The following is a 57,671-nucleotide window of genomic DNA, read 5'->3' as shown; positions in this document are numbered from 1 at the left end:
TTGTGCAACAAAGCCGGAAATTAAACTTCAGTCACTACAAGAAGTGTGGACTTTCGATACCTATGCAACTTTTTATGAAAATGGACAATTTATTAATTTAGCAAGTCGCTACGATGCAAATGGTATTAGAGCCATTGCTAGCAATAAAAAACAGCACTTTAGAGACCTCATTGAAAAAAATGCAGCGTTTTTACATAGCCAGATTCAAGAAAATGGCAAATTCATTTATGGATATTTTCCTGCTTATGATCGTGATATACGGAACTATAATACGGTACGTCACTGTACTTCGCTTTACGCGCTTTTAGAGACTTTTGAAGTACAAGATAAACCTGAATACTGGCCTAAAATTGTTGCAGCAATTCAATACGCACTTACTACTTTCTATAAAGAAAAAGACCCAATAACTGCGTTTATGATTGATGGTAAAGAAGGGGAGCTAGAAATTAAATTAGGTGCAAATGCCGCAGCTATTTTAATGTTAACGAAATATCAAGAAATCACAGGAAAAGATGATTATTTAAAATATGCAGAGAAACTTGCTCATGGTATTTTAGAATTAGTGGATCCGGATGGATTAACTACTCATGTATTAAATTATCCAAATTATGATTTAAAAGAAAAGTTCAGAATCATTTATTATGATGGAGAAGCAGCATTAGCTTTATTAAGGTTATATCAAATTAATCAGGATAAAAGATTATTAGACACAGTTAAGTTAATGTTTGAAAATTTTATTCATAAAAGATATGAAAAATATCATGATCACTGGTTAAGTTATTGTACCAATGAGCTTACAAAAATATGCCCTGAAGAAAAATATTTTATTTTTGGTTTAAATAATTATTTAAAACATTTTATTTTTATTCGAAATAGAAAAACAACATATGCCACTTTATTAGAAATGCTAATGGCAGCCTATAAAATGGTTAATCGTTTAAAAGAGCAAGGCCATAATGCACTTTTTGAACAAGCATATATGTCTGAGTTAAAAAAACTCATTACATTTCGAGCCGAATTTCAAACCACAGGTTTTTTCTATCCAGAAATAGCCATGTATATGGCTCGACCAGATAAAATATTGCATGCTTTTTATGTACGGCATGATCGCTTTAGAGTAAGAATTGATGATCAGGAACACAACCTTTCTGGTTATATTGCCTACGTAAAAGATTTCGAAGGGGGGGAGATATGACTTACCCTCTATTTGAACTTAAGCTGCTAGCTGCTCTTGATCATGCTCAATTTGAAGAGGCAATTTGGGCATTTGAAATTGATGGAGACATTTCTACATTATTACTGATTGATTATGCATTAGAACAATTCCATCAAAAAAAAGTTCAAGCTGATGAAATCTATCGGATTCCTGAACAAAAAATTAAGAAAATTGGTGAACAAAATTTAGGTCTAGAAAAAAATGAATCATATACATTTGCCGAGCTCTTACAATTCTTAATTTTTACTCAGGCAAATGATGTTAAAGATGCCTTAAGCAATATGCTGTTGGGTTCTGTTGAGCAAACACAATTGATCTTGTCTAAAAGAGCAGAATATTACCAGTTAGCTTTAAGAGCACCTAATCAATTAAAAAATCTATTTTTGTTGGTAAAACACATTTATAGCTATCCAGCCGAGCTGAAAAAACTTTTCTTTATTAGAACACTTTCTTTTAAAAATAAAGTATATCAACCGATTACGCCTTTGCTTGGTCATCCGGTACTCACTTCGGTTTTATATATCTCACATACCTTTAGACAGATTTATATCACTTATTCCGAACATAACCGGAGCATTGGTTTTTTCTCTTTTCTGGATGATATTCACCGTCTGGAGCATTTGGTTCCTTACTATCATTATTTTCAAGAAGGGCATGTTGAGGCAAAAAAATATTCTTCTCAAACAGGTATTATCAATATTCTTGGAGATACCTATTTTGGTGAAATGTATACCGAAAAGCGTAAGTCTAGAGGGCAAACAGATGCCTTACAGCAATATGGATATCATTATTCATTTGAAAAAATACAGCCCTTTTTAGGTAAAAATGACATCAACATCGCTAACTTTGAAGCAGTATTTTCTTTAGAAAATCAATCGCCGTTAAAAGATAAAAAGTCATTTGTTTTAAAAGCAGATGCTAAAAAAACATTAGAAGAATTTAAGCGCATTCATCTAAATTATTTGGTTTTGGCAAATAACCATTTGAAAGATTACGGTGAGCAAGGATTAGCCTATACATTACAACAGTTGGATCAGGCGAGTATTTCTTATATTGGCGCTGGACTGAACCAGAAAGATGCTCACAATTACTTTGAAATCACTTTTGAGACTAAGCACTATGCGATTTTTAATGGTTATTGGCATAGAGACGCGGCCTATCTGGATTATGACTTTTATGCGTTAGGATCAAGAAGTGGAGTAGCTTGCTTAAATGGCGTTTTACTTGAACAAATAATGCATTATAAGCAGGCTCACCCAGAACGCAAAATTATTGTTATTTGTCATTGGGGTGTCGACTTTAAGCCTATTACAAAAGACCAAACTAAACTCGCGACTATTCTTACTCAAGCAGGAGCGGATCTGATCGTTGGTCATGGTGCTCATACTATTCAACCAATCCAGATCATCAATCAAAAGCCTGTTGTTTTTAATATAGGCAATGCAGTCTTTAATAGTGACGGTGAATATGAACAGCAAAATGCTTTGCCATTTGGCTGTATAGCTAGACTTGATTTAGCAAAAGATATCATTCGCCTTTACCCCATTTACACCAATAATTTACAAACATTTTGGCAGCCTTATCCTGTAGATGCTGAAGACTTCTCAAAGGCCAGTATTTATATGACATCTTTACTGACCCCTGAGAATTACATGGCATCCCAAGATAAATTAGGGAGATATCTTGAAGTTAAATTTTAAGGATATTGGTTGTAAGTCGATAAAATGGTTTGAAGTTGTGCTGGAGTAAACCCTAAATTTCTTAAGCCACCACTGCCTAATTTACATTCAGCACTTGTCATAATGTTGGTTGGAGTACGTTTTGTAGCCTTCGGGGCACAAACATGTTTTAGACCAAATACATGCCCCATCTCATGCACACTACCAGCCTGAATATTATAATTTAGACGGTTCCAATCTAATAAAATAAAAGGTTTGCCATTATTACGAAACGCTCTACTTGTTACATCTTTAAATTTCCATTTTGTTGAATAGGCATCATAAATAAAAATAATGACTTCTTTACTTGCAGTACGCTTAGGAAAACATGTATTTACACTGGCAGGAATAGTTTCAGTAGAAATGGGATAAGGCTGGTTAATTTGTTGTTTCAAATCACAATGTAACTTTGAGAACTCTTCGTAAGGGATATAACGGTTTAATTTGAAATTAAATATTTTCTTTCCTTGGTCATCTAAATAATATTTATTAAGGATACTGATTTCTTTACGCATCTGCGTAAAGTTATCAAATTGTGCAGCAGAAGGATTGTTTGTTGTAAAAACGAAAGTTACAGGGACTACAGGTCTATTATTACCAGGCTCCTCTAATAAGTCTGGCTTTTGTAGAGGGGGACGAGTAGTACAAGAAACACACAGTAAAGTTCCACTGATCAACAGCAATATTTTTTTCATGCGATTTTCCCTTGAGCTCATCTTAGAGTAGGTTTAATTTTATTCAAAAATTTTTATATGATATGAATAATGTCAACGTTTATGGATTCCATTTTGACAACTCAGTATGAACTACATCGACAAATTTTAGAAGTCATCGCTTTGATTCCATATGGAAAAGTTGCAACTTATGGCCAAGTTGCTCGTATGGCAGGTTTACCTAAACATGCCAGATTAGTTGGGTATGTGCTTAAACATCTTGAGGCAGATCATCAGGTCCCTTGGCATCGTGTTATTAATTCGCAAGGTAAAATTAGCCTAAGTAAGTTTAATGAAAAGGGCGAAAACGTTCAGCAGTTAAAGCTTGAAGCAGAAGGAATCTATTTATTAAATGGCAAAGTAAACTTAAAGCAATTTGCTTGGCAGCCTTAAAAGTATTTTAAAAATTGCCTGCCTTGCTACATTAAGCTAGACAGGCTTTTTAGTTTTAACGAACTATTAAAACCGGGATATGACTTTCACCTAAAACCTTTTGCGCAACACTTCCTAATACAAGTTTTCGTACACCTGTGCGGCCATGAGAACCCATCACAATCAGATCAGTATTAAGCTCTTGTGCAGCTTGAATAATTTCTTCGTGAACAACAAAACCTTCAAGTAATTTGGTTTCTACACTAAGTCCTTCTTGCAAAAATTGTTGCTTGGCTTGCTCTAAAATATCTAGCAAATATGTTCTAGTACGCTCAATCAATTCATTGGTTTGCCCCGTCTTAACGTAAAGGTCAGCAATAATCGGGTCAAGTGCCATAACTTGTACAACCGTAATTTTACTGTTTAATGCTTTCCCAATTTTGATCGCTTCCTTCATAGCAACCATAGAAGTTTCAGAACCGTCAATTGGTACAAGAATATGTTGATATAACATGAGTTTATTCCTTATTGTAATGATGATTATTTATTCAATACTTTATACTTCTTTTCTTACGATTGAAATTCGAGCACGTAATCATTTGTGTTTTTAAGCAAGAAATTCTTGCAAATATATTTTATTCGCTCTGTAATTTTTTAAGATGTACTGTTAATGCATCTATATCATCCGTTTGTAAATATTCCCGCATTTTTAAAACTTGTTTTTCATCTAAATCATAAATTTTTAAAGCAAGTAGTTTTTCTATTTGCTCCTGAGGAAAACGGTATTTAATAATTTTTGCAGGTACGCCACCAACAATTGTATAAGGAGGGACATCTTTAGTGACCACAGCTCCAGTTGCAACAACAGCACCTTCACCGATTTTTACACCTTGCATAATCATTGCACGACTTCCAATCCAGCAGCCATCTGCAATTATAGTGTCACCAGCGGCTAAAAAACTTCGGGTGTCAAAGGGGAATGTCGATATCCAGTCTGGCCGATGAAGTTGGTTACCACCCATCATAATCACGCATTCAGCGCCAAAACAAACAAAATTACCAATATAGAGCTGATCAATTGGCTTGTCAGGAGTAGAAGGCTTGTCATGTAGATATCGCACTACACAGCGTTCAAAACCTTGATCCCAATATGCCGAGTAGTAAGAGTAATTCCCTTTAATATGGATATTTGGATTTTTCACAGTTTTGGAAATAAACTCAAATTCACACCAATGGCGGACTGGTGTGTTAATTAGAGGAGTATCCATAATTTATTATCCAAACAAAAATGAGCCAAACCATATTAAATAAAAACCCCTCATGAAGAGGGGTTCAAGTGTATTACCTTAGAGGTATTCTACACTTACAACTTCGTATTCCACTTCGCCTTGAGGAGTGGTAATTTTTACTTCATCACCTTCATTTTTACCCAAAAGGCCACGTGCAATTGGCGAATTTACTGAAATTTTATTGATTTTAAAATCAGCTTCATCATCACCAACAATCTTATAAGTCTTGCGTTCTTCAGTATCAAGGTTTTCAATCGTTACCGTAACACCGAATACAACACGACCGTTTTGTTCTAAGTCTTTAACATCGATGACTTGTGCAGCACCCAATTTTCCTTCGATATCTTGGATACGGCCTTCACAGAAACCTTGCTGTTCACGAGCAGCATGATATTCTGCATTTTCTTTTAAGTCCCCATGTTCACGTGCTTCAGCAATCGCTTGAGTAATACGTGGACGTTCAACAGTTTTCAGATGTTGTAATTCTTTCTCTAAGGCGATTTTACCTTCAGGGGTCATTGGATAACGTTGCATTTCGGTCCCTCTTAAGTTGAGAAAACACAGTTAAAAAAATGAAAAAGTCCCGCCACCGATAAGGTGGCGGGACTTATCGGAAAAAAATTAACCTACAGTTAAATCTTGCAAGCGGTATACATCCATTGGCAATTTCACAGCAAAGGCTTGGCAAACCGCTTCTGCGCCATTGATAGTCGTTGTGTAATACACTTTGCCTTGTAGGGCAGCACGACGAATCATTGCAGAGTCATATTGAGCTTGTTTGCCTTCAGTAGTATTGACAATAAGGTGTATTTCACCATTTTTCAAGCGGTCAACAATATGTGGACGGCCTTCAGTTACTTTATTTACAGATTCACATTCTAAACCTGCTTCTTTAAGTACCTGATATGTTCCACCTGTTGCTACAAGTTTGAAGCCATATTCAACTAATTTCTTAGCAATATCAGCGATGTATTTCTTGTCTGACTCACGAACAGATAAGAACGCATGCTTTACTTCACCTTCAGTTGGCAAGCCTGGTAAGCGGTCATTTGAGCCTAAAACAGCCTTATAGAATGCTTCACCAAAGGTTTGACCAACACCCATTACTTCACCTGTAGATTTCATCTCAGGACCAAGCATTGGGTCTACGCCAGGGAATTTTGCAAATGGGAATACTGCTTCTTTTACTGCGAAACGATTTGGAATAATTTCTTTAGTAAAACCTTGAGACTCAAGTGATTGACCCGCCATACAACGAGCAGCTACTTTTGCTAAAGATTCACCAATACATTTCGATACGAATGGAACAGTACGTGATGCACGTGGGTTTACTTCAAGAACGTAAATATCGTTGCCTTTCACTGCGAACTGAACGTTCATTAAACCAACTACACCAAGTTCTTTTGCCATCGCAATTGTTTGACGACGCATCTCATCCTGAATCTCTTTAGAAAGAGAGTAAGGAGGAATAGAACATGCAGAGTCACCTGAGTGAATACCTGCTTGTTCGATGTGTTGCATAATACCGCCAATCACGACATCTTTACCGTCAGATACGCAGTCAACATCAACTTCAGTTGCATCATCAAGGAAGTGGTCAAGAAGAACAGGTGCTTCATTAGAAGCCTGTACTGCTTCACGAAGATAACGTTTAAGCTCATCTTCGTTATAGACGATTTCCATTGCACGGCCACCTAATACATAAGATGGGCGAACAACTAATGGATAGCCAACTTTCGCAGCTTCAGAAATACCTTCTTCAGCAGATTTTACAATGCTGTTGTTTGGTTGACGAAGCTGTAAACGTTGAATCATTTGTTGGAAACGTTCACGGTCTTCTGCACGGTCAATTGCATCTGGAGATGTACCGATAATTGGAGTACCAGCTTCTTCTAAAGCACGTGCCAATTTAAGTGGAGTTTGACCACCATACTGTACGATTACGCCTTTAGGCTTCTCTGTACGTACGATTTCAAGAACGTCTTCAAGTGTTACAGGTTCGAAGTATAGACGATCAGATGTGTCATAGTCGGTAGAAACAGTTTCAGGGTTACAGTTCACCATGATTGTTTCATAACCGTCTTCACGCATTGCTAAAGCAGCGTGTACACAACAGTAGTCAAATTCAATACCTTGACCAATACGGTTTGGACCACCACCAATAACCATGATCTTGTCACGATTTGATGGGTTAGCTTCACACTCTTCATCGTAAGTCGAGTACATATATGCTGTACCAGATTCAAACTCGGCAGCACATGTATCAACACGTTTGTAAACAGGGTAAACACCCAAGTTCCAACGTTGCTTACGGAATTGCTTTTGAGAAATACCCATAAGGTTCGCAATACGAAGGTCAGATAAACCTTTACGTTTGAACGAACGGATATTTTCAGCAGTGAGATCACCAAAACCTAAAGTTTTTACTTGAGCTTCTGTGTTAACAATATCTTGAATTTGGATCAAGAACCAACGGTCAATTTTAGTTGCTTCAAATACATCATCTAAAGAGAAGCCGTGACGGAATGCATCTGCTACGTACCAAATACGTTCAGGTCCCGGAACTTTAAGCTCTTTTAGAATAGTTTCTTTTACATTTGTTGCCCCAGCTTCGATTTTCTCATCGAAACCGCTTACGCCAACTTCAAGACCACGTAATGCTTTTTGTACAGATTCCTGGAAGTTACGACCAATAGCCATGACTTCACCAACAGATTTCATCTGAGTGGTTAATACAGGTTCTGCTTGTGGGAATTTCTCGAAGTTAAAACGAGGAATCTTTGTTACAACGTAGTCAATTGATGGTTCAAAGCTTGCAGGAGTTACGCCACCAGTGATGTCATTTTTCAATTCATCAAGGGTGTAACCAACAGCAAGTTTGGCTGCGATTTTTGCAATTGGGAAACCAGTTGCTTTAGACGCAAGCGCAGAAGAACGAGATACACGTGGGTTCATCTCGATCACAACCATACGGCCGTCTTTCGGGTTAATACCGAACTGAACGTTAGAACCACCTGTCTCAACACCAATTTCACGAAGAACTGCAACTGAAGCATTACGCATCAATTGATATTCTTTGTCAGTTAAGGTTTGAGCCGGTGCTACAGTGATTGAGTCACCTGTATGAACGCCCATTGGGTCGAAGTTTTCGATCGCACATACGATAATACAGTTGTCGTTTTTGTCACGAACAACTTCCATTTCGTATTCTTTCCAGCCAATTAAAGATTCGTCGATCAATAATTGGTGAGTAGGAGAGAGGTCGAAACCACGTTCACAAATCTCAAGGAATTCTTCGCGGTTATATGCAATACCACCGCCTGAACCACCCATAGTGAATGACGGACGGATAATTACTGGGAAACCAAAGCGAGATTGAATTTCCAATGCTTCTTCCATTGTTTCAGCAATGGCAGCTTTTGGGCATTCCAAGCCGATTTTGCGCATTGCTTCATCAAACAATTTACGGTCTTCAGCTTTTTCAATTGCTTCTTTTGTTGCACCAATAAGTTCTACGCCGTATTTTTCTAATACGCCATTTTCATCAAGTGCAAGTGCGCAGTTAAGTGCAGTTTGTCCACCCATAGTAGGGAGTACTGCATCTGGGCGCTCTTTTTCAATGATTTGAGCAACAGTTTGCCAAGTAATTGGCTCAATATAAGTTGCATCAGCCATTGAAGGGTCAGTCATAATGGTTGCTGGGTTAGAGTTAACCAAAATAACACGATAGCCTTCTTCACGAAGTGCTTTACATGCTTGAGCACCAGAATAGTCAAACTCACAAGCTTGACCAATGACAATTGGACCAGCACCAATAATTAAGATGCTTTTAATATCCGTACGTTTAGGCATTATTCGCTCCTTAATTACTGTTTAGATGCTTCAATAAGTTCGATGAAATGATCGAACAAAGGTGCACAATCATGTGGACCTGGGCTTGCTTCAGGGTGACCTTGGAAGCTGAAAGCTGGTTTGTCTGTACGATGAATCCCTTGTAGAGTGCCATCGAACAATGATTTATGCGTTGCTTTTAAGTTAGCCGGTAATGTTTCTGCATCTACAGCAAAACCATGGTTCTGAGATGTAATCATCACTGTACCATCTTCAAGATTTTGTACAGGGTGGTTCGCACCGTGGTGACCATGATTCATTTTTACAGTTTTTGCACCAGAAGCGAGTGCCAAGATTTGGTGTCCTAAACAGATACCAAATACAGGTAATGTTGTGGTTTCAACAATAGTTTTTACAGCTTCGATAGCGTAATCACAAGCAGCTGGGTCGCCAGGGCCGTTTGAAAGGAATACGCCATCCGGATTAAGTGCTAATACTTTTTCAGCCGGAGTTTCAGCAGGGACAACAGTGAGTTTACAACCGCGGTCTGCAAGCATACGCAAGATGTTGGTTTTGACACCATAATCGTATGCAACCACATGGTATTTTAACTCAGGTTGAGTAAAGCCTTTACCTAATACCCACGAACCTTCAGACCATTCAAAGCCTGTCGGGTCACAGCACTCTTTTGCAAGGTCTAAACCATTTAAACCACCAAAAGCGCGAGCTTTAGCAATTGCTTCTTCTTCAGTAATATTTTCGCCGGCAAGGATGCAACCATTTTGTGCACCTTTATCACGTAAAATACGAGTAAGTTTACGTGTGTCAATATCAGCAATTGCGACAACATTGTGTGCTTGCAAATATTCACTTAATGATTGCTCAGAACGGAAGTTGCTGTGTAATAGTGGAAGGTCACGAATAATTAAACCATTCGCCCATACTTTATGGATACGACCAGATTCAACGTCTTCTTCGTTGCAACCAGTGTTACCAATATGAGGGTAAGTTAATGTCACAATTTGTTGTGCATAACTTGGGTCAGTCAAAATTTCTTGATAGCCTGTCATGGCTGTGTTAAAAACGACTTCTCCAGTCGTACTTCCCGTTGCGCCGATTGACGTTCCTTTAAAGATCGTTCCATCTGCGAGGGCTAAAATGGCGGGGGTGCTCAAACCAAAGCTCCTGAATTTCGGCTGTAAAAAAGCGAGTAGACCTAAAAAAGATAGGCGATGTTCTAAAAAAACATGCCCCTCCTCACTGGTCTGCTCGCTTGTAACTTAACAGCGCATTATACGCATGGAACCTTAAAAAGTCTATTTATTTTCTATTAAAAAATTTAATTCATTGCTTGCTTTTAGCAAAAAAATTCATCCACTTGTCTGAAATTGATACTTTTGGCAAATTGTCTGACAATCTGGCTGCTGAAATTGTCTAATTCCTCTTATTGTAATGTTAGCTAAAAAATAAACAATACGAGGAAATAGCATGAGCGATAACCAAGTTTCAAAAGACATAGCTGAGAATACTTCATCAGTAGCAGAGAGTGTAAAAACAGAAGTAGCTGAAGCTAAAGAGGCCGTAGCCAAAACGACGACTCGGGCTAAAAAAGCGGTTAGCACTAAAGCTACACAGGTAAAAGAAGTTGTAGCTGAAAAAACAGAACAGGTCAAAGAAGTGGCTCACGAAGCGACTTCGCAAGTTAAAGAAGCTATTGCAGAAACACAAGAGCAAGTAAAAGCTGTAATTAATGAGACCGAAGAAAAGATTGAAGCTGAAACACAAGAATTGAATCAGAACATTCACAATCAATTTGCTCAGATTAAACAAGATATTTTACAGCGTCTTGATGTGATTAAAGCTCAGTTCAATACTTCACAAGAAGGATTGAATGAATTAAAAAATACTTTAAAAGCTGAAATCAATGCATTAATTGAAGATCTAACCAAAGTGACTAAGGAACTTAAAGGTGACATTAGCCAAATTTCTTTAAAACACAAAGACTCTTTAACTGAAAGCTTAAAACGCACTAAAAATAATGCGGTTGAAGCTTGGAACAAAGCAAGAGATCACTAAAGGATTAGCATTAAAAGTTAATAAAAAAGCGAGAATTAATTTCTCGCTTTTTTGTTTTTTTAAAACTCATGCAGCCAATCACGTTTATTGTGAAAATCAGCATGTTTTCCACTATGCTGCATTGCATAGTACTGCATACCATCTTTTGTTTTTAAAACAGCAGTCAAACCTAGATAAAGGTTTGCCCATTTTAAGCGGTGCTGTTGCATAAACTGGCTTAAGTCAAGACTTACATTTAACCCATAGTGGGTACGTTTGAGATGATTCAATTCGATATCGTAAGCAACGAGGGGAGGCATGCTTTCCGGATAGCGATATTCTTCAAACTGGTAAGTCTGCCATGCTTGAGAAGGGGAAAGATTAATTTCCCGGTAGAAATCTTCATCATGCACGCCAATGAAAATTTCAAAACAAGTCTCTTCCCACAAAAAGTCCTGGCGAGGATGAGCTGCGACTTCTTGGGGCCAGATAATTAGTTGGTTTGGATCACGAATCCAAAAACCCACATTTAATGTATATGGGGCTTGCTGTTCAATTGCGCCAACAACAGAAACAGCATGAAAACGATCAAAAGCTGAAAGTTCGTAACTTGCCATAAGTAGTCAATAAGTTAGTTTGCTAAGTGTGCGTGACGAACAAGGTTAGATAAATGTTGATTTTGCTTAGCTGCTTTTTTATAGAGTAAAACAATTTTACCAATTTTCTGGACAGCTTCAGCACCAGTTGCTTCTACAATCGTATCAATTACTGCGGCACGAGCTTCACGGTCTTCACCAGCAATTTTTACCTTGATGAGTTCATGATCGTTTAAAGCACGAAGCGTTTCTTCAATAACAGCGTCTGTTAAGCCTTGTCCACCAATCATGACAACCGGATTAAGCACATGACCAATTTGACGTAAACGTTTACGTTCATGAATAGATAAAGCGGCCATTAAAAATACCTGATTTTAAAAACGACTTAGTATAGCAAAAAACTTAAAATCAAATGTACGAAAAACTGTATAAATAATCGATCAACATTATTGGAAAAAAACTGTAAAAGTTATTGAGATTACGTTACATCCGTACTGTAATGAGAGTAATTTTCACGTACAATGAGCAATCAGAAGTTTTTTTGATATTTAGTGAGTTATGGCAACACGCATCACCAACCAAAAATTGTCTAAAAGTAGTCGTGCGTGGATGAGGGAACATCTAGACGATCCTTTTGTAAAAAAAGCACAAAAGGAAGGATATCGTGCACGAGCAGCGTATAAACTTCTTGAAATTCAAGAAAAATATAAGTTGATCAAGCCAGGCATGACAGTGGTGGACTTGGGAGCAGCTCCTGGGAGTTGGTCACAAATCGCTGGGAAACTCGTTGGTAGTAAAGGATTGGTTATTGCTTCCGATATTTTACCTATGGATGCTTTGCCAGATGTCACTTTCTTACAAGGCGACTTCAGAGAAGAAGCTGTATTTGAAAAATTGTTAAATATTTTAAACGGAAGACAAGTAGACATTGTAATTTCTGATATGGCCCCCAATACATCAGGTAATAGGGCTGTTGATCAACCTCGACAGATTTACTTGTGTGAACTTGCTTTAGACTTTGCTCAGAAAGTCTTGGGTCCAAATGGACAGTTTGTTGTTAAAGTGTTCCAAGGCGCAGGATTTGATGAGTTTCGTAAACAAGTCGTTGATAGTTTTGATGTGTTAAAAACAGCAAAACCAGCAGCTTCTCGGGCACGATCTAAAGAAGTTTTTTTGGTTGGACAAGGGCGTAAGAAAGCATTGCAATAAAGTTTACTTGCCAAGCTCCTAAAAATTGTGCATTTTGTATCTTTTAGGTTATCCGCAAGCAAGACAATTGCTGTTTTTAAGACGATCGGCCAAGTTTGGGCATGATCAAATTAGATTGATATGGGAATAAAGCTTTGAGCGATTACTTCAAGAATGCCGTATTGTGGCTAATAATACTTGGTGTTCTGATTTTAATTTTCAGTAATATCAGTGACCGCAATAAGCCAACTGCAATGAAATATTCAGATTTTGTTGCAGCGGTGAATGCTGGCCAAATTAAGCAAGTCACGATTGACGGTTTAAATATTAGTGGTGAAAAAACTAACGGATCTCAGTTTGAAACTGTTCGTCCGCAAGTTGAAGACACTGAACTTATGCCAAGCTTAAACAAGCAAAATGTTGTTGTAGAGGGCACAGCACCACAACGTCAAGGCATTTTGATGCAACTTCTCATTGCTAGTTTCCCTGTACTGTTAATCATTTTGTTATTCATGTTCTTTATGCGTAACATGGGTGGTGGTGCAGGCGGCAAAAATGGTCCAATGAGTTTTGGTAAGTCGAAGGCAAAAATGCTTTCTGAAGACCAAATCAAAGTGACTTTTGCTGACGTTGCCGGTTGTGATGAAGCGAAACAAGAAGTTGTGGAAATTGTAGATTTCTTAAAAGATCCTGCAAAATTCAAACGCTTGGGCGCTACTATTCCACGTGGCGTGCTTATGGTTGGTCCTCCAGGTACTGGTAAAACGTTATTAGCCAAAGCAATTGCTGGTGAAGCAAAAGTTCCATTCTTTAGCATTTCTGGTTCTGACTTTGTTGAGATGTTTGTGGGTGTGGGTGCGTCCCGTGTCCGTGATATGTTTGAACAAGCAAAACGTCATGCGCCATGTATCATCTTTATTGATGAGATTGACGCAGTAGGCCGTCACCGTGGTTCAGGTACAGGTGGTGGTCATGATGAACGTGAGCAAACCTTAAACCAAATGCTTGTAGAGATGGATGGTTTTGAAGGTAATGAAGGCGTAATCGTTATTGCTGCGACTAACCGTGTGGACGTATTGGATAAAGCATTATTACGTCCAGGCCGTTTCGACCGTCAAGTTATGGTTGGTTTACCTGACATCCGTGGTCGTGAACAAATTCTGAATGTACATTTGAAAAAATTGCCTTCAGTTACTGGTGTAGATGTTAAAGTTTTATCTCGTGGTACGCCTGGTTTCTCTGGTGCTCAGTTGGCAAACCTTGTAAATGAAGCTGCTTTGTTTGCTGCTCGCCGCAATAAGAACACTGTCGATATGCATGACTTTGAAGATGCAAAAGACAAGATCTATATGGGTCCTGAACGTAAATCAATGGTTCTACGTGAAGAAGAGCGTCGTGCAACTGCTTACCATGAAGCCGGACATGCAATTGTTGCTGAGATTTTACCGGGCACTGACCCTGTGCATAAGGTAACAATTATGCCGCGTGGTTGGGCTTTAGGTGTAACTTGGCAGTTACCTGAACAAGATCAGATTAGCCACTATAAAGACAAAATGCTAAATGAAATTGCAATTTTGTTTGGTGGACGTATTGCTGAAGAAGTCTTCATTCAGCAGCAATCGACTGGTGCTTCAAATGACTTCGAACGTGCTACAAAAATGGCTCGTGCGATGGTAACGAAGTACGGTATGTCTGACAAAATGGGTGTGATGGTTTACGAAGATGAAAACCAAAATGGATTCTTCGGTAACGTAGGTAGCCGTACAATTTCTGAAGCGACTCAACAACAAGTTGATCAGGAAGTACGCCGTATTTTAGATGAACAATATAAAGTTGCTCGTGATATCTTGGAAAATAATAAAGATATCGCCCATGCAATGGTTAAAGCGTTGATGGAATGGGAAACTATTGATCGTGACCAAATCCGTGACATCATGGAAGGCCGAGAACCTCAACCACCTAAAGTTTATATTGCTGAAAATCCGGTATCTGCGTTTGAGCCACCAAAAGATGGTCCATCTACTCCGCCGCCATTACCAGCGATGAATTAAGTTAATTAATAAAAAAGCCACAGTCATGTGGCTTTTTTATTTGTCTTAACTTTGGATAAAACTGAAAAGAAATCGACAGCATGTAAAGCTTACTTGTTAAAATAGCCGCTGATTTTGATCCGGAGCTTTTTATGCAGTTAATATCTTTACCAAAGCAGATTTTACAGTGTGGACAGCTTCAATTAGATTTATCTCAGCCCCATGTTATGGGTATCTTAAATGTCACTCCTGATTCTTTCAGTGATGGTGGCAAACATAACCAATTAGACCAAGCGGTTGACCATGCACTTAGTATGATTGAGCAAGGCGCGACTATTATTGATATTGGGGGGGAGTCTACCCGACCTGGTGCTTCAGAAGTTGCAGTAGAGGAAGAAGTGCGTCGCGTGGTACCTGTCGTTGAAGCTTTATCTCACCATAACGTTATTTTGTCGATCGACACAAGTCAGCCAGAAGTTATTCGCGCAGCAAAAGCAGCAGGGGCACATATCTGGAACGATGTCCGTGCCTTAACACGTCCCAATGCTTTAAAAACTGCAGTAGAATTAGATATACCTGTAGTAATTATGCATATGCGCGGTGAACCAACGACAATGAATCAGTTGGATCAGTACACTGATGTAACACTCGATGTGATGCAAGAGTTGCAACAGCGTATTGATGAGGCTTTGGCTGCTGGGGTAAAAAAGCACAATATTATTGTTGATCCTGGATTTGGCTTTGCGAAAAATGCTCAGCAAAATTTAAAACTATTAAAAGAATTTTGGAAACTTAATGAACTTGGTTATCCAATTTTATCTGGCCTTTCTCGTAAACGTTTCATAGGTGAAGCTTTACAAGGTGTTCCTGCAGATCAACGTGCTGTGGGAAGTGTAACTGGGCATTTGCTTAGTATTCAGCAGGGAGCATCCATTGTAAGAGCGCATGATGTAAAGGAAATGCATGAAGCAATTTTAGTTTGGAAAGCGATACAGCAAGCCTAAATAATGACGTTATAAAATTGGACTTGCTCAGTGCTCATTAAAATAGAGTGGATGAGTGAGTCGGGTAAATATCTCGTGATTTTTACGAAAATATGTTATAAGCGGCAAGTTTTTGCTGTTGTGTAAACTTTTGTATGTTTGAAGACTTACTTCTCCCAATGTTTGATGATGAATATTATCCAGATATTTTGGTCGCTGAACTCAAGCAGCTTATTGAGCAATTTGCTAAAAAAGTTCAAAAACCTGCTTTAGCTGAGCAAGATATCTATCGATATGCTCATCAAACTGTAAATGAAATTAATGAAATGAAGCCACAGTTCGAAGATCTAGATTCATCGCTTGATGATAGTGCTGCTGATTATATTGCTGAAGCAATGATGATGGTGGTACAAGATGCAGGATATTTAGATCTGGAAATGGAAGAGTTGGTGATGAATCGAGAGTGGTGATTACTCTCGATTTTCAAAATTTTTGAGAGCTTCTAATAAATGACATGTCTCGTCTAAATGAACTTCGTCTATTTTCTCAATTTTTAAAATTAAATTTCCATTCTGCTGTTCATTTACTTCTGCCAATACGCTGACCCAATAGTTTTTTTGTTGCTGCTGTAGCTCTTTAAATTGAGTAAATATCTCTTGAGGGGCTTCAATTAGATAGTCATCTTGAGTAATAGAGCAGCGTACAAAGTGCCAATCATTATTTTTGAACAAGATTGTACCGTTAAATATATCTTTGGCATTTGCAAAGGGTGTAAAAAAGAGTAGAGCGGATATAAATATTAATATTCTGATCATAGCATTATTTTCATCAGGCATAAAAAAACCAGCTTACGCTGGATTCTTTATGGCACCAAATTCAATATTTGAAAATGGTGCCCGGGGCCGGACTCGAACCGGCACGCTTTGAGGGCGGGGGATTTTAAATCCCCTGTGTCTACCTATTTCACCACCCGGGCATGTGCGCAATAATAGAGGACAAGTGCGCGATTGGCAAGAGAAAAACAGAGAGTTTGCTTTATTTTCAATCAGTTCTTATCAGTATTTATATAAATTAACCAATTTATGTCATGATTTGTTCATCAAACTGAGATCAGTTGTTCATCTTCTCTACTTAAGTTTAAGACACTCATTGCTTAAAACTTAGGTAATTTTATGTCAGAGAAAATTTCACGCCGAGAATTAATTCAAAAAAGTCTACTCGGTTTTGGGGCTTTATCTATACCTGTTGCTTTTACAGGTTGTAATGATGGCTCAGATGATGAAAGCCCAGAAATACAAGCAGATTTTCTTCATGGTGTCGCAAGCGGGGATCCACTACAAGATAAAGTTATTTTGTGGACACGAGTAACACCGACAGACTCTGGGGTGCGTTTAAAAGTTGTATGGGAAATTTCAACCGATAATCAGTTTAAACAAAATTTAAAGACGGGAATGGTTGAAACAAGCAAGACTGATGACTTTACAGTGAAAGTTGATGCAGCTGGGTTACAAGCAGATACGGTGTACTACTACCGTTTTAAATTTGGTAATAAAGTTTCACCAGTTGGGCAGACGAAAACATTACCAACATCCACCAATAAAGTGAGCTTTGCAGTATGTTCTTGTTCTAACTATCCTGCGGGTTACTTTTATGTTTATCGTGAAATGGCAAAACAAAACGTCGATGTCATTATTCATTTGGGTGACTATATTTATGAATATGGTTCAGATGGCTATGCGACGGAAGATGCAATAAAACTAGGCCGTAATTTACCTGCCGATAATAATAAAGAAATTATTAAATTAGATGATTACCGCAAACGTTATGCGCTTTATCGTCAAGATAAAGATTTGCAAGCAGTTCATCAGCGCCATCCTTTTATTGTGATTTGGGATGACCATGAGTTGGCAAATGATGCTTGGCGTGAGGGGGCGGAAAATCATCAAAGTAATGAAGGGGCTTTTTCGGACCGTAAATTAGCTGCTCTACAGGCTTATTTTGAATGGATGCCAATTCGTCCAGTTTCTAGTACAGATCATTTAAATATTTATCGCCAGTTTAATTTTGGCTCTCTTGTTCAGTTAACCATGCTAGATACGCGTATTATTGCGCGTGATAAGCAGCTTGCATATGCAGACTACATGACGACTACAGGTTTGGATATTGCAAAGTTTCAGGCAGATTTAACTAATCCGGTGCGTACTTTGATGGGGTATACACAAAGAGATTGGTTGGTTGATAAATTAAAGCAATCTACAGCAACATGGAATGTAGTAGGGCAGCAAGTTTTAATGAGTAAAATGTGGATTCCAGCTGAGTTGTTGGCGTCTTTAGGGCAAATTACTTCAGGAGGAACTTCGCCTGATGCGCTTGCTAAGATGAATGCACAAATTACCGAGTTGGTCGCTTTAAAACTTCGTTTACAACAAAATGATCCGACATTAACAGCCCAAGAAAAAGCAAGAATTATGACGGTTGCGCCATATAATCTCGATGCTTGGGATGGTTACTATGCTGAGCGAGAGTTTGTGTACGATAAATTGGCAGAGTTTAATAAAAAGATCATTGTGTTAGCCGGGGATACACATAATGCATGGGCATCTTATTTATATAGCCAGAAAGGGAAATATGTTGGAGTTGAATTAGCGACTAGCTCTGTATCGTCTCCAGGTTTGGAAAAATATTTAAGTATTCCACTGGCTCAGCTTCAACAGTTTGAATTTGCATTTACTACATTAATTGATGAATTGGTTTATTGTAATTTAAATCAACGAGGATATTTGTTGGTTACTCTAGATCAGGTGCAAGTTCATTCTGAGTGGAGATTTGTAGATTCAATTAAAAATACCGAATATCAGATAGATTCAAGCCGACAAAACAATATTGTATTGGATCTAAATTTGATGCCGTTAAAACAAGGTCAAAAGACTGCTTGAAATTATAGAAAATTAGAGGGTTGCTGAGGTAACCCTTTTTTTAGGCATAAAAAAACCAGCTTACGCTGGATTCTTTATGACACCATATTCAGTACTTGAAGATGGTGCCCGGGGCCGGACTCGAACCGGCACGCTTTGAGGGCGGGGGATTTTAAATCCCCTGTGTCTACCTATTTCACCACCCGGGCTTTACCAAATTTGGAGGCGGAGGTCGGAATCGAACCGGCGTCCACGGAGTTGCAGTCCGCTGCATGACCACTCTGCCACCCCGCCTGCATTTGGTGATGCACATATTAGCAACCTTTACAAAAAAAACAATACTGTTTTGAACGAAGATGCACATAAAAACAACATCTAGAATAAAATTGTCGAAATTATCATGTATTATTGGCACATTAAATTCATGTCTACCTTGGAGATGTGCTGTGGCATTGGTTTTAGACGGTCGTGCATTAGCAAAGCAAATTGAAGAAAATTTGTTGGTACGTGTTGAAGCTTTAAAAGCGAAAACAGGTCGTACCCCAATTTTAGCGACTATTTTGGTTGGGGATGATGGTGCTTCTGCAACTTATGTACGTATGAAAGGGAATGCCTGCCGCCGAGTAGGTATGGATTCATTAAAAATCGAATTACCACAAGAAACCACAACAGAACAATTATTAGCTGAAATTGAAAAGCTTAATGCCAATCCAGATGTTCACGGTATTCTTTTACAGCATCCAGTTCCTGCACAAATTGATGAGCGCGCATGTTTTGATGCGATCTCTTTAGCAAAAGATGTAGATGGCGTAACTTGCCTTGGTTTTGGCCGTATGGCAATGGGTGAAGCTGCATATGGTTCAGCGACTCCTGCTGGCATTATGACGATTCTTAAAGAAAACAATATCGAAATTGCCGGCAAACACGCGGTTGTAGTTGGCCGTTCAGCAATTTTAGGTAAACCAATGGCAATGATGTTGTTGCAAGCAAATGCGACAGTAACGATTTGTCATTCGCGTACACAAAACTTACCTGAGCTTGTGAAACAAGCTGACATTATTGTTGGTGCTGTAGGTAAAGCTGAACTTATTCAAAAAGACTGGATTAAACAAGGTGCAGTTGTTGTAGACGCTGGTTTCCATCCGCGTGATGGCGGTGGTGTAGGCGATATTCAATTACAAGGTATTGAAGAAATTGCTTCTGCTTATACACCAGTACCGGGTGGTGTTGGTCCAATGACCATTACAACTTTGATTCGTCAAACTGTAGAAGCTGCTGAAAAAGCTTTAGGTTAATTTAATTTATTCACGGCGGCGTCCTACCGTTTAACGCAAATGTTAGGAGCTCGTATGTTACTTTTCTTTCGGGATGAGTAGCGAATGCTACGCAAGACCAAAACGGTTGCACTAATTAAAGCAGTGGAATTGAACTAACGTATTTTTAGTAACTAGCCACTATCATGCTTTAAGCTACTGTTTTAGTCTTGCTCGCGATGCAGATGATCAAATAGTAATTATAAATTGTTGAGCTTATTTATGAGCTGCACCTTTCAACTGTCCAAAGCCCCTGAACATTTACTTCAAGCCTTACATGAAGTCATTCCTCATTGTGAATTAATGGCACAACAGTTGCCAGAAACTCCAATTTCTTTATGGTTGATTCCACCTGTTTTTCCAACTGATCGATTGGATGACGAAGTTATTCGACGTATCTGGAATGACACGCCGTATTGGATTTTCTGTTGGGCATCAGGCTTGGCGATGGCTCAGTGGATACTTGCAGAGCCGCACCATGTTAAAGATAAAGTGGTGTTAGATTTCGGAGCAGGTTCTGGTGTAGTGGCAATTGCTGCAAAAATGGCAGGAGCAAAACGCGTAATCTGCTGTGATATTGATCAGGTCAGTTTAAATGCTTGCCGTGAAAATGCTTTACTTAATGATGTAGAACTCGAATATTTGGATGATTTATATAAGGCTGAACAAGTCGATGTTTTACTTGCTGCCGATGTGTTATATGACCAATGTAATCGCTTTTTCTTAGACGAATTTTTAAAATTTGCACCAGAAGTATGGGTAGCAGATAGCCGTGTTAAAAATTTTAGTCATCCAAAATATGAAAAAATTGAAGAAAGAAGTGCAACAACTTGGCCAGATCTGGATGAAGCGAAAGAATTTAGAAATGTAAGTTTTTATAAGACGCTGTAAAAACAGCGTCTTTTTTATGTTATGAACAAGTATAACGAACGACTTTTAATGTACTTGGACGTGCTTCAAGTGCTTGGCGTGTCGCATAATCTTCACCATTATTTAAGCTAGGTGTATTTGATAAGCCAAAAGAAGCGCGGGTTTCACCTAGTTGAATTCCGTAATGCTCATCTTTAGCTGGATTAGGAATTTCATTGATGCTTAAAATTGATAATTTATAAACTTTCTGAGCACCTAACACATTTTGACAAGCGCGTTGCAATTTACGCTCATCAAGTTGCTGGTTACTACGACCAGCTAAAGTGTAAGCTAAAGTCGCTGAAGTTTTTGTTTGGTTTTCAATCTGGTAGCCAGTTGAACCATTATATTGTCGAGGCGTAGTCTGACAGGCAGTTAAAATGAACATACTACTTAATGCCAAACATAGAATACTTTTATTCATCAGTATCGTCCTTATTTTCTTATATGAAGTATCTCATAAAATAGAAACGTTGTTGGAGCTTATTCACTAAGTTAGAGCTAACATTCACTTATGATATTAGCTCTAATTGAAGGATTTTAATGTTCTTTAATTTTTGAATGATGCTTGGTGTCTTTCATGAAGATATAAATCAGCAATGAAATGAAAATCATGATACTGACGTAAATAAAGAACCAAGATTCGTGCCCGGCTTCTTTAAAACTTAATGCAAAAAACTCGGCTGTACCACCAAATAAAGTATTCGCAATTGCATAAGGTAATGCGACACCTAAAGCTCGAATATGTGCAGGGAAAAGTTCAGCTTTCACTACAGCATTAATTGATGTGTAGCCGGTTACCATAACCAGTCCACCTAAACATAGCCAGAAAGCAGTCCAGTAGTTATGCGTGTTTGCAAGTGTATCAAACAAAATATAAGTGAATAAAACACCTGTAACCCCGAAGGCGATCATAAGCGGTTTACGGCCAATTCGATCTGATAAGGCACCTGCCAATGGCTGTAAGCACATAAAGATGAATAAGGCTAAAGTGGTAATTTGAGTAGCCTCAGGCTTGGTAAAACCAGAAGTATTCACTAAATATTTCTGTAAATAGGTGGTGTAAGTATAAAAAGCTAAAGTACCACCAGCAGTTAGGAATAATACAGTGAAGGCTTCTTTAGGGTAATGTTTAAATAAAGCAAACATTCCTGATTTCGGCTGATCTGTTTCTGCTTGAGCGTTTTTAAAGGATTGAGTTTCCAATAAGCCACGACGAATACGGAACACCACGATAGCTAAAAGGGCTCCGATAAAAAATGGAACACGCCATCCCCAGTCATGCAGTTGTTCTTCGGTGAGTATCATTTGCAAGATAAGTAGTACGCATAAAGCTGTAAGCTGTCCTGCAATTAAAGTGACATATTGAAAGCTTGAGAAAAAACCACGACGATCTTTTTCTGCCATTTCACTTAAATACGTTGCACTTGCGCCATATTCACCGCCTACACTTAAGCCTTGAATTAAACGTGCAATAACCAAAAGCAATGGAGCAAATACGCCAATACTTTCGTAGGAAGGTGTAACCGCAATCAGTAGCGAACCGATACACATTAAAGTAACGGAAAGCGTAAGGCCCGCTTTACGTCCTTTACGGTCAGAATAGATCCCCATAATCCATGCGCCAATGGGACGCATAAGGAAACCCACTGCAAAAATAGCGGCAGCTTGAAGAAGTTGAGCGGTTTGACTTCCTTTTGGAAAAAATGCATGAGCAAAATAGAGCGTAAATGCGGCATATACATACCAGTCGTACCATTCGACAAGGTTACCGGCAGAACCGCCCAAAATTGATTTTAGACGGGTTTTTGTATCTAAATTAGAATGTGGAGTTGTTGCGGTAGAAGGTTGATCAACCATGATTCGCTCCATGTTTCGCTTGGGTTGAATGCTAAAAAAGAGAAGATTTATTCCGTTTTTACATATTATCTACAGGAGTATTTCACTTTATTTTTTTTATGTCTGTAAAACAATGTTTATTATTTAAGCAAAGGAATAAGTTGAATATTTATGTGATTTCAAATTAGCCGATCAGCATATTTTTATCTTCTAATTTCAATATTTTTCTTATTACTTTTTTCCATGCAGTAAAAAATTGATAAAGAATGGGTAATGTTTGGACGAAGAAACCCTATGCCACTTAAAAATAATGATATATTCCAAAGAAAATTTTAAATAAATACAGTTAGGCATGATGTTTTTGCATTATGGGCTAGATGTGTGTGGAAAATGAAAGGGACATTCAGATGTCAAATTGCCCGAAAAAATATATTGTTGCTTTTGATCAGGGAACAACAAGCTCAAGAGCAATTGTTTTAGATCATGATGCGAACGTTGTTAGTATTGCTCAAAGAGAATTTACCCAGATTTACCCTCAGCCAGGTTGGGTTGAGCATGATCCTATGGAAATTTGGGCAACTCAAAGTGCTGTATGGGTCGAAGCATTGGCTCAAGCTGGCATAAAGAGTGAACAAGTTGCGGCAATTGGAATTACAAACCAACGGGAAACCACTATTGTCTGGGACAAAAAAACAGGAAGGCCTATTTACAATGCGATTGTTTGGCAAAGCCGACAAACAACGGAAATATGCAATCAATTGTATAAAGCAGGTTGGCAAGAATATATCCGTAAGACCACCGGTTTAGTCATTGATCCATATTTCTCGGCCACAAAAATTAAATGGATTTTGGATCATGTTGAAGGCAGCCGTGAGCGTGCTGAGCGGGGAGAGCTATTATTCGGTACGGTGGACACTTGGCTCATTTGGAAACTAACTAATGGGGCCGTCCATGTCACTGATTTTACCAATGCATCTCGAACCATGCTGTTTGATATCGAAAAGCTTGAGTGGGATGAAAAGCTTTTACAAGCTTTAGACATTCCTAGAGCAATGTTGCCGGAGGTTCGTAGTTCATCTGAGGTTTATGGATATACACATACCATTAGTGGACAAGAAGTAGGAATCCCAATTGCCGGAATCGCGGGTGATCAGCAGGCTGCGCTTTTTGGTCAAATGTGTGTTGAGTCGGGACAGGCTAAAAATACCTACGGTACTGGCTGTTTTCTACTCATGAATACGGGTAAAAAGATTGTCCGTTCAGAGCATGGTTTACTCACAACTATTGCCTGTGGTGCGAGTGGTGAGGTGAACTATGCCTTAGAGGGTGCCGTATTTAACGGTGGTTCTTGCGTACAGTGGTTACGCGATGAATTAAAGGTTATTAAGAATGCTAAGGATTCCGAGCTTTATGCAACACGTGTAAAGGATAATAATGGTGTATATGTAGTACCTGCTTTTACCGGATTAGGAGCACCATATTGGGACCCGACAGCACGCGGCGCAATTTTTGGTCTGACACGTGGGGCTAGTATTGAACATATTATCCGCGCAACTCTAGAGTCTATTGCCTTTCAAACTCGGGATGTTTTAGATGCCATGCAACAAGATGCAGAGGAAGAGCTTCGTACACTCCGTGTTGATGGAGGAGTAACGGAAAATAATTTCTTGATGCAATTTCAGGCCGATATTTTAACGACACCGGTAGAGCGTCCAATAATGAAAGAAACTACAGCATTGGGTGCAGCTTTCTTAGCAGGGTTGGCCACTGGTTTTTGGCAAGATCTTCATGAGTTAAGAAATAAATCTGCCATAGAAAAGGTATTTGAACCGAAAATGCCTTCTGAACAAGCTGAACTCATTTATCAAGGTTGGCTAAAAGCAGTTAAGCGTAGCCAAAATTGGGCAGAGGATTGAGCTTTTTCTTAACTAGTTGAATTCAATAGTAGGGTAGTCAATGGATAGTTAAATGCTTGAGGGTGCAAAATTGATTATTCTACTTTTTTGATTGTTGTTTCATCAATTTGATGTTTTAATTTTTATAAGATCAACAATAAAAAGAACATGAGAAATGAAAGTACAACCTAATGATTATTCAAAAATATATGATATTGCTGTAATTGGTGGCGGTATTAATGGTGTTGGTATTGCCAATGATGCAGCAGGGCGCGGATTATCGGTATTTTTATGTGAAAAAGATGATTTAGCCAGCCATACCTCATCTGCTAGCAGCAAATTAATTCATGGCGGCCTACGTTATTTAGAACATAAAGAATTCAGGCTGGTCAGAGAAGCATTAGCAGAGCGTGAAGTATTGCTAGCTAAAGCGCCACATATTATTAAACCAATGCGTTTTATCATGCCTCATCGACCCCATTTACGCCCTGCATGGCTAATTCGAGCAGGTCTATTTTTTTATGATCATTTGGGAAAACGAGAAAAATTATTAGGATCAAATCTCATTTATTTCAAAGAAGACAGCCCTTTAAAACCAGCGATAACACGTGGTTTTGAATATTCTGACTGTACTGTAGATGATGCGCGTCTTGTGGTGTTAAATGCACTACAAGCTAAAGAGAAAGGGGCAAAAGTCGTTACACGTACACGTTGTGTTAAGGCTTATAGACAACAGGAATTGTGGCATCTGGAGTTACAAAGCGGAGCTGAGTTTTATCAGATCCGTGCGAAAGCTATTGTAAATGCGGCGGGACCTTGGGTTGAAGAAATTATTAGTGAAAATCTGAGTTTAAGTTCACCTTATCAAATTAGGCTTATACAAGGAAGTCATATTGTTGTGCCAAAATTATATGACTGCCATAAGGCCTTTATTATGCAAAACGAAGATCGACGGATCGTTTTTGCAATTCCTTATTTAGAAAAATATACCCTCATTGGTACAACAGATCAGGAATACACAGGTGATCCACAAAAAGTAGAGATTACTGATGTGGAAATCGATTACCTTTTGACAGTGACAAATTCACATTTTAAAAAGCAGTTGACGCGAGCTGATATTGTAAGTCAGTACTCGGGTGTGCGTGCTTTATGTGATGATGAGTCGGATAATCCATCTGCAATTACACGCGACTATACTTTGGCTCTACAGGCAGAAGATAAAACCACACCATTGCTCTCAGTGTTTGGGGGCAAGATTACAACTTACCGAAAGTTAGCCGAAGCTGCTTTAGAACACCTGGCTCCGTTTTTTAATGACATGGCAGAGGAGTGGACTGCAGATGAAGCATTACCTGGCGCCGAAAACTGGACCACACTAGATGATTTAATCAATCAGATTAAAACACATGTAAGTGGAATTTCTGACTCACTTGCTAACCGTTGGGCTCATGCATATGGCACAAGAGTGTGGAATATGCTTAAAGAGCGAAATACCATAGAACAATTGGGTCAACATTTTGGCCATGATTTGTTTGAGTGTGAAGTCAGATATTTGTGTGAATATGAATGGGCTCACACAGCAGAAGATATACTTTGGCGCAGATCTAAATTAGGTTTAGCATTTGATGAAAAACAGGTAAAAGTTTTAGAAGCTTATTTATCAGAACGTCGATTAAAAGACGATGCCGCATAATAAAAAAGGTCGCACATGGCGACCTTTTTTATATAGAGCAATTAGAAGCCAGTTTTTACAGCTTCAAGTAAAGCTGCTTGACGTTCTTTTAATGCTTTAGGTAAGCGTTCGCCAAGTTTATTGAATAACTCAGTGTGGCTTTCAATTTCAGTAACCCACTGGTCTTTATCTTGATTTGTGATGAGGTCAAATTGTTCTTTAGTGAACTCAGTGCCTTCCCAATTCAAGTCTTCATATGTTGGAACAAAACCGATAGGTGTTTCAACAGCGTTCGCACGACCTTCACAACGATCAATGATCCACTCAAGAACACGCATGTTTTGACCGAAACCAGGCCATACGAAGTTGCCTTCAGCATCACGACGGAACCAGTTTACATTGAAGATTTTTGGTAATTTGTTGCCAGAAGCTTCAGCTTTTTCACTTACTTTCGCACCAAGGTTTAACCAGTGGTCAAAGTAGTCAGCCATGTTATAGCCAGCAAATGGAAGCATCGCGAATGGGTCACGGCGAACAATACCTTGTTGACCAACAGCAGCAGCAGTAGTTTCAGAACCCATAGTTGCCGCTTTATATACACCGTCAACCCAGTCGAAAGCTTCAGAAACTAAAGGTACTGTATCTGCACGACGACCACCGAAGATGAATGCAGAAATTGGAACACCTGCTGGGTTTTCCCAATCAGCATCGATAGATGGACATTGACCTGCTGCAACAGTGAAACGAGCATTTGGATGTGCTGCTTTTTCGCCGTTTACGTGAGGTTGACCTTTCCAGTTGGTTAAGTTTGCTGGAACTTCTTTAGAAAGACCTTCCCACCATACTTGACCATCGTCAGTTACTGCTACGTTTGTATAGATAACGTCTTTGTGAAGAGTTGCCATACAGTTCGGGTTAGTTTTGGTATTTGTACCAGGTGCTACACCGAAGAAACCAGCTTCAGGATTAATCGCATATAAGCGACCATCTTCACCTGGTTTAATCCAAGCAATATCGTCACCTACAGTTTCGATTTTCCAACCTTCATAACCTGCTGGTGGAATTAACATTGCAAAGTTTGTTTTACCACAAGCAGACGGGAATGCAGCAGCGATGTAGTGTTTTTCACCTTGAGGGTTAGTTACACCAAGAATAAGCATGTGTTCAGCTAACCAACCTTGTTCGCGTCCCATGACAGAAGCGATACGAAGAGCTAAACATTTTTTACCAAGTAACGCGTTACCGCCGTAACCAGAACCGAAAGACCAGATTTCGCGAGTTTCTGGGTAATGAACGATATATTTCTCTGGGTTACAAGGCCAAGCAACATCTTTTTGACCTTCAGCAAGTGGAGCACCTACTGTATGTACGCAAGGAACAAACTCGCCATCTGTACCTAATACGTCATAAACTGCTTTACCCATACGTGCCATTTTGCGCATGCTAACAGCTACATAAGGAGAGTCAGTTAATTCGATACCAATGTGAGCAATATGGCTACCTAAAGGACCCATAGAGAAAGGAACAACGTACATGGTACGGCCTTTCATTGAACCTTCAAATAAACCATTTAATTTTTCACGCATAACAGCTGGATCTTCCCAGTTGTTTGTCGCACCAGCATCTTCTTTATTTTGAGAGCAGATGTAAGTACGATCTTCAACACGCGCAACGTCAGATGGGTCAGAATTTGCAAGATAAGAACCAGGATGTTTTTCTTGGTTTAATTTCTGCATGGTGCCGTTAGCGATCATCAAGTCGATTAGACGTTGATACTCTTCTTCGCTTCCGTCACACCATTCGATTTTTGCTGGTTTGGTTAAGTTTGCAATTTCTTCAACCCATGCTATAAGCTTAGGATGACGAACGAATTCTGGTGCGTTCACTGTGGTCATGGTGAGGCCTATTCAAAATATGTACAACGTACAAGTCATTCATTGGGATACAATGAAAGATCAAATAAAAAAGTGGCTGTATTAAAGCATAAAATCATAAAAAAAATAAGACTAAAGACTAACTAGCAGATATTTGGAGTTTTCTTTATTTTTTAATGAAAATCATATGTTTATATGTTTTTATAAGGTTTTTGCTTTTATATTTTTATGTTATATGTATGTTATTTATCTAAATTATTTTGTTTAAAATCAATTGGTTAGGCTTGAAAAATTTTTTTGAGAATTATTATTGATTATACAAATGAAGCTCATTCAAAATTTACATAAAGAGACTTTTAATAGGCGATTTTATATACAAAATAGAATAAAGAACTGACTTTACGATAATAAAATGCGGCCTTTGAAACCTCTTTCAATCATCTATAACGAAAAATCAGGATTTCATGCTTCAAAACATGAAGACGTCTATGAGCAGCTCATGACTGTATTTACAGAATATGGTTTTGAAATACAAGTATTTGAATTAAATGAAAATACATTATTTGATGATTTGATAAATAATGTTATTCATCGACATTCACAAAATGAAAATACAGGAGTGGTTGTTGCGGCAGGAGGAGATGGTACTTTAAATGCGGTTGCAACTAAACTTAAAAATACTTCTATTCCCATGGGAATTCTGCCTTTAGGGACTTTTAATTATGTTGCTAAAGTTTTAGAGATTCCGTTAGACCTTTTAGAGGCAGCAGAGGTTATTGCAACAGGTAAACCTAGGTCAGTACATGTAGCAGTTATTAATGATCATATTTATCTAAATAATGCCAGTTTAGGTTTATATCCTCTTTTTATCAAAAAACGCGAACTCTACAATAAATATTTAGGAAGACTGCCTTTACATGCCTATACCTCAGCTTTAGATGTTTTATTGAGAGAAAATAAATCAATGAAGCTTTCTATAACTGTAGATGGCAAGAAATACCCAGTTAAAGCGCCGCTTATTTTCTTTGGAAATAACCAATTGCAACTATGTGATATGAAGCTCAGAATTGCAGAATGTGCAGCACAGGGAAGAGTCGCTGGAGTTGTAATTACAAAAAGTGATAAGCTGAGTTTACTAAATATGCTTTGGCAATGGGTTCAAGGTAAAGTTGAAGATGCACAAGATGTATATAGTTTTTGTGCTGATCATGTCATTGTTGAATGTGCAAAGAAAACCAAACTCACAGTGGCCTTAGATGGAGAAATCATAGAGATGAAACCTCCTTTAAATTTCACTGTAGAAAAAAATGCTTTAAATATTATGGTGCCGAATGTTACTACATCTGTCTGATTTACACTTTGGGACAGAAAAAAAAGAGTGTTTAGAGGCAATAAGAGATTTTTGTATTCAGCAACAGCCTGAAGTGATTGTTGTGAGCGGCGATATTACTCAACGCGCCAAATATGAACAATTTTTTAAATGTCGACAGTATTTAGATAGCCTCAATATTCCTTATCTTGTGGTGCCTGGTAACCACGATATACCTTTGTATCATATCTGGAACCGTTTTTTTTCTCCATTTACCCGTTATCGATATTTTTTTGGTGAATTAGAGCCGACTTTAGAAACTGAACATTTTTATATTGTTGGGGTGAATAGTATACGTCGTCGTTATCATACGCGTGGGCATATTTCGATTGAACAAATTCAAGCTACTTATGAGCGTTTAGACAGGGGACCTAAAAATAAAATAAAGCTAGTTGTTTTTCATCAACCCTTTTATACGCCGCCTGATAATAAGCATGGAATAAAAGATTGTCCGGTTCTAGGCAAAATCGCTTTAGAAAAGTGGAGTACTACTGGTCTATTTGGAATGTTACATGGGCATCTCCATAAAACAGCTATATATGATTTAACTCAGATTTATTCTTTAAAAATAGATCATCCTATTTTTGATATACATGCAGGTACAGCAACTTCTACTCGCTTATATCATCATAATCCAAATAGCTTTAATACAATTTCAAATGAAGGAAAAATTCAGCATTATTGGTTTAATGAACAGCTGGCTGAATTCACTTCATATTGATTTGGTTTAGATGAGCTTAAATATTTGATTGTTTAAAAAATATTCAAAAAAGAGAAAATTTTTTCTTATTTCCCCTTGAAGCCATTTTTTTCATCCCCACAAAAGTGACATCTAAATATTTTGTTATTGCTCTGGATTAAAGCAATAACGATTAATCAAAAAGACTAAGTCTGATGGAGTTAATTATGAGCAACATTCGTCCATTACATGATCGCGTTGTGATTCGTCGCGTAGAAGAAGAAACCAAAACTGCTGGCGGTATTTTATTGCCAGGTTCTGCTGCTGAAAAACCATCTCAAGGTGAAGTAATTGCAGTAGGCAATGGTCAAATCACTGATAACGGCGTACGTGCTTTGGATGTTAAAGTTGGTGACAAGGTGTTATTTGGTACTTATGCAGGTACAACAGTTAAAGTAAATGGTGAAGAACTCTTAATCATGAAAGAGTCAGACATCTTAGCTGTATTAGAAGGCTAATCGATCCATAACTCAATTCATTATCAGATTCAGTATTTAAAAAGATTCGGAGTTTAATATGTCAGCTAAAGACGTAAAATTTGGTGATTCAGCTCGCTCAAAAATGATTGCAGGGGTAAACGTACTTGCAGATGCGGTTAAAGTGACTTTAGGTCCTAAAGGCCGTAATGTTGTGATCGACCGCTCTTTCGGCGCGCCGCACATCACTAAAGACGGTGTAACTGTTGCAAAAGAAATTTCATTAAAAGACAAGTTTGAAAACATGGGTGCTCAACTTGTTCGTGAAGTTTCAAGCAAAACTAACGACATCGCAGGTGACGGTACAACAACTGCAACTGTACTTGCTCAAGCAATTTTAAATGAAGGTATCAAATCAGTAACTGCTGGTATGAACCCAATGGATTTAAAACGCGGTATCGACATTGCAGTAAAAACTGTAGTTGAAAATATCCGTTCTATTGCTAAACCAGCTGATGATTTCAAAGCAATTGAACAAGTAGGTTCAATCTCTGCTAACTCTGATACTACTGTTGGTAAACTTATTGCTCAAGCAATGGAAAAAGTAGGTAAAGAAGGCGTAATCACTGTAGAAGAAGGTTCTGGCTTCGAAGACGCATTAGACGTTGTAGAAGGTATGCAGTTTGACCGTGGTTATATCTCTCCGTACTTTGCAAACAAACAAGATACTTTAACTGCTGAACTTGAAAATCCGTTCATTCTTCTTGTTGATAAAAAAATCAGCAACATTCGTGAATTGATTTCTGTTTTAGAAGCAGTTGCTAAAACTGGTAAACCACTTCTTATCATCGCTGAAGATGTTGAAGGTGAAGCGCTTGCAACTCTTGTTGTAAACAACATGCGCGGTATCATCAAAGTATGTGCTGTTAAAGCTCCTGGTTTCGGTGACCGTCGTAAAGCAATGCTTCAAGATATCGCGATCTTGACTGGCGCAACAGTTATTTCTGAAGAAGTTGGTATGTCTTTAGAACAAGCAACTCTTCAAGATTTAGGTACAGCGCACAAAATCACTGTTTCTAAAGAAAACACAGTTATTGTTGACGGTGCTGGTGATGCTGCTGCTATCGCTGAGCGTGTTCAACAAATCCGTGCTCAAATCGAAGAGTCTACTTCAGAATATGACCGTGAAAAATTACAAGAACGTGTTGCTAAGTTAGCAGGCGGTGTTGCTGTAATTAAAATCGGTGCAGCAACTGAAGTTGAAATGAAAGAGAAGAAAGACCGCGTAGACGACGCACTTCACGCAACTCGTGCAGCAGTTGAAGAAGGTGTTGTTGCTGGTGGTGGTGTTGCTCTTGTTCGCGCTGTAAATGCTCTTGAAGGCTTAAAAGGCGCTAACGAAGATCAAACAGCTGGTATCAACATTTTACGCCGTGCAATCGAAGCTCCACTTCGTCAAATCGTTGCGAATGCTGGTGATGAGCCATCTGTAGTTATCAACGCTGTTAAGAATGGTGAGGGTAACTTCGGTTACAACGCTGCAACTGGCGAATATGGTGATATGTTAGAAATGGGTATCCTTGACCCAGCTAAAGTAACTCGTTCTGCACTTGAGCACGCTGCTTCTGTTGCTGGCTTAATGTTAACTACAGAATGTATGATTACTGACATTCCTGAAGACAAACCAGCTGCTCCAGATATGGGCGGTATGGGTGGTATGGGCGGAATGATGTAATAACGCATCAACGCTTTAACCCAAAAAAATCCCTGCATTCGCAGGGATTTTTTTATTTTTCCAGTAATTTTAAGAATAAGTTAAGTTCAGAACCCTAAAATTAAAACAGGAACAGCAGCTAGAAGTTCCTCTTTTGTTACAACCATGCTTATCTATTTATAAGCATGGTTTTTTTTATCCAAATAAAATAATAAGCCAAGTGGCAACAATAATAGAAAGTGCAACAAACTGAGCGGCACTACCCATATCTTTCGCATTTTTGGAAAGTTGGTGTTTCTCGAGTGAAACTCGGTCAACCACTGCTTCAATGGCAGAGTTGAAGAGCTCAACAATGATGGCAAATAAACAGACAATGATCATCAGAGCATGTTCGCCGCGAGTTACATCCAGGAAAAAGCTGACAGGGATGAGTACAAGATTAATTAAAACAATTTGCCGAAATGCAGCTTCATTTTGATAAGCAGCTTTAAATCCTGAAATTGAATAACTGGTAGCGTTCAAGATGCGCTTTAGGCCACTTTTACCTTTATAGGGAGAATAACTATCCATTCACTTATATTTTTGACACTTTTCATGCATTATATAGTGCAGCCCTTAAAAAAATATTAAATCTTTTTTAAAGATTTTGACTTTATAACTCCATAGAGAAGAAGAGATGAAAAAACTATTTGTAGCCTTAGGACTTATCATGGGTAGCTTGCATATAAGCTATGCAGAACCAGCTTCAGCTCAACAAGTACCCGGATATTACCATCATCAATTTGGTAATTATCGGATAACTTCCTTGCTCGATGGCACTATTTATCTAGATCCTAAATTGTTTAAAAATTTAAGTCAGGCTGAAAAAACTAAAATTTTAACGAAATATGCTGCTGTAAATGAGAAGGGGATTCAGACTTCAGTAAATGCCTTTTTGGTTGATGATGGTAAAAGTTTGACGCTTGTTGACAGTGGAGCTGCGAGTTGTTTTGGTCCACAGTTAGGTTCAATTGCTAAAAATCTTGAATTAGCGGGCTATCAACTTGCCAATGTGAAAACTGTTTTATTGACCCACTTACATCCAGACCATGTGTGCGGTATTGCTCAAAATGGAAAAGCCGTATTTCCTAATGCAACGATCTATGCTCATGAGCGTGAAGCAGATTATTGGTTAAATCCAGCAAATGAAAAAACTGTACCAGCGGATAAAAAAGAAAATTATTTAGGTACTGTTAAAAACGTAAAAGCTGCACTTGCACCTTATCAAGCAAAAAAAGCATTCAAAACCTTTAAAGATGGTGATGTTATTCAAGGTTTTGAAGTGATTAATACACAAGGGCACACACCGGGACACCATAGCTTCCGTTTGAAGAGTAAAGGGCAACAAATTGTCTTTGTTGGTGATATTGTCCACTCACATTCTTTACAGTTTGATGCTCCAAAAACTGGGGTAGATTTTGATGTAAATTCAGAGCAGGCAATTAATACTCGTTTAAAAATGTTTGCTGAAATTTCAAATAAGCAACAATGGGTAGCTGCCCCGCATTTACCGTTCCCAGGAATTGGTCATGTGTATAAAGTGAATGCTGAGCAGTATCAGTGGATTCCTTTATATTTCAATAACAGTCTTGATAAATAAAAAAAACAGGGCATTCATTGCCCTGTTTTTTTATGAAGATTGAGTTATTTTGCAGCTTTTTCAAAATTAGTGACAGCTTCACGACCGAGTGCTGGGTCATCTGTAAAGACGCCATCAACACCTGCCTTGAAATAGGCTTCAAACTCTTTTAATGCACCAGATGGACAACGTTCTGCAGGTTTATCTGAGCTGCACTTTAACGGCGCTGGTAAGAAGTTATTTTCTGGTCGGAAAGTATAAGGATGTACTTTTAAGCCAGCCGTATGTGCATCAGAAATAAACGTACTAGTTTTATAAGAGCCATCATTATTAAAGGTCAGTATGTAACCTTTACTTGGTCCTACACCATTTGCATATTTGGCAACATCTTTTAACCCTTGTGCTGTGGCCAAATCTGCATAAGTTTTAGTGTCACCAGACTCTACGAAGTCTGCTGGTCGAGATGTTTTTGAATCGTATAGCTGAATAATTTGTGCATGTTTAAGCGTCTTATGAAGATCAAGCTCATTTTTTAAATATTTTAAATTACTCACTTCAAAAGACTGTAAATAGACAGGTGCAATATCACGTGTATATTTATATTTGGCTAAGGTTTTTAGAAGAGTATCTTCCATTGCCAGATTTTGATTTTTAAAATAAGTCGGATGTTTCGTCTCAATATATAAACCTATAATTTTCCCCGTCTTTTTATAGTTAGCTTCGGCAAGCTCAATGATTTGTTCTAGAGTTGGGACAGGGTAAAGATCATTATAAGCTGTGTTGGCTGGTCGAAACTCAGGAATACGTTCACGCGCTTTAAGCTGCTGTAATTCACTTAAAGTGAAGTCTTCCGTGAACCAACCGGTTAAGTCGACGCCATCAATATTTTTTGTTTTTTTACGGTCTGCAAACTGACTTAAAGTGCTTACATTGGTTGTTCCACCAATCTCATTTTCATGGCGGGCAACCAGTACGCCATCTTTTGTAGAGACTAGATCCGGTTCAATGAAATCTGCGCCGTCATCAATCGCTTTTTGATATGAAGCTAAAGTATGTTCAGGACGTAAAGCGCTAGCGCCACGGTGTCCTACTACTAGAATTTTAGGAAGTTGATATTCTGGCGTGGTTGGCGTCGTTTCAGTTTTATCGTCATCATTACAACCAACCAAGCTAATTAAACTTAAGCATAAAAGTGCTTTTCTAAACATAATTCTACTCATATTGTTTTAGTTGAAACGACTCAAGTTTCAGGGCTTTGTTTGACATGATCATGAAGAATTCATGAATTTTAAGTGACACTCGTTAACTGGTTTTTTATTGGTTTGTTGGAAATATTCAATCACGCTTTGTTTTTGTCTTAATTACATTTATTGTTTAATTCTACTTGTCTTTTTTATACCGCTCGTTGATCATCACAAGGTCTCGAAGCGGCATTTACTTCTGTTAATTAACGACATCATACCGAGCAGCCATGCTATCTAAATTTTTTATTCAACGCCCCATTTTTGCCAATGTATTGGCGATCATTGTTATGGCTTTCGGTATTTTTTCGGTCACGAATTTGCCGGTAGAACGGTATCCAGACATTGCTCCACCTAAAATTACTGTGTCGGCCAACTATAGTGGTGCAGATGCACAAACGGTTGAGCAAAGTGTTACTCAAATTTTAGAACAGCAAATACAAGGGATTGATCACTTACTCTATTTTAGTTCATCAAGTGACTCATCTGGACGTAGTCGAATCACTATAAGTTTTGATAACGGAACAAATCCGGATACTGCTCAGGTCCAAGTACAAAATAGTATTAGTGGCGTAATACGTCGCTTACCTGATGAAGTTCAACGCCAAGGTGTTACGGTAAGTAAGTCACTGGGTGATACTTTTATGGTAATTGGCTTATATGACTCGACTGGTAAAACAGGAAACATTGAGCTATCGGACTATTTAACTACGCATGTGGTAGATAACCTGAACCGTATTGAAGGGGTGGGCGAAACTGATGTATTTGGTTCACAATATGCCATGCGTATCTGGTTAAATCCTGATAAATTAAAGCAATATAATTTAATGCCAAGTGATGTAGCGAATGCAATCACCGCACAAAATACTCAGGTCGCCGCAGGGGCAATTGGTGACTTACCCGTAATTGACGGTCAATATTTAAATACAAAAGTCACAGCAGGTTCTCGCTTAAAAACAGTTGAGGATTTTAAAAATATTGTCGTGAAGTCGAATAAAACGGCGAGTTATGTGTATTTAAAAGATATTGCCAGAGTTGAGCTAGGTGCAGAAAACTATCAGTCTTTTAACACTATTAATGGCTATCCTGCCGCAGGTTTGGGTATTTCTTTATCTTCAGGTGCAAATGCAATTCAGACCTCTAAGCTCATCCACCAAACTCTAGATCAGCTTACAACGAAACTACCAGCGGGTTATAAAATCGTTTATCCACGAGATAATACGCCCTTTGTTCAAGAGTCAATTAAGGAAGTAGTAAAGACTCTGGTAGAGGCGATTATTCTGGTTATTTTGGTCATGTTCCTGTTCTTACAAAGCTGGCGTGCTACGCTCATTCCGAGTATTACCGTTCCAGTTGTGATTTTAGGAACTTTCGCTGTCTTATATGTGCTTGGTTTTAGTATTAACACCTTAACGCTATTTGCGCTGGTACTCGCGATTGGTTTGCTGGTCGATGATGCGATCGTGGTCGTGGAAAACGTTGAGCGGCTCATGCATGAACAGCACTTATCTCCTAAAGAAGCTGCTATTGAGTCGATGGGGGAAATTAGTGGGGCCTTAGTCGGAATTACGTTGGTTTTAACTGCTGTTTTTATTCCAATGTCCTTTTTAGGCGGTTCAATTGGGGTGATTTACCGTCAGTTTTCTATTACTTTAGTTGCCGCTATGGCGTTGTCCCTTATTGTTGCGCTCATTTTAACACCGGCTTTATGTGCATTAATTTTAAAACCAAACCCTCAACCTCAGCGCTGGGCCGTATGGTTTAACCAAAAGATTGAGCAACTTAAAAATCAATATATCAAGCTTGTTCAGACGAGTATTCATTACAGTAAATCAGTTATTGTGATTTTTGTGGCTTTAATTGCCGTTTTTACGCTGTTCTATAACGGTTTAAAAAGCGGTTTTATTCCTAAAGAAGACCAAGGAATTTTAAGTGTTCAAATTAAGCTCGTAGACAGCGCACCAATTTCTCAAAGCCAGAAAATTGGTGAGCAAGTCCGCCAATATTTCTTAACTCAAGAAGATAAAAATGTAGATTTGGTTTTAATCCGCTATGGACGAAATTATTCGGGCACAGGACAAAACTTGGCACAAGGGTTTATTGCTCTAAAACCGTGGGATGTCCGAACAGGAAAAGAAAACTCGGCTGAGGCTATACAAAAGCGTGCAATGAAATACTTTAGTCATTTTAATAATGCACAGATTAATGTGACTTTACCTGCCTCAGTTAATGGCTTAGGTCAAACAGATGGTCTGGATTTATGGATTCAGGATTTGAATGGACAGGGGCAAGATTTTCTAGATAGTGCCTTCCGCCAATTGCAGGCTCAAAGTAAAAATTATTCAACTTTCGAAAACTTTGATAAGCAGTCAACCAATAGTAAGGCAAATCTTAATATTAAGATTGACCAGAAACAGGCACTAGCAAATGGACTACAGCTATCGGCAATTAATAATACTTTATCGAGCGCATGGGGCGGAACTTATGTAAATGACTTTATTGATCGGGGCCGTATTAAACGTGTCATGATTCAAGGTGATGCCGAGTTTAGATCTAAACCGGAAGATTTATATAACTGGTCTGTACGTAATGACCAAAATGAAATGGTTCCCTTTAGTTCATTTGCCAACTTTAGCTGGGGCGGGGCGCCGGAAATTGTAAAACGCTATATGGGATATAGTGCTTTACAACTACAAGCAGATGTCGCGAGTGGCAGCAGTTCTGGCCAAGCGATGAAAGATGTAGAACAACTTGTTAACCAACAAAAAGATATTGGTTTAGCGTGGACAGGTTTATCTTTTGAAGAACAGAAGTCGACTAATCAGGCCGTGTGGTTATATTTAATTTCGGCTGGATTTATTTTCTTATGTTTAGCTGCTTTATATGAAAGCTTAAGTATTCCTGCCGCCGTAATGACATCTATTCCGCTTGGTGTAGGAGGAAGTGTGATTTTCTCTTATATTTTTGGTTTGCCAAATGACGTGTATTTCCAAATTGCGCTATTAACGACTATTGGTTTGTCATGTAAAAACGCCATTTTAATTGTTGAGTTCGCGGCCTTAGCGCAAGAAAAAGGTAAGAATGCCATTCAGGCGGCCTTAGAAGGTGCGAGCTTACGATTAAGACCGATTCTAATGACCTCTTTAGCCTTTGGGGCAGGCGTAATTCCGCTTGTGTTTGCTCAAGGTGCTGGTGCGGTTAGTCGTCAAGAGATTGGTATTAGTATTTTAGGTGGCGTGATGTTTGGTACTGTGCTGGTTCTGTTTTTTATTCCGGTCATGTACGTATTATTACGTTCACTATTTAAATCGAAAGCTTCAACCTAAAAGTAAACAATTTAAAAACGGGCATCAAATCAAGTATATTAAGATTAACTTTTCTTCTTATATTTGATTTTGATGCCTCAAGAAAAAAAATTAACACAGCAGCAGGTTATCGCACTAGAACGGGATCTTGCCAAGTTCGCAACCATGATGGACAGTGCGGTCCGTATTCCTTTTACAAAGCAGGGTATTGGCGCCGATGCTGCGCTGAGTACTATTCCAATTGCCGGTGATGTCGCTGGGTTCGCACTGACGTGTTATGCCATCTATAAGGCTAAACAAATAGGTGTGCCTCAGCATAAGCTCACTCCAGTGATCAAACTTGCTGTAGTCGATGCCGTAGTCGGTTTTGTTCCAGTTGCAGGGACTATTTTCGATATTTTTATACGACCAAGTCGAAAAGCATTAGATGTGGTGCATACGCATATACGTGAAGAATATGCGATCCAAAGTGATATTCATGTCGTTCATCCGTATTTACATGAAAAGCTCGAAAAGAAGCAACAACAGTCGGCCTTCTGGCGTAACCCTGTTGTGAGTTGGTTATGGTTGCACATACCCGATTTATTAGGTGCGTTTGTACTGCTTTTAATTGGCTTAGCTGTGTGGTGGGGTGCAAGTTACCTTTGGGGACTTTATCAAACCATGTAATCAAAAAAATAAAGCCTCCATTTGGAGGCTTTATTTTTACATTAAACGTTTTATGGGCAATCTAATTGGTGTAGAGCTGCCACACGTTGTTCAATTGTAGGGTGAGTTTGGAACAATGCAGCTAAACTAAAGCCTTGTTCTTTACCTTCCGCAATTGCGAACGCTTTCATTTCTTTTGGCATTTGGTCAGGTAACTCTGTTTCAGCTTGCAAACGTAATAAAGCAGAAATCATTGCTTGTTTACCAGCTAAACGCGCACCGGCTTCATCTGCACGGTATTCACGGTAACGAGAGAACCACATCACAATGGCAGAGGCAAGAATACCGAACACGATATCTAGAACCATTGTAATGATGAAATAACCCATACCTGGGGCTTCATTGTCTTGACGACCAAAGACATTACGGTCAATAAAGTCACCTACTACACGAGCAAAGAACATAACGAAGGCGTTTACTACACCTTGAATGAGTGCGAGTGTAACCATGTCACCATTTGCAACGTGGCCGATCTCGTGCGCGAGTACAGCACGTAGCTCATCTTTGTTCATACGCTCAAGTAGACCGCTTGAAACGGCAACTAAGGCATCATTTTTATTCCAGCCTGTTGCAAAGGCATTAGACTGATATGAAGGGAAGATACCAACTTCTGGCATATTAATACCAGCACGTTGAGAAAGTTCAGCGACTGTTTGCAATAACCAGCTTTCAGCTTGGTTACGAGGAGCATTTGGGTCAATCAGTTCTGTACCAGTAGTTTTCTTAGCCATCCATTTGGACATGAATAGAGAGACTAAAGAGCCCACCATACCGAACACAAAACAGATGACTAAAAGGTTGCCTAGATTTAAGCCACCCGCGCCATGGTAACTACCGACACCGAAGAGTGACAAAATAATGCCAGCTACAACCAGTACCGCGAGGTTGGTAAGCAAAAACAAACCAATCCGCATCATTGAGAAAATCCTCTTATAAATAAAATATTATCTGATTTATAAATTATAAATCACTCAGCTAATATGCGGCGCTTAGGGGAAAAATTCAAGAAAAAAATAAGGAATCAATACATTCTTTGCGATCGAAGAATGTATTTAAATTAAACAAGTTATTAGAAGGCCCCTCTGAACACGACAGTGGGGGTAATAGATCATTACAATTTTTTGACAATAGAACCCGCTAAATAAATAACCGTAAGGTATGAGGCCTTTTAAGCTTACTCAATCCGGATATGTGCAATAGCAGTTGCATTATTGGTGACATAAGTTCCCGTAGGTGCGTCTGTATATGTACCATCTGGCAATGTCACGATTTGGCGCGAGGAAGAATACTTTATAGGCTGAGCAGAGACTTGCGTCGAAGTACTGTGCGGTATGGCTGGCTGGTTTATCGCTTGGGCAGAAATACTCGAATTGCTAAAAGAAGAAAGGCCTACACCAGAAGAATATAAGTTTTGGTAGCGGCTAGTGACTCGGCGAACATAATCTTGGGTTTCACGGAATGGCGGAATACCGCCATATTTATCGACGTTTCCTTCTCCTGCATTATAAGCGGCAAGGGCCATTTGCGTATTACCGTTAAAACGTTTGAGCAACCAACTTAAATATTTAGCACCAGCGAAGATATTTTGCTGAGGATCATAAGCGTTAGATACGTTAAAACGACGAGCAGTAGCCGGCATAAGCTGCATTAAACCTTGGGCGCCAACCGGAGAGCGGGCATTTACGTTAAAGCCAGACTCGGTATGCATAACGGCTTTGATTAATCCTTCCGAAACGCCGTGCTGTTGTGCTGCCTGCTTAATAATATGGTCAAAAGCATTTTTGTTTTTGCTATAGCTTGGTAGAACCGAAGCCTCTGAAGTCCCCCAGTTGCTATAACTATGAATATTACTATCCGGGTAGTAGGTGACTTTTACTTTTTTGAGTGAATGGTCATAACTTTTACGGTTAGTCAGTAAAGTACTGCCGTTTTTGTCTTGATAAATGTACATCTGACCTGCTGAAGTCGGCATTATACCTACCGAAAAAGTGGTCATCCCCAGTAAACAAGAAAAAAGATATTGAACCGAATTTTTCATTTTATGTTATTCACAATTTTAGGGTCTCAAAACTTGTCAAAGAGTTTATCAAAAAATATTACTTAAAGAAGTTTTGTGTAATTTTTTTTATTTTGACTCTTTGAAAAAATCAAGCAGTTTTGCTCGAATGATCATCAAAAAAAATTAAAAAAAATTTTTAAAATGATTCTATTGACTTGGATAACTATTTGAAAAATAAGGGTAAAAATCATTGGTTAAAAAATGATCAATTTAAATAAAACCCTTAACAGAAGGTCAAAACAGTTTGTCAAGTATTAAGAAATCCACAATTTTATCCACAGGTTTTGTGGAAAACTGTGGAAAAGTCCAAAAAGTAAGCATTTTGCGCAAAAAATGAACTCATCGGTCAAAATAGCGCACTGCTTTTGCATCATGCCTGAGCATTATGACGACTTCAAGAATTGAAACTATTCTTTTGATGCGATTCTCATCCGAATCATATAAAATTGCGCGGTATTTTTATTTATGGGTATATCTCGTCTATGTACGCGCCAGTTGAGTCCAACGAAGGATTTAATTTTAAGCCTGAACTTCCAACAAGCTCGGCCTATTATCGTTTGCTTAAGAAGCTTCGCCGTCAAGTTGGACATGCCATCCGTGACTTCAATATGATTGAAGATGGTGACAAGGTCATGGTGTGTGTGTCTGGTGGTAAAGACAGTTATACCTTGCTCGACATTTTGTTGCAGTTCAAACGTATTGCACCAATCAATTTTGATATTGTTGCGGTTAACCTTGACCAAAAGCAGCCGGGTTTCCCTGAAGATGTCTTACCACGTTATATGGAAGAGAATAACATTCCGTATTACATTTTAGAAAAAGACACTTACAGCATTACCAAACGTTTAACTCCTGAAGGTAAAACGTACTGCGCTGTGTGTTCACGTTTACGCCGTGGTTCGCTTTATGGCTTTGCTCAAGAAATTGGTGCAACCAAAGTTGCGCTAGGGCATCACCGTGATGACATCATTGCTACTTTCTTCTTGAACTTATTCCATGGCGGTAGCTTAAAGGCAATGCCACCTAAGCTTTTATCGTCGGATAAGAAAAATATTTTGATTCGTCCTTTGGCTTATGTTGAAGAAAAGGACATTATCAAATATGCAGAGTTACGTAAGTTCCCGATTATTCCATGTAACCTTTGTGGTTCACAAGAGAACTTGCAACGTGCCATGATCAATGAAATGCTTCGTGAATGGGACAGACAGTATCCAAAACGTTTACACAGCATTTTTGGTGCGTTACAGAACGTTTCACCTTCACAACTTGCTGACCGTGATTTGTTCGATTTCGAAGTTCTTGACTCGCAGCGCGAATTAGACTTTAAAGATCCGGAAGAACTGAAAAAACGTTTAGATGTAGTAAACTTAAGCTTTGCTGCTGAATAAAACGAATTAATAAGTCAATTGAAGGCACTTTATAAACAAGTGCCTTTAATGTATCAAAATACTAAAAAATGAATGTTCCGTACAAAAAGTCATAGCTCAACCTTAAAATTACATGCTATAACAACGCTCAAGCAGAAGTGCTTCACACGATGTTGTCTGGATAGGCAACACTAGAGAAATTGAACAAATAAATTTGAGGAAGAATCATGCCTGCATTTTTAACTGATGATTGGTTTGCGACTGTCGAAAAATTAACTGCTGAAGCAGGTGATCTTAATTTGCCACCAGCTCTTGCGAATTTGGCAATTAATTTAGTAGTTACAGATGCTTCTGGAAATACCGAATTAGCGTTAGATGGGGGTAAAATCCAAAAAGGTTTGTCTTCAAATGCCAAAACTACATTAAACATGGATGCTGAAACTTTACGTAAAGTATTCCTAGAGTTTGATATGGCAGCTGCTATGCAGGCATTCATGACTGGTAAAATAAAAGTTCAAGGCGATATGTCTCAGTTAATGGCTTTACAAACAGCTAAACCAAGCCAAGAACAAAAAGATTTGTTCAAAAAAGTATTAGAGCAAACCGCTTAAACTGAAAAAGAATTCATATAAAAAGCTTACCCGAGAGGTAAGCTTTTTATTTATACAAACAATGAATTTATCAACTTTTAGATGATAAAAACTAGATATTAATTCGCGTTTGTGCCGTTTTAATGTGCTCAAGATAAGCACGTATACGAGTCACATACTGAACCGCTTGTTTGTATCGACCATTGCGAGTTTTGTTACTCTGCAAATAATTATAGAGATTAACCCATTGGTTCGGGTCTTTCCCTTGGGCTTGCAAACGCTTTTGAATCTGGTTCACCGCACCCGGTCCCATATTGTAAGCCACAAGTGCATACCAGTTGCGATCTGGGAAAGGAATATCATCATACTCACTTAACATGAGATCATAATATTTCGCACCGCCCTGAATACTCTGTGCTGGATCATTACGGTTACTCACACCCATTGCCCGAGCTGTACTATTGGTTAACATCATTAACCCACGTACACCTGTTGGTGAAACAGACTCCGGTTTTAGGTACGATTCTTGATAACCAATCGCTGCAAGCAAATGCCAGTCTAAATCGTACTGAGCAGCACTTTGTTTAAAGCTTGCTTTGTAAATCGGTATACGTGCACTTAAGTCACGTTGAATCGTAGACCAAGCTTCTGGTTTTACAACATTACGGTTATAAAAAGAAGCAAGTTGCTGAGTTAGGCCATTTTGTTTGCTTTGACAAACAAAACCACTTGCTGTTTGTGTAAGCGGGTCATCTGCTTGTTTAAACACCCAGCTTAGATTCGGATTTAATCCATTTTTTTGCAAATTTACGATATCACCACAACTTGCAGAAAAAGACATTAAACCTTTGTTCTCGATTGAACTTAAGCTTGCGGTTGTCATGGCAAGATTTGCTTTACCTTGCTGAACCCACTTAAGCGCCGTGGCATTATCTGTTACGATTTTGAAGTCCAACTTTACATTTAAGCTTTGTGCATAGTTACGCGCTAAGTCATAACCGAAGCCGTGTAAAAACTGGTCTTCTTTAAAAACAGTCGTTGGGCTTTCTACAGCAACCACTGTTAATGTGTTTGTGTTAACTACAGTATTGTACTGTAGGGTTTTTCCTGCATTGATACTATGAAAGGGAAAAAACATAGTGCTGAGCGCAAGAACTTTCAATGGGAGAGAAGAAAATAAAGAGCTAAGGCCAAGCCTCGACCCAGAACTTGAATTACTGTGCATGTTGTCTCCGCTACAGGTAATTTATGCCCTAAAAGTCAGACAAAAAGCTGCCATAACTTCTAAAAGTTGATAAATTCAATAAGGGGTGGGCAGTCATGACGTCATTCAAAATGACATGAAATGAAAAAAGCAAACTGTGTAGAAAATCTACATAGTTTTTGAGTGGGTTAAAAAATACTCAACATTTAAGATGCGCGCATCATAATATTGATAAAAAGTATTGTCAAATTTTGTACAATTAAATATCCGATATATCATCATAACAACATGAATTTATTAAGGAAGAAAATTTATACACTTCTGATGTGAGAAAATAGGGTATAAAATGCTACATCTTGTAACCCTTATGTTGTTAATCAGTGGTTTTTAATCATGAAATCTAACTTAATCACTCGGTCAGGCCATGACAAATTAGTTGCTGAATTAAAACAACTTTGGCATGAAGAAAGACCGGAAATTACGAAAAAAGTAAATTGGGCTGCAAGCCTCGGTGACCGTAGTGAGAATGCAGATTATCAATATAACAAGCAGCTCCTTAGAAAAATTGATCGACGAGTACGCTACTTAGGAAAGCGTTTAGAAGAGTTAAAAATTGTTGATTACTCACCTGAGCAAGAAGGCAAAGTTTACTTTGGTGCTTGGGTCGACATTGAAAATGAAGAAGGGGAGCAAAAAACTTTACGAATTGTCGGGGTAGATGAAATTTATGATCACCATCCTCAGCATATTTCAATTGAGTCACCTATGGCACGTGCACTCTTGAGTAAAGAAGTCGATGATGAAGTAGAAGTACACACGCCTCTGGGCAAAAAGCTGTGGTATATCAATGCAATTCGCTATGAAAAACCTAAAAATGATGAAATTTAGATAGATTTGTTTTTATTTTGAGCGTTTGAATTAAAAATTAAATAAAAGATTTGCCAACTTGCATTTTTGTTTATATTATAGCGCTCGTTGGAAGCGTGGCAGAGCGGTTTAATGCACCGGTCTTGAAAACCGACGAGGGTGTGAGTCCTCCGTGAGTTCGAATCTCACCGCTTCCGCCAAATTCAAGTTTCTGACACTGTTTAACACTATATAAGTTTATGATTTATAAGGTTAAAGTTGGAAATATACGATATGACAAGCCGTGACGCACTACGCCAATCGGTAGTTATAAAGTAGTAAAAAATGCAGTAAGATTATTTCTTACTGCATTTTTTTATGTCTGAATTATGGCGACTCGTGGAATCAATAAGCTTAGTGCTTTACAAGTTAAAAAAGCTAAACCTGATCCTGACAAGATGTATAAGCTGTCTGATGGGGGAAACCTGTACCTGCGTATTGATCAGAGTGGTAGCAAGTACTGGATATTCAATTACACACGTCCATTTTTAGCCAAACGTAATGATTTATCTTTAGGTACTTATCCTGAAGTTTCACTGGATGATGCTCGCACTATTCGTGATGAATATAAGAAGCTCATTAAGCAGGGCATCGATCCAGCAATGGAGCGGATTGAAACCAAGTCCCAGAAACAGAAAGAAGCAGAAAATACCTTTCGTATTGTTGCTGAAGCATGGCTATATAAACGTGAGCTAGAGCAAAAACAGGATGAAGAGACGATCCGTCGTTTAAAGCACGATGTCTATCCCTATATTGGTGATTTAACCTTTCCACAGCTTACCTTGGAAATTCTTGAGATTAAGGTCTTTAAACGCATTATTGAACGTGGTGCATTGTCAGTTGCCAAACGCCTAAAATCGGACTTGAACCAGATATTTAAGTCAGCACGTAAAAAGAAGCTGATTCAATACAATCCTATTGAGGATATTGAACTGCCCAAACCACAGGGTGGGAACTTTGCAGCCGTGACAGAGGAGCAGGAACTAGCTCCAATGCTCAATAAAATTTGGAACTACTCCAAACTTTATCCACGTTGTTCACATATCACACAAGTGGCGTTAAAAATCTCCGTGTTGACCTTTCAGCGACCTGGGGAGATACGCAAGCTGAAAAAGGAGTATTTCTATTGTGAAGAAAGATGCTTTAAATTTACAGCTAGTAAAACCAAGCAGCTTCATATTGTACCATTGTCAGATCAGGCCTTTGACTTAATTGATTCAATTATTGATCTGCACCCATACAGTGAATACATTTTCGTGGGTCGGGATGGTAAAACTTTTATTTCTGATAATACGATTAACTCAGCGTTAAAACGCTTGGGCTATGCTGGGAAGCAAACGGCACATGGATTACGTGCAACCGCACGAACCATGTTGGATGAAATATTAGAACAACGTGTAGACTTTATTGAGCATCAATTGGCACATAAAGTAAAAGATAATAATGGTACAGCCTACAATCGAACCAAATTTTTAAACAATCGTCGGGAGATGATGCAGGAGTGGGCGAATTACCTAGAATCATTGCTGGATCAGCAACAGTAAAAAGATGAAAATCCAATGATAAAAAAATAGCCTGTCAAACGACAGGCTATTTAATTTATGCTGCTTTAAGCTCTTTGAGTTCAAGCCATTCAATAATCTGGCTTTCAGCCCATGTGGGCATACTTGCTGTTAAATAGGTAGGTTCAGGAAAATCACCCCGACGAATCATTTTCCAGAAGGTGGATTCTGCAATATTCAATATCCCTTTGGTTGCAGGCTTATAAGATAGCTTTCGTCTGCGACCACCACGATCTACATAGTCCTTGGCAGGGCGTTCAGGGTAGTTGACTAAGTCTTTGACACGATAATGCTGTTCTATCATTTTCCACCTCTAGGATTTTATACACATAAATATTAACAGTATGAAAGTATTGATATTGAACATTGCATACTTTCATATGGCTCATGATAGACAGTGGTATACAGTGATAAAAGAACAGTGCATAATTATAAAAAAATAGTACTATTATACATTGTTAACATATTGAAATATAATGATATGAGTATTATGAAATTTGAAGACTTAAGCGAACTGGAGCAGGAGCTCTTTGATTGTCTGTTTAATTATTATGAATCCAGCTTTCTACAGAGTGAGGCAAGTGGAAGTATAAAAACAGCTGATGAGCCAGAAAAAAGAATTATCGTTTCTGAGTTAAATGAGATGCAGCGGAAGGTGCTGAACGAGCGACTACACCTTAACGATTTAATTCCGAAAGAAATAAATGAATTTCATCAACTGATTTTAGGTGAGAATACGGTCATTTCACCTATGCAGATATTGGTACTATTAGAACAGCTGGATGTATTAAAAGACGAGTTTGGTACGCTTTCAAATACAATTCAAAAAAAACGTTATAGTGTAATTTTACAGGCTTATCAGGCTTTGGATGAAAATATTTGCACCCAACGCAATTTAAAGATTCTGAAACGAATGAGAGGTATTCGTGCAGTCAAAGTTCGTAATGATAAGAATGTATACCCACGCCATCAAATTCTGTATCGGGTTTTAAGGGATGAAGCTCATAAAAATGGTCGGTGGGAGAATTTATCACAGGCGGTAAAATCAATTTTGCCAATACTTAGACTTGAATATCAAAAAAATAATCTGGTCTGGATTCAGAATGAAATAGATTCTAAGCTGGCATTGATTGAAGAATTGGAAAAGGGACGACTCATTAATTCCCATAATAAACAGAATGAAAATTATCATGGAAAGGTTTATCAGAATCGTAAATATCAGAACAGGATCGACAAACTTCAGTTAGAAATAAACGAATTAATCATTGCTCAGAAGTCAACTGACCCTGCTTTGCTGCTGGGGAAAAAAATACCCTATAACACCATTTATAATGATGAAAGTATTCTTCACCACTTAAGAGATTGTCCTGAACTGTTACAGGATATTCTTATTCAAAAGTGATAAGAAGTACTCAAAAAAACAATCATCAACTTATTCATTACCAAAAGTATCAGAAGCAATTTGATCAACGGATAGGTGCCTGATTTGCTCTAGCTGAATATTTTTCTGTATTTCCTTTAAAAACTGGAGTTTTAATTTCTGAATTTCACTGGCGTCCTGAAGGGGGCTATTGGTTAATTCATTAATGGTAATTTTACTATTGATTAATTCATTAATGAGATACTTCTGGATAACTTCATCCTGTTTGCGTACCTGAAGCTGTTTAATATAAAGCATTTTATCAAGGGCTTTGATGCGTTGGTTCAATTCCTCAATAATCATGTCTTTTTCATTTAATTTTTGCTTATAGGGTAGAGGGAGCGTTTGCTTTGTCTCATACGTATTCATCAGGAATTCTAGACACTCTGCCTCAGTTTTAAGTTTGAGTTTTTCAGTCAATGTCTCCATTTTTTTTGCTGTATGTGAGGTTAGATAAAATTGCTTTCTCACATTCGCATGATTTTTCTTGGAATATTTGAAATTTCTGAATCTATTTTTCAGATCGGAAAAATATTTTTCATTGAGTAAAAGTACCCATTGATTCGTTATTTCTGCTACGAGTAATGGGTGGATCATGGTTTCGATGGGCTGAATTTGCAATCGTCCATCAGGAAGCTGGACTATCTGCAGTAGTGCCTGTTCTTTGTTACATTCGTGCTCTAAAAACAAGGATTTTAATGTCTGATCTTTATCAAGCCATTGTTGCAATGTCAGTTGTTTTCTTGCCATTTTGATGTTCTATGATGTTTGAAATTCTAATATGATTATAGATTTTAATTAAGGTGGAATAAACATTTCTAAATACGTTTAGTAAATGTTTATTTGTTTTAAATTTATTTTATAGTAAATATTTGTGCCTATCTAAAAATAATTCTAAAATTTACTAATAGCAATGTTGAATGAATAAAAATGTATGGATGAAATGACAGAAGAGCATAAGCAGCTCATTTTTAATTTTAATGAGTTATCACCACATAGATTAAGTTCCTACGCTAGACTGGTGCTGATTAAATTTATTAGTCTCTTTGGTACACAAAAAACCAACGATTCATTGTTGGAATTGTCTGAAAAGATAGGTGTGCAACATAAAAAATTAAAACTGGTATTGGAGGAGTTATCAGGCTTTGAGATATTGGAGTTTTCATATCCAGAAACAGGTCGGCGGGCAAGAGTTACAACCATACAGCTGAATTTAGATTATTTAAATCAGCTATTGAGTAAAGTTAATCAACATGAAACATCCCATCATAGGTATGTCCGCCTTAAGAGAGCGATTAAGCAGTTTGACCTTTTAATGCTTATTTTTATCAAATTATCTCAAGTCAGAGTGACCACTAAAAAGTTTGATTTACTACCCGAACAAAAACTGGATTTTAGGGTATTATTGACGCTATTACACCTGACTCGCTCATGTGATGTTTATGGGGTGATACGTAATATAGGTACAACACAACTGGTTGCTAAAACAGGGTTAAATAAGCAAGCAATATTTGATTCGATCTGCTTTTTGAAAAAAATAGGTTTGCTTCGGGTACATGTGCATGGGACGATCAATAACAAATTTATAAAAAATATAACGCCAATCTACATGTTGAATTTATCTCATGCCTTTTGGGGCAATCATGCTCGGTATGGTCGGTTTTATATATCGGAAGCCAGTGAAAGACATCATTTTGAAATAAAAATGATTGCTGATATTTTTACGGTAATTTCTGAGCAGGTGCAGCCGTTGGATTCTGACAACTCACGCGATCTCAATCATCTTACGGAATTGGTTCTTAAGCGTCTTGATTCAGATATAATCAACATTATTACTGGAACAATGATTGAGCGTATCCAGGCTTCATCACAAGTTCAGGAGACGATTTCTAGTTTCATTAAAGAATGTCTAATTCATTATTTACAATTACAACAATGCCATCAGGAACAAGGAGATTTGACAGTATTTGCAAAAGTGTTCAAACAAGCATCAATCAATAAAAAGAAACAACATATCAAATTGAATGATTTGGATTCAAATTTGACCATGATGCAATGTTATTTTGAATCATGGTGTTGCAGACTGCTTGATCAGCGGGGTTTACGTCAGCAGATTATACAGGGTTCACTGTTATATGGTGTGGATATTTTAAATCGAACTACAATTGAAAAAGATATTTATCCTTTTGTCTTTCAGGAAAAATACCGTTTGGAATTGATTGCAAATCCTGGCTTAATCAAAAAAGGCGACCTAGATGCAGACATTCAAATACAGATTCAGAAGCTGGAGAAGCAGGAGCAACTAGTCATCCTGGAATTCTTATTATTTTGTTTGAATTTGATTGCCAAAAATCAGATTTTACCATTTTTAAAAAGTACACGAAGACTCAGTCATGTAGCAGGCAAGTTTTTTCAAATTATACCAAAAGTCGAGTCGCAGAAAATGTATAGTTGTATCTATGTGCCCGATTCAACACTCACTAAAGATGAGTTTTTTCTGATCGATATGCCTTATCCAATTCGTGAGAAAGAGGATGAATTTTCGAGTGAAGACTGTTTGCTGAAATTCACTGAACCTAGTGTTAATGACATGAAAAAATATGGATTGCTGGATCAGTTTTATACAGGAGGAACTGAATTGCTGAATTAAAAAGTAGCGTAACTTTAGCTTCTGCAACATTCCCATAATTTGGTTATTCTCGCTGTATGGGACAGCGGGGTAATGGTCAGTCTAGACAGGTTTGCTTAACAGGTAATATATATTATTATCTATTAATAATATAAACAATAACTTATATCGTTGATTAAATACAGTGAGTTATTTAGTTAAGTATAGCCCATACTCAAATGGGTTATAGACAATGTATCAATATCAAATCACTAAAAGCATTCTAAATTAACCCTATAGTATGTTCCAAAGTCTCTAAGCATGTTCAGCTAAGCAGGATGACCACAACATCCTGCTTTAGAATCATGATCAGTAAAATTTTACATCTCTCACTTAGATATGAACCTTATGTTTCAGTGAGAACCTAAATGTACCAGAATAATCCATTAGAAAGTGAATCATCCATTCTTATCTCAATCGAAGATTTTATGGTTAGTACATGCCATGAGCAATTTGTTGATGATCATGAAGAATTCAAGCGAGAGCTGTTGGATGCTGTGTGTGCTTTTAAGGTGATTTACAGAGAAGATTTTACTTATTCCAGAATCATTAATGTTTTCAAAAGAGTGATTAATCTCGTAGATTACATTATGGATAAATTGGACTCCCATCTTTATGAAGATATTTTACGATTTGAACTAAACCACATCTTCCATATTCAAGGCATAATTCAACATGAGATGAAAAATACAATACGAGAACAATTCGATTTTCAGCGTCAAGAACAACGTAATCGCTTTAAACTGGAATGCTACCTAAATAAACTGCTTACACACTATGCTAGATTACAGTTTGTTCGAGTAGATATCTCTATTCTTAAAGAATATCAAATCCATTGGGGTATTCAAGACTTTAAGTATGCATTGGATATTCTATGTAATCGTATGTCAAATAAAGATACCTGTTTTAAGCACTTACAAGGTTATGTATGGGCATTAGAGCAGGGTGTAGAAAAAGGCTATCACTGCCATTTATTACTCATCTATGATGGGAATAGTCGTATAGAGGATTCAGGTTTAGCAAAACTGGTGGCTGAGTATTGGAAGCACATCACCAATCAACAGGGTACTCACTACAACTGTAATACCAAAGACAACAAGGAAAAATTTGATAAAAATGGATTGCTTGGGGTTGGAATGATTCATCGTGATCAACCAATACAAGTTACAAATGCGATTCGTGCAGCGATGTACTTGGTCAATCCTGAAAAAGAAGATCAGCGCTTACGGGCTAAAACCTCTCCACAGATGCGGACTTTTGGTACAGGTCAGTTTGAAGTAAAATGGCGCAGAGATATTGAACAAAATGAGTCATTATGATATTAAAAATAGAGAACACGACTATCAGATGTATTCTCTATCTTGTACAGTTTGACATCAAAAAGACAAACTTACATTTCCTTGATCGGTGATTAATTCAGCTTCAAGCACCTGATCACCACGGCATTTCAATAAGTACGATACTGTAGAGCTATAGCTCATTTGCACAGGCATCTTGCTATGAAAGTCAGCGGTGTAATAACCACAACGACCACGATTAATTTTCATGCCTTGTAGAACAAAAGGCTGATTGCTGGTCGATTGAATTTCAAGAATATATTCAATTGCCCCTTGTACATTAAAAGCAGATTGAGATTCTCTAGCACTAATGCGAGCCTTAACATTTAGATCGCTAACTTGTGCAGATTCATTCTCAAGCGGAATGTCAGCAGCTTCCTGAGTGTTGTTTGGATTAAGGTCAGTTTCCATCATGGCTTTCAGCACATCAGGATACTTATTCCATCCACTGATATAAGACTCCGCTTCCTTGACCTCAGCAGGTAAATAGACATGACCATTGTCAATAATCATCTGCATTTCATTGAGTTTAGCTTTAACTGCTTCCTCGGTATAAGGAGCATAGATTGATTGAGTATGCTGAGCAGCATTATTGGTAGGCTCACCTGAAGTATCAGTTTTTGGTGGTTGATTGTTCTGGCTACATGCCATTAACAGGGAACACAAGGCAATGGTGGAAAATAATGATTTCATGATTGCACTCCCTTATAATTTAGGACGAATAACAACAAACCAGACGAATAGTAGAATCAAAATTCCACCAACAATTTTACCGATGACTGGAAACATTACAGCAGGCCACACTAAGCCTTGCCCCAAATTGTAAGTAAATGGCTTGTAGTTATACTGTCCCCAAAAGTGTTGATAGATGGCAAAGAAAAAACCAATCACCAAGTAGCTACTAATCACCCATGTCTTAATATTTGAATTCATTTACTTTCCCCCAATTGCATATTTTGCCAATGCAATAAATAGTCCCATCACGATCATGAAGCTAATGAAGGGTAGACCCAGTACACAAATCACAGCGATGACGCAGATAATGCCTGCAAGTGTTCTCATGGCTACTCCTTCATACACTGATAGGACACATTGACCATATCCATCTGGAAGGATTCAGTTTGTTGAAGGGTGTACAGATTGTTTTTAAGACCATCCTCTCCATATTTATCTTCAAGTTTGTCGTAGATACATGAACAGGTATTGCCATCAATGCCGCCTGTTTTACAACCACTGATAAATTGGCGTTCTGTTTTACTGGCACAACCTGCAATCATCAATGTAAGTGAGATGAGTGCAAGCGAAGTAAGCGTTTTCATCATTTCCCCTAATTTTTTATTGTGTTATTTGATGTGTAATAAATTTTGCTGAATGAACTAAAGTGTAGATGTGACAAAGCTTTCCAAGGCTAGACAGCGTTTAGATTAGTCAAATAAGCAAAAAATTTATGAATGCTGTTAATGCAATAGAGGAATAGAAAATCGTTTTAGGAAAAACAATAAAGATAGAAAAAGTTTAGTCATGGCGACTACTCCTGTATGTATTAAGAAGCTCTACCAACTTACTGCTAAATAATGGTGGCAGAACGAAAAGGGGTTAGCAGACTGGACATACAGAACCAGCACGCGCGGACGCGTCCCCCTCCCGTTCTACCGCAAAGGGGGACGAGAAGGTTTTACGCATAAGAGATACTCAGAAGAATAAACCCTGATGCGCTGTATGAAACGGTCTGCTAAAACCGACTGACAATGTAGGCCAGCAGTTGAATGATAAAATTAAGGATGGGTTTAGTCAATTCAGCTAATGAAAATATATAAATAAATCAATAATTTTATTATTTTTAATACACTAGTACTTTTTCAATTTTAAGTAATATAATTCTGATGTCTAAAATAGTAAATTATCTGAAAATTCAAAAAATTAGGGGGATATATGAATTTTAAATTACTTAAAGTACGACTAGATAGAATTAAAACTCAAAAACATACACTTACTCCAGAAGATATGTTGATGTTAGTTACTCAAGAAAAAGCTGATCTTAATTCGGGGTTTTTCTCTCGCTTATTTAGTGTGACTATTCCACAAAAATGGGAATTTTCTATCAATTCATCTGAGGAAATTGGCGTTGCTTTAGAATTGGTTGAATTGATTGAAACAGTATTTATCCCTCACTATCAGGGGCATGCAAAAAATTATGCTTGGTTAGAGCAATGTATTTTATTCAAACTCAAGCATCAAGCGTCGATGAATATTTCTGAATTAGTCAGTCGGTATTTATCGAAGATTGAAAAAAGTGAACATTTACAGATTAGTCGAGAGATCTTAAAAATTTTATTTGAGCGTGAGCCTAGCAATGCTGTCATTAAAGCACAGGCGATAGTGTACAAACGTAGTCAAATCTATACTAGCGCTATAGAAAAGTTTGAGTACTATTTTGAGCATTGTTCTTATCAAGAAACATTATATTTTGATTATCTTGAATGTTTAATAATGCGGAAGAATGTTATCTATAATCAGGAAAAAGGAGAGTTTGGTGATTTGCAATATGCTGTATATTTACTTTGCTCTATAGACGATGCGAAAGATAGAGCATTACAAGGGAATCTACTCAATCGTGCTATAACAGCCCTTTTACCAGAAGACGTTATTGCAACTCGTCCTGAAGATACGAATTTCTTAGCTGACATGGGACGTGGGCTAAATAGTTTTAGTAAGGGAGTTGGTACATTTTTTGGAGGGCGTGATTCGCAGATTCCATATAGTGAAGGAATTATTGCGAGTGCACCAAAACTTTTGAAAAATAAAAAAATTGTTGAGTGTCTTAACCAAAATCAAAAAGCACAAAAAGAGCTAGAAAAAATATTATCTGATCAAGGGCTAAAGGTGGGTGTGGGCTTAACGGCATCCGCATATTCTTTAGGATTAATTTGGGATTATGCACATATTGATCCATCTGTATTAGATGCATTGAGCTTTGCATCAAAAGGAAATCCTGAAAACTTAAATACTTTACAAGACATTTCAGCGAATACACTAGATAGTGCAGGAGCAGTGACTCGTTTAACTGGTTATGTTGCTGAACAACAGGTTGCACTGAATTTACAACAACAAGGACATACAGTTGAATTTCCCGATAGCGCAAACCAAGCTGGTTATGATTTGATTGTTGATGGCACACCGATGCAAGTTAAGTGCTCAATGGATGCTGATTATGTATTAAGTCATTTTGATAAGTATCCAGATATTCCAGTGATTGTGAACAGTGAACTTGCAGAGCAGCTAGGTAATCATCCGATGGTGTTAGTGGATACCACTTTAAGCTATGAAGCTGTTCAGGAAACTACTGGTGTAGGACTAGAGCAAGTTTCAGATTTTGCGGATGTAGGAGATATGCTACCAATCCCACTATTAACGATTGGTTTAGCGGCATATCGTAATTATGGTGATTTTAATTCAGGTAAAGTGGATGGCGAGCAATACTTAAAAAATGTTGGCAAAGAAACTGCTGCAATTGCTGGAGGTGCAATGACAGGGTCAATGCTACTCGGCGCATTAGCAGGTCTTGCTACAGGTGGTGTTGGAGTCATTGTTGCGAGTGGTATTGGTGCATATATGGGAGGGGTTGCTGGTTCTACAGGTGCAAATAGTATGAATCGAGAAGCCTTGTGTAATCAGAGAGATATCGTAGTGAAATTACTCATTGAATTCGCAGCGTGGTTCAAGAGCCTGTAAATTATTTTGTGTAAGTTCCATTTTTTATAAATGATCTTTTAATCGATCATCGAACTGAATCGTAAACCAATTCATTGCTAAACGCCAATTTTGAATTGGCATCGTCCATTTCTTCGCAGCATTTGATGTTGCTAAGTAAATGACCTTCTTTACTGAGTCATCAGATGAAAAGATTTTCCTTTTCTTCGTTGAATGGCGTATTACGCTATTCAACGACTCAATCGCATTTGTTGTATAAATTGCATGACGTATTTCGGCTGGATAGCTAAAGATCGTTCGGATATTTTCCCAATTGGCCCGCCAGGATTCTCCAATTTTGGGATACTGGTGATTCCATTGATCACAGAAGATGTCTAGGGATTTTAAAGCATTTTCCTCTGTACTTGCCTGATAAATCGCTTTCAGACCCGACGTAACAGCTTTGTAGTCTTTCCAGCTTACAAATCTCAGGCTATTGCGTACAACATGCACGATACACAGTTGAATATCAGTATGAGGGTAAACAGAGGCTATCGCGTCAGGGAAGCCTTTTAATCCATCTACACAGGCAACAAGAATGTCCTGTACTCCTCGATTTTTTAGCTCTGTCATGACTGACAGCCAGAATTTGGCACCTTCTGTCTGAGCAATCCACATACCCAGTAATTCTTTTTGCCCATCCATATTGATGCCTAAAGCAAGGTATACGGACTTGTTAATCACATTGGAGTGCTGACGGACTTTGACAACAATACAGTCAAGATAGACAACAGGATAAAGGCTATCTAAGGCTCTATTTTGCCACTCAGTCACTTGCTCAATCACAGCATCGGTAACTTTGCTGATGAGAGATGCTGACACATCGGCATCGTACATTTCTTTGAAGAAGGCTACAATTTCCCTATTAGTCATTCCTTTTGCATACAGTGAGAGGATTTGGTCATCCATACTGGTGATGCGTGTTTGGTGCTTTTTGATAATTTGTGGCTCAAATGAACCTTCTCGATCACGGGGAATATCTAAAGCCAGTTGTCCATCTTGAGTTGTAATGGTTTTAGAACTAAACCCATTACGGCTATTTGAGCCTTTCTTGGGCTGATGCTTTTCATAACCGAGATGGTCTGAAAGTTCAGTATTGAGTGCAGTTTCAATCATGAATTTTTTAAAGACTGCTGTCATTTGGTTTAAGTCTTCTGGTGTTTTTAGACCTTTAGCCAATTCGGCAGCCATACTTTTGATTGTTGCTTCATCCATGTGAAGTACCTTTTGTAATTATCCTCTGAAGGATAAATGAAAATTAAGTACTTACACAAAATTTAGAACAGTCCC

The 57,671-nt window shown here is 38.1% G+C and carries 51 protein-coding genes, 4 tRNA genes and 1 pseudogene (1 of these 56 running past the window's edge); 29 read left to right on the top strand and 27 right to left on the bottom strand.

The window, feature by feature from the left end; all coding sequences use genetic code 11:
- Together MKL62_RS01680 and MKL62_RS01675 are read left to right on the top strand one after the other, a co-directional pair.
- Positions 1 to 1,195, top strand: the 3' portion of a protein-coding gene (locus MKL62_RS01680) for an AGE family epimerase/isomerase (RefSeq protein WP_005128045.1). The gene continues 461 nt to the left of window position 1, outside the view; only the last 1,195 of its 1,656 coding nucleotides appear in the window; the start codon falls outside the window, past its left edge; its stop codon occupies positions 1,193 to 1,195.
- On the top strand, positions 1,192 to 2,916 hold the full coding sequence (locus MKL62_RS01675; RefSeq protein ID WP_005128047.1) for a CapA family protein: 1,725 nt from the start codon (positions 1,192 to 1,194) through the stop codon (positions 2,914 to 2,916). The genes MKL62_RS01680 and MKL62_RS01675 overlap by 4 nt, the downstream gene beginning before the upstream one ends.
- Here the strand turns inward: MKL62_RS01675 and MKL62_RS01670 are convergent.
- Positions 2,913 to 3,629: a zinc metalloprotease gene (locus MKL62_RS01670; protein WP_005128048.1), complete on the bottom strand. Its 717-nt coding sequence runs from the start codon at positions 3,627 to 3,629 to the stop codon at positions 2,913 to 2,915. The two genes, MKL62_RS01675 and MKL62_RS01670, sit on opposite strands and share 4 nt — an antisense overlap.
- Before the next feature lie 81 nt (positions 3,630 to 3,710).
- Between MKL62_RS01670 and MKL62_RS01665 the strand changes: the two genes are divergently transcribed.
- A complete protein-coding gene (locus MKL62_RS01665; protein WP_001986539.1) occupies positions 3,711 to 4,040 on the top strand; it encodes an MGMT family protein in 330 nt (109 codons plus the stop codon).
- 55 nt (positions 4,041 to 4,095) lie between these two features.
- Here MKL62_RS01665 and MKL62_RS01660 read toward each other — a convergent pair whose 3' ends face one another.
- The 5 genes from MKL62_RS01660 to carA all read right to left on the bottom strand — a co-directional run bounded on the left by MKL62_RS01660 (position 4,096) and on the right by carA (position 10,314).
- Positions 4,096 to 4,533, bottom strand: coding sequence for a universal stress protein (locus MKL62_RS01660; protein WP_005128050.1), 438 nt, complete (start codon positions 4,531 to 4,533; stop codon positions 4,096 to 4,098).
- 121 nt (positions 4,534 to 4,654) lie between these two features.
- Complete coding sequence (locus tag MKL62_RS01655; protein ID WP_000380750.1) at positions 4,655 to 5,287, bottom strand: CatB-related O-acetyltransferase; 633 nt, start codon at positions 5,285 to 5,287, stop codon at positions 4,655 to 4,657.
- A 78-nt stretch (positions 5,288 to 5,365) separates the two neighbouring features.
- A complete protein-coding gene (gene greA, locus MKL62_RS01650) occupies positions 5,366 to 5,842 on the bottom strand; it encodes a transcription elongation factor GreA (protein ID WP_001190204.1) in 477 nt (158 codons plus the stop codon).
- A gap of 87 nt (positions 5,843 to 5,929) precedes the next feature.
- A complete protein-coding gene (gene carB, locus MKL62_RS01645; protein ID WP_001126293.1) occupies positions 5,930 to 9,160 on the bottom strand; it encodes a carbamoyl-phosphate synthase large subunit in 3,231 nt (1,076 codons plus the stop codon).
- 14 nt (positions 9,161 to 9,174) lie between these two features.
- On the bottom strand, positions 9,175 to 10,314 hold the full coding sequence (gene carA, locus MKL62_RS01640) for a glutamine-hydrolyzing carbamoyl-phosphate synthase small subunit (RefSeq protein WP_000106446.1): 1,140 nt from the start codon (positions 10,312 to 10,314) through the stop codon (positions 9,175 to 9,177).
- Positions 10,315 to 10,627: 313 nt separating this feature from the next.
- Between carA and MKL62_RS01635 the strand changes: the two genes are divergently transcribed.
- Complete coding sequence (locus tag MKL62_RS01635) at positions 10,628 to 11,215, top strand: hypothetical protein (RefSeq protein ID WP_005128053.1); 588 nt, start codon at positions 10,628 to 10,630, stop codon at positions 11,213 to 11,215.
- A gap of 59 nt (positions 11,216 to 11,274) precedes the next feature.
- On the opposite strand, the gene MKL62_RS01630 is transcribed toward MKL62_RS01635, so the two are convergent.
- Positions 11,275 to 11,811, bottom strand: a complete 537-nt coding sequence (locus tag MKL62_RS01630; RefSeq protein WP_000179363.1) for a DOMON-like domain-containing protein — start codon at positions 11,809 to 11,811, stop codon at positions 11,275 to 11,277.
- A 14-nt stretch (positions 11,812 to 11,825) separates the two neighbouring features.
- On the bottom strand, positions 11,826 to 12,149 hold the full coding sequence (yhbY, locus tag MKL62_RS01625) for a ribosome assembly RNA-binding protein YhbY (protein ID WP_005128055.1): 324 nt from the start codon (positions 12,147 to 12,149) through the stop codon (positions 11,826 to 11,828).
- Positions 12,150 to 12,348: 199 nt separating this feature from the next.
- Between yhbY and rlmE the strand changes: the two genes are divergently transcribed.
- From rlmE to MKL62_RS01605, 4 genes are all read left to right on the top strand, one after another.
- The gene (rlmE, locus tag MKL62_RS01620) at positions 12,349 to 12,999 is read left to right on the top strand and encodes a 23S rRNA (uridine(2552)-2'-O)-methyltransferase RlmE (protein WP_000235573.1); all 651 of its coding nucleotides are present in this window, start codon (positions 12,349 to 12,351) and stop codon (positions 12,997 to 12,999) included.
- Between the two features lie 134 nt (positions 13,000 to 13,133).
- Positions 13,134 to 15,029, top strand: a complete 1,896-nt coding sequence (ftsH, locus tag MKL62_RS01615) for an ATP-dependent zinc metalloprotease FtsH (protein WP_001286662.1) — start codon at positions 13,134 to 13,136, stop codon at positions 15,027 to 15,029.
- A gap of 131 nt (positions 15,030 to 15,160) precedes the next feature.
- Complete coding sequence (folP, locus tag MKL62_RS01610; protein ID WP_005128057.1) at positions 15,161 to 16,012, top strand: dihydropteroate synthase; 852 nt, start codon at positions 15,161 to 15,163, stop codon at positions 16,010 to 16,012.
- A 134-nt stretch (positions 16,013 to 16,146) separates the two neighbouring features.
- A complete protein-coding gene (locus MKL62_RS01605) occupies positions 16,147 to 16,461 on the top strand; it encodes a DUF5713 family protein (protein ID WP_000461267.1) in 315 nt (104 codons plus the stop codon).
- On the opposite strand, the gene MKL62_RS01600 is transcribed toward MKL62_RS01605, so the two are convergent.
- Both MKL62_RS01600 and MKL62_RS01595 read right to left on the bottom strand, forming a co-directional pair.
- Positions 16,462 to 16,827 carry a hypothetical protein gene (locus MKL62_RS01600; protein ID WP_005128059.1) on the bottom strand — a complete coding sequence of 122 codons (366 nt, stop codon included), beginning with the start codon at positions 16,825 to 16,827 and terminating at the stop codon, positions 16,462 to 16,464.
- A 54-nt stretch (positions 16,828 to 16,881) separates the two neighbouring features.
- A tRNA-Leu gene (locus MKL62_RS01595) sits at positions 16,882 to 16,967 on the bottom strand.
- A 196-nt stretch (positions 16,968 to 17,163) separates the two neighbouring features.
- Between MKL62_RS01595 and MKL62_RS01590 the strand changes: the two genes are divergently transcribed.
- On the top strand, positions 17,164 to 18,927 hold the full coding sequence (locus MKL62_RS01590) for an alkaline phosphatase D family protein (RefSeq protein ID WP_005128060.1): 1,764 nt from the start codon (positions 17,164 to 17,166) through the stop codon (positions 18,925 to 18,927).
- A 102-nt stretch (positions 18,928 to 19,029) separates the two neighbouring features.
- Here the strand turns inward: MKL62_RS01590 and MKL62_RS01585 are convergent.
- Both MKL62_RS01585 and MKL62_RS01580 read right to left on the bottom strand, forming a co-directional pair.
- A tRNA-Leu gene (locus tag MKL62_RS01585) sits at positions 19,030 to 19,115 on the bottom strand.
- Positions 19,116 to 19,126: 11 nt separating this feature from the next.
- A tRNA-Cys gene (locus MKL62_RS01580) sits at positions 19,127 to 19,200 on the bottom strand.
- A gap of 152 nt (positions 19,201 to 19,352) precedes the next feature.
- Between MKL62_RS01580 and folD the strand changes: the two genes are divergently transcribed.
- Both folD and MKL62_RS01570 read left to right on the top strand, forming a co-directional pair.
- Positions 19,353 to 20,201 carry a bifunctional methylenetetrahydrofolate dehydrogenase/methenyltetrahydrofolate cyclohydrolase FolD gene (folD, locus tag MKL62_RS01575; protein WP_001229846.1) on the top strand — a complete coding sequence of 283 codons (849 nt, stop codon included), beginning with the start codon at positions 19,353 to 19,355 and terminating at the stop codon, positions 20,199 to 20,201.
- 240 nt (positions 20,202 to 20,441) lie between these two features.
- Positions 20,442 to 21,110: a class I SAM-dependent methyltransferase gene (locus MKL62_RS01570; RefSeq protein ID WP_001278008.1), complete on the top strand. Its 669-nt coding sequence runs from the start codon at positions 20,442 to 20,444 to the stop codon at positions 21,108 to 21,110.
- Between the two features lie 19 nt (positions 21,111 to 21,129).
- Here MKL62_RS01570 and MKL62_RS01565 read toward each other — a convergent pair whose 3' ends face one another.
- On the bottom strand, positions 21,130 to 21,552 hold the full coding sequence (locus MKL62_RS01565) for a hypothetical protein (RefSeq protein WP_001043188.1): 423 nt from the start codon (positions 21,550 to 21,552) through the stop codon (positions 21,130 to 21,132).
- A 116-nt stretch (positions 21,553 to 21,668) separates the two neighbouring features.
- Complete coding sequence (locus MKL62_RS01560; protein WP_001984607.1) at positions 21,669 to 23,000, bottom strand: MFS transporter; 1,332 nt, start codon at positions 22,998 to 23,000, stop codon at positions 21,669 to 21,671.
- Positions 23,001 to 23,374: 374 nt separating this feature from the next.
- Between MKL62_RS01560 and glpK the strand changes: the two genes are divergently transcribed.
- A complete protein-coding gene (gene glpK, locus MKL62_RS01555; protein WP_000063781.1) occupies positions 23,375 to 24,883 on the top strand; it encodes a glycerol kinase GlpK in 1,509 nt (502 codons plus the stop codon).
- A 154-nt stretch (positions 24,884 to 25,037) separates the two neighbouring features.
- Positions 25,038 to 26,555 (top strand): glycerol-3-phosphate dehydrogenase, encoded by a 1,518-nt coding sequence (glpD, locus tag MKL62_RS01550; protein ID WP_005128064.1) that lies wholly within the window; start codon positions 25,038 to 25,040, stop codon positions 26,553 to 26,555.
- A gap of 41 nt (positions 26,556 to 26,596) precedes the next feature.
- Here glpD and MKL62_RS01545 read toward each other — a convergent pair whose 3' ends face one another.
- Positions 26,597 to 28,429: a phosphoenolpyruvate carboxykinase (GTP) gene (locus MKL62_RS01545; RefSeq protein ID WP_000214355.1), complete on the bottom strand. Its 1,833-nt coding sequence runs from the start codon at positions 28,427 to 28,429 to the stop codon at positions 26,597 to 26,599.
- Between the two features lie 391 nt (positions 28,430 to 28,820).
- On the opposite strand from MKL62_RS01545, the gene MKL62_RS01540 reads away from it, so the two are divergent.
- From MKL62_RS01540 to groL, 4 genes are all read left to right on the top strand, one after another.
- Positions 28,821 to 29,759, top strand: a complete 939-nt coding sequence (locus MKL62_RS01540; protein WP_001247651.1) for a diacylglycerol/lipid kinase family protein — start codon at positions 28,821 to 28,823, stop codon at positions 29,757 to 29,759.
- Complete coding sequence (locus MKL62_RS01535; protein WP_005128066.1) at positions 29,740 to 30,498, top strand: metallophosphoesterase family protein; 759 nt, start codon at positions 29,740 to 29,742, stop codon at positions 30,496 to 30,498. Before MKL62_RS01540 ends, MKL62_RS01535 begins: the two co-directional genes overlap by 20 nt.
- A 185-nt stretch (positions 30,499 to 30,683) precedes the next feature.
- On the top strand, positions 30,684 to 30,974 hold the full coding sequence (locus tag MKL62_RS01530) for a co-chaperone GroES (protein ID WP_000065579.1): 291 nt from the start codon (positions 30,684 to 30,686) through the stop codon (positions 30,972 to 30,974).
- A 58-nt stretch (positions 30,975 to 31,032) separates the two neighbouring features.
- Positions 31,033 to 32,667, top strand: coding sequence for a chaperonin GroEL (gene groL / locus MKL62_RS01525; RefSeq protein WP_001274623.1), 1,635 nt, complete (start codon positions 31,033 to 31,035; stop codon positions 32,665 to 32,667).
- A gap of 174 nt (positions 32,668 to 32,841) precedes the next feature.
- On the opposite strand, the gene MKL62_RS01520 is transcribed toward groL, so the two are convergent.
- The gene (locus MKL62_RS01520; RefSeq protein ID WP_000379022.1) at positions 32,842 to 33,216 is read right to left on the bottom strand and encodes a diacylglycerol kinase; all 375 of its coding nucleotides are present in this window, start codon (positions 33,214 to 33,216) and stop codon (positions 32,842 to 32,844) included.
- Between the two features lie 106 nt (positions 33,217 to 33,322).
- Here MKL62_RS01520 and MKL62_RS01515 point away from each other — a divergent pair, with 106 nt between their 5' ends.
- Complete coding sequence (locus MKL62_RS01515) at positions 33,323 to 34,285, top strand: MBL fold metallo-hydrolase (protein ID WP_000732913.1); 963 nt, start codon at positions 33,323 to 33,325, stop codon at positions 34,283 to 34,285.
- A gap of 44 nt (positions 34,286 to 34,329) precedes the next feature.
- On the opposite strand, the gene MKL62_RS01510 is transcribed toward MKL62_RS01515, so the two are convergent.
- Positions 34,330 to 35,472 (bottom strand): glycerophosphodiester phosphodiesterase, encoded by a 1,143-nt coding sequence (locus MKL62_RS01510; RefSeq protein ID WP_000488520.1) that lies wholly within the window; start codon positions 35,470 to 35,472, stop codon positions 34,330 to 34,332.
- A 263-nt stretch (positions 35,473 to 35,735) separates the two neighbouring features.
- On the opposite strand from MKL62_RS01510, the gene MKL62_RS01505 reads away from it, so the two are divergent.
- On the top strand, positions 35,736 to 38,831 hold the full coding sequence (locus MKL62_RS01505) for a multidrug efflux RND transporter permease subunit (RefSeq protein ID WP_270899739.1): 3,096 nt from the start codon (positions 35,736 to 35,738) through the stop codon (positions 38,829 to 38,831).
- A 72-nt stretch (positions 38,832 to 38,903) separates the two neighbouring features.
- A complete protein-coding gene (locus MKL62_RS01500; RefSeq protein ID WP_001135457.1) occupies positions 38,904 to 39,479 on the top strand; it encodes a DUF4112 domain-containing protein in 576 nt (191 codons plus the stop codon).
- 50 nt (positions 39,480 to 39,529) lie between these two features.
- On the opposite strand, the gene htpX is transcribed toward MKL62_RS01500, so the two are convergent.
- Both htpX and MKL62_RS01490 read right to left on the bottom strand, forming a co-directional pair.
- Positions 39,530 to 40,435, bottom strand: a complete 906-nt coding sequence (htpX, locus tag MKL62_RS01495; RefSeq protein WP_000984535.1) for a protease HtpX — start codon at positions 40,433 to 40,435, stop codon at positions 39,530 to 39,532.
- A gap of 257 nt (positions 40,436 to 40,692) precedes the next feature.
- Positions 40,693 to 41,556 (bottom strand): lytic transglycosylase domain-containing protein, encoded by an 864-nt coding sequence (locus MKL62_RS01490; protein ID WP_000798640.1) that lies wholly within the window; start codon positions 41,554 to 41,556, stop codon positions 40,693 to 40,695.
- Between the two features lie 503 nt (positions 41,557 to 42,059).
- On the opposite strand from MKL62_RS01490, the gene ttcA reads away from it, so the two are divergent.
- Together ttcA and MKL62_RS01480 are read left to right on the top strand one after the other, a co-directional pair.
- On the top strand, positions 42,060 to 42,965 hold the full coding sequence (gene ttcA, locus MKL62_RS01485; RefSeq protein ID WP_000271251.1) for a tRNA 2-thiocytidine(32) synthetase TtcA: 906 nt from the start codon (positions 42,060 to 42,062) through the stop codon (positions 42,963 to 42,965).
- A gap of 206 nt (positions 42,966 to 43,171) precedes the next feature.
- Positions 43,172 to 43,555: an SCP2 sterol-binding domain-containing protein gene (locus MKL62_RS01480; protein WP_001110719.1), complete on the top strand. Its 384-nt coding sequence runs from the start codon at positions 43,172 to 43,174 to the stop codon at positions 43,553 to 43,555.
- 91 nt (positions 43,556 to 43,646) lie between these two features.
- On the opposite strand, the gene MKL62_RS01475 is transcribed toward MKL62_RS01480, so the two are convergent.
- A complete protein-coding gene (locus MKL62_RS01475) occupies positions 43,647 to 44,759 on the bottom strand; it encodes an MltF family protein (protein WP_001984613.1) in 1,113 nt (370 codons plus the stop codon).
- Positions 44,760 to 45,131: 372 nt separating this feature from the next.
- Here MKL62_RS01475 and greB point away from each other — a divergent pair, with 372 nt between their 5' ends.
- From greB to MKL62_RS01460, 3 genes are all read left to right on the top strand, one after another.
- Positions 45,132 to 45,626, top strand: coding sequence for a transcription elongation factor GreB (greB, locus tag MKL62_RS01470; protein ID WP_000841361.1), 495 nt, complete (start codon positions 45,132 to 45,134; stop codon positions 45,624 to 45,626).
- Positions 45,627 to 45,715: 89 nt separating this feature from the next.
- A tRNA-Ser gene (locus MKL62_RS01465) sits at positions 45,716 to 45,805 on the top strand.
- 168 nt (positions 45,806 to 45,973) lie between these two features.
- Entirely contained in the window at positions 45,974 to 47,188 is a 1,215-nt protein-coding gene (locus MKL62_RS01460) for a tyrosine-type recombinase/integrase (RefSeq protein WP_000235462.1), read from the top strand.
- 55 nt (positions 47,189 to 47,243) lie between these two features.
- Here MKL62_RS01460 and MKL62_RS01455 read toward each other — a convergent pair whose 3' ends face one another.
- Positions 47,244 to 47,510: a helix-turn-helix transcriptional regulator gene (locus MKL62_RS01455; RefSeq protein ID WP_000572501.1), complete on the bottom strand. Its 267-nt coding sequence runs from the start codon at positions 47,508 to 47,510 to the stop codon at positions 47,244 to 47,246.
- A 177-nt stretch (positions 47,511 to 47,687) separates the two neighbouring features.
- Here MKL62_RS01455 and MKL62_RS01450 point away from each other — a divergent pair, with 177 nt between their 5' ends.
- On the top strand, positions 47,688 to 48,608 hold the full coding sequence (locus MKL62_RS01450; protein ID WP_005271772.1) for a hypothetical protein: 921 nt from the start codon (positions 47,688 to 47,690) through the stop codon (positions 48,606 to 48,608).
- A gap of 30 nt (positions 48,609 to 48,638) precedes the next feature.
- Here the strand turns inward: MKL62_RS01450 and MKL62_RS01445 are convergent, their stop codons facing one another.
- Positions 48,639 to 49,376 (bottom strand): hypothetical protein, encoded by a 738-nt coding sequence (locus MKL62_RS01445; protein ID WP_005271770.1) that lies wholly within the window; start codon positions 49,374 to 49,376, stop codon positions 48,639 to 48,641.
- 184 nt (positions 49,377 to 49,560) lie between these two features.
- Here MKL62_RS01445 and MKL62_RS01440 point away from each other — a divergent pair, with 184 nt between their 5' ends.
- Together MKL62_RS01440 and MKL62_RS01435 are read left to right on the top strand one after the other, a co-directional pair.
- Positions 49,561 to 51,276 (top strand): hypothetical protein, encoded by a 1,716-nt coding sequence (locus tag MKL62_RS01440; protein ID WP_005271769.1) that lies wholly within the window; start codon positions 49,561 to 49,563, stop codon positions 51,274 to 51,276.
- Between the two features lie 608 nt (positions 51,277 to 51,884).
- On the top strand, positions 51,885 to 52,613 hold the full coding sequence (locus tag MKL62_RS01435; protein ID WP_002041114.1) for a YagK/YfjJ domain-containing protein: 729 nt from the start codon (positions 51,885 to 51,887) through the stop codon (positions 52,611 to 52,613).
- Between the two features lie 57 nt (positions 52,614 to 52,670).
- On the opposite strand, the gene MKL62_RS01430 is transcribed toward MKL62_RS01435, so the two are convergent.
- From MKL62_RS01430 to MKL62_RS01415, 4 genes are read right to left on the bottom strand one after another with little or no spacing between them, the layout of a single operon-like run.
- Positions 52,671 to 53,324: a hypothetical protein gene (locus MKL62_RS01430; protein WP_000838342.1), complete on the bottom strand. Its 654-nt coding sequence runs from the start codon at positions 53,322 to 53,324 to the stop codon at positions 52,671 to 52,673.
- A 12-nt stretch (positions 53,325 to 53,336) separates the two neighbouring features.
- The gene (locus MKL62_RS01425; protein ID WP_005271766.1) at positions 53,337 to 53,564 is read right to left on the bottom strand and encodes a hypothetical protein; all 228 of its coding nucleotides are present in this window, start codon (positions 53,562 to 53,564) and stop codon (positions 53,337 to 53,339) included.
- The gene (locus MKL62_RS01420; RefSeq protein WP_005271762.1) at positions 53,565 to 53,693 is read right to left on the bottom strand and encodes a hypothetical protein; all 129 of its coding nucleotides are present in this window, start codon (positions 53,691 to 53,693) and stop codon (positions 53,565 to 53,567) included.
- A gap of 2 nt (positions 53,694 to 53,695) precedes the next feature.
- On the bottom strand, positions 53,696 to 53,950 hold the full coding sequence (locus tag MKL62_RS01415; RefSeq protein ID WP_005271760.1) for a hypothetical protein: 255 nt from the start codon (positions 53,948 to 53,950) through the stop codon (positions 53,696 to 53,698).
- Positions 53,951 to 54,563: 613 nt separating this feature from the next.
- On the opposite strand from MKL62_RS01415, the pseudogene MKL62_RS01410 reads away from it, so the two are divergent.
- Positions 54,564 to 56,351, top strand: a pseudogene (locus MKL62_RS01410) (glycine zipper family protein); the annotation flags it as partial.
- A 36-nt stretch (positions 56,352 to 56,387) separates the two neighbouring features.
- Here MKL62_RS01410 and MKL62_RS01405 read toward each other — a convergent pair.
- Positions 56,388 to 57,596, bottom strand: coding sequence for an IS256-like element ISAba26 family transposase (locus MKL62_RS01405; protein WP_000343018.1), 1,209 nt, complete (start codon positions 57,594 to 57,596; stop codon positions 56,388 to 56,390).
- Positions 57,597 to 57,671 lie beyond the last annotated feature (75 nt).

Source organism: Acinetobacter sp. AOR01_HL, from assembly GCF_027855455.1.
GTDB lineage: Bacteria > Pseudomonadota > Gammaproteobacteria > Pseudomonadales > Moraxellaceae > Acinetobacter > Acinetobacter baumannii.
Note: the sequence above shows the minus strand (reverse complement) of the source record. Positions and strands in the feature narration are given on the sequence as shown.

Bases quoted from the DNA above. Each gene is read 5' to 3' on its own strand.
- MKL62_RS01675 (WP_005128047.1), top strand. From the start codon at position 1,192: ATGACTTACCCTCTATTTGAACTTAAGCTGCTAGCTGCTCTTGATCAT.
- MKL62_RS01670 (WP_005128048.1), bottom strand. From the start codon at position 3,629: ATGAAAAAAATATTGCTGTTGATCAGTGGAACTTTACTGTGTGTTTCT.
- MKL62_RS01665 (WP_001986539.1), top strand. From the start codon at position 3,711: ATGGATTCCATTTTGACAACTCAGTATGAACTACATCGACAAATTTTA.
- MKL62_RS01660 (WP_005128050.1), bottom strand. From the start codon at position 4,533: ATGTTATATCAACATATTCTTGTACCAATTGACGGTTCTGAAACTTCT.
- MKL62_RS01655 (WP_000380750.1), bottom strand. From the start codon at position 5,287: ATGGATACTCCTCTAATTAACACACCAGTCCGCCATTGGTGTGAATTT.
- greA (WP_001190204.1), bottom strand. From the start codon at position 5,842: ATGCAACGTTATCCAATGACCCCTGAAGGTAAAATCGCCTTAGAGAAA.
- carB (WP_001126293.1), bottom strand. From the start codon at position 9,160: ATGCCTAAACGTACGGATATTAAAAGCATCTTAATTATTGGTGCTGGT.
- MKL62_RS01635 (WP_005128053.1), top strand. From the start codon at position 10,628: ATGAGCGATAACCAAGTTTCAAAAGACATAGCTGAGAATACTTCATCA.
- MKL62_RS01630 (WP_000179363.1), bottom strand. From the start codon at position 11,811: ATGGCAAGTTACGAACTTTCAGCTTTTGATCGTTTTCATGCTGTTTCT.
- yhbY (WP_005128055.1), bottom strand. From the start codon at position 12,149: ATGGCCGCTTTATCTATTCATGAACGTAAACGTTTACGTCAAATTGGT.
- rlmE (WP_000235573.1), top strand. From the start codon at position 12,349: ATGGCAACACGCATCACCAACCAAAAATTGTCTAAAAGTAGTCGTGCG.
- folP (WP_005128057.1), top strand. From the start codon at position 15,161: ATGCAGTTAATATCTTTACCAAAGCAGATTTTACAGTGTGGACAGCTT.
- MKL62_RS01605 (WP_000461267.1), top strand. From the start codon at position 16,147: ATGTTTGAAGACTTACTTCTCCCAATGTTTGATGATGAATATTATCCA.
- MKL62_RS01600 (WP_005128059.1), bottom strand. From the start codon at position 16,827: ATGCCTGATGAAAATAATGCTATGATCAGAATATTAATATTTATATCC.
- MKL62_RS01590 (WP_005128060.1), top strand. From the start codon at position 17,164: ATGTCAGAGAAAATTTCACGCCGAGAATTAATTCAAAAAAGTCTACTC.
- MKL62_RS01570 (WP_001278008.1), top strand. From the start codon at position 20,442: ATGAGCTGCACCTTTCAACTGTCCAAAGCCCCTGAACATTTACTTCAA.
- MKL62_RS01565 (WP_001043188.1), bottom strand. From the start codon at position 21,552: ATGAATAAAAGTATTCTATGTTTGGCATTAAGTAGTATGTTCATTTTA.
- MKL62_RS01560 (WP_001984607.1), bottom strand. From the start codon at position 23,000: ATGGAGCGAATCATGGTTGATCAACCTTCTACCGCAACAACTCCACAT.
- glpK (WP_000063781.1), top strand. From the start codon at position 23,375: ATGTCAAATTGCCCGAAAAAATATATTGTTGCTTTTGATCAGGGAACA.
- glpD (WP_005128064.1), top strand. From the start codon at position 25,038: ATGAAAGTACAACCTAATGATTATTCAAAAATATATGATATTGCTGTA.
- MKL62_RS01545 (WP_000214355.1), bottom strand. From the start codon at position 28,429: ATGACCACAGTGAACGCACCAGAATTCGTTCGTCATCCTAAGCTTATA.
- MKL62_RS01540 (WP_001247651.1), top strand. From the start codon at position 28,821: ATGCGGCCTTTGAAACCTCTTTCAATCATCTATAACGAAAAATCAGGA.
- MKL62_RS01535 (WP_005128066.1), top strand. From the start codon at position 29,740: ATGTTACTACATCTGTCTGATTTACACTTTGGGACAGAAAAAAAAGAG.
- MKL62_RS01530 (WP_000065579.1), top strand. From the start codon at position 30,684: ATGAGCAACATTCGTCCATTACATGATCGCGTTGTGATTCGTCGCGTA.
- groL (WP_001274623.1), top strand. From the start codon at position 31,033: ATGTCAGCTAAAGACGTAAAATTTGGTGATTCAGCTCGCTCAAAAATG.
- MKL62_RS01520 (WP_000379022.1), bottom strand. From the start codon at position 33,216: ATGGATAGTTATTCTCCCTATAAAGGTAAAAGTGGCCTAAAGCGCATC.
- MKL62_RS01515 (WP_000732913.1), top strand. From the start codon at position 33,323: ATGAAAAAACTATTTGTAGCCTTAGGACTTATCATGGGTAGCTTGCAT.
- MKL62_RS01510 (WP_000488520.1), bottom strand. From the start codon at position 35,472: ATGTTTAGAAAAGCACTTTTATGCTTAAGTTTAATTAGCTTGGTTGGT.
- MKL62_RS01505 (WP_270899739.1), top strand. From the start codon at position 35,736: ATGCTATCTAAATTTTTTATTCAACGCCCCATTTTTGCCAATGTATTG.
- MKL62_RS01500 (WP_001135457.1), top strand. From the start codon at position 38,904: ATGCCTCAAGAAAAAAAATTAACACAGCAGCAGGTTATCGCACTAGAA.
- htpX (WP_000984535.1), bottom strand. From the start codon at position 40,435: ATGATGCGGATTGGTTTGTTTTTGCTTACCAACCTCGCGGTACTGGTT.
- MKL62_RS01490 (WP_000798640.1), bottom strand. From the start codon at position 41,556: ATGAAAAATTCGGTTCAATATCTTTTTTCTTGTTTACTGGGGATGACC.
- ttcA (WP_000271251.1), top strand. From the start codon at position 42,060: ATGTACGCGCCAGTTGAGTCCAACGAAGGATTTAATTTTAAGCCTGAA.
- MKL62_RS01480 (WP_001110719.1), top strand. From the start codon at position 43,172: ATGCCTGCATTTTTAACTGATGATTGGTTTGCGACTGTCGAAAAATTA.
- MKL62_RS01475 (WP_001984613.1), bottom strand. From the start codon at position 44,759: ATGCACAGTAATTCAAGTTCTGGGTCGAGGCTTGGCCTTAGCTCTTTA.
- greB (WP_000841361.1), top strand. From the start codon at position 45,132: ATGAAATCTAACTTAATCACTCGGTCAGGCCATGACAAATTAGTTGCT.
- MKL62_RS01460 (WP_000235462.1), top strand. From the start codon at position 45,974: ATGGCGACTCGTGGAATCAATAAGCTTAGTGCTTTACAAGTTAAAAAA.
- MKL62_RS01455 (WP_000572501.1), bottom strand. From the start codon at position 47,510: ATGATAGAACAGCATTATCGTGTCAAAGACTTAGTCAACTACCCTGAA.
- MKL62_RS01450 (WP_005271772.1), top strand. From the start codon at position 47,688: ATGAGTATTATGAAATTTGAAGACTTAAGCGAACTGGAGCAGGAGCTC.
- MKL62_RS01445 (WP_005271770.1), bottom strand. From the start codon at position 49,376: ATGGCAAGAAAACAACTGACATTGCAACAATGGCTTGATAAAGATCAG.
- MKL62_RS01440 (WP_005271769.1), top strand. From the start codon at position 49,561: ATGGATGAAATGACAGAAGAGCATAAGCAGCTCATTTTTAATTTTAAT.
- MKL62_RS01435 (WP_002041114.1), top strand. From the start codon at position 51,885: ATGGATAAATTGGACTCCCATCTTTATGAAGATATTTTACGATTTGAA.
- MKL62_RS01430 (WP_000838342.1), bottom strand. From the start codon at position 53,324: ATGAAATCATTATTTTCCACCATTGCCTTGTGTTCCCTGTTAATGGCA.
- MKL62_RS01425 (WP_005271766.1), bottom strand. From the start codon at position 53,564: ATGAATTCAAATATTAAGACATGGGTGATTAGTAGCTACTTGGTGATT.
- MKL62_RS01420 (WP_005271762.1), bottom strand. From the start codon at position 53,693: ATGAGAACACTTGCAGGCATTATCTGCGTCATCGCTGTGATTTGTGTA.
- MKL62_RS01415 (WP_005271760.1), bottom strand. From the start codon at position 53,950: ATGAAAACGCTTACTTCGCTTGCACTCATCTCACTTACATTGATGATT.
- MKL62_RS01405 (WP_000343018.1), bottom strand. From the start codon at position 57,596: ATGGATGAAGCAACAATCAAAAGTATGGCTGCCGAATTGGCTAAAGGT.